65 protein-coding genes and 1 riboswitch (1 of these 66 only partly in view) are annotated in these 56,370 nt (G+C 37.5%); of the genes, 39 read left to right on the top strand and 26 right to left on the bottom strand.

All coding sequences use genetic code 11. The annotated features are described in order from the left end of the window. Positions 1-365 precede the first annotated feature (365 nt). Entirely contained in the window at positions 366-698 is a 333-nt protein-coding gene (locus ASU02_RS11275) for a winged helix-turn-helix transcriptional regulator (protein WP_057763579.1), read from the bottom strand. A gap of 133 nt (positions 699-831) precedes the next feature. Here ASU02_RS11275 and ASU02_RS11280 point away from each other — a divergent pair, with 133 nt between their 5' ends. The 4 genes from ASU02_RS11280 to ASU02_RS11290 all read left to right on the top strand — a co-directional run bounded on the left by ASU02_RS11280 (position 832) and on the right by ASU02_RS11290 (position 3,170). Beyond that, positions 832-1,683: a VOC family protein gene (locus ASU02_RS11280; RefSeq protein WP_057763581.1), complete on the top strand. Its 852-nt coding sequence runs from the start codon at positions 832-834 to the stop codon at positions 1,681-1,683. Positions 1,684-1,846: 163 nt separating this feature from the next. After that, positions 1,847-2,017, top strand: coding sequence for a hypothetical protein (locus tag ASU02_RS26410; RefSeq protein ID WP_157684510.1), 171 nt, complete (start codon positions 1,847-1,849; stop codon positions 2,015-2,017). A 174-nt stretch (positions 2,018-2,191) separates the two neighbouring features. After that, a complete protein-coding gene (locus ASU02_RS11285; RefSeq protein ID WP_057763583.1) occupies positions 2,192-2,545 on the top strand; it encodes a hypothetical protein in 354 nt (117 codons plus the stop codon). Further along, positions 2,532-3,170: an O-methyltransferase gene (locus ASU02_RS11290; protein WP_057763586.1), complete on the top strand. Its 639-nt coding sequence runs from the start codon at positions 2,532-2,534 to the stop codon at positions 3,168-3,170. Before ASU02_RS11285 ends, ASU02_RS11290 begins: the two co-directional genes overlap by 14 nt. 64 nt (positions 3,171-3,234) lie before the next feature. Here the strand turns inward: ASU02_RS11290 and ASU02_RS11295 are convergent, their stop codons facing one another. Beyond that, a complete protein-coding gene (locus ASU02_RS11295) occupies positions 3,235-4,104 on the bottom strand; it encodes a YitT family protein (RefSeq protein ID WP_057763588.1) in 870 nt (289 codons plus the stop codon). A 167-nt stretch (positions 4,105-4,271) separates the two neighbouring features. Here ASU02_RS11295 and ASU02_RS11300 point away from each other — a divergent pair, with 167 nt between their 5' ends. Further along, positions 4,272-4,802 (top strand): hypothetical protein, encoded by a 531-nt coding sequence (locus tag ASU02_RS11300; protein ID WP_057763590.1) that lies wholly within the window; start codon positions 4,272-4,274, stop codon positions 4,800-4,802. Between the two features lie 44 nt (positions 4,803-4,846). On the opposite strand, the gene ASU02_RS11305 is transcribed toward ASU02_RS11300, so the two are convergent. Further along, the gene (locus ASU02_RS11305) at positions 4,847-5,743 is read right to left on the bottom strand and encodes a YitT family protein (protein WP_057763593.1); all 897 of its coding nucleotides are present in this window, start codon (positions 5,741-5,743) and stop codon (positions 4,847-4,849) included. A 242-nt stretch (positions 5,744-5,985) separates the two neighbouring features. Here ASU02_RS11305 and ASU02_RS11310 point away from each other — a divergent pair, with 242 nt between their 5' ends. The 3 genes from ASU02_RS11310 to ASU02_RS11320 all read left to right on the top strand — a co-directional run bounded on the left by ASU02_RS11310 (position 5,986) and on the right by ASU02_RS11320 (position 8,945). Then, complete coding sequence (locus ASU02_RS11310) at positions 5,986-6,381, top strand: response regulator transcription factor (protein ID WP_198317431.1); 396 nt, start codon at positions 5,986-5,988, stop codon at positions 6,379-6,381. Further along, positions 6,374-7,300 carry a hypothetical protein gene (locus tag ASU02_RS11315; RefSeq protein WP_057763597.1) on the top strand — a complete coding sequence of 309 codons (927 nt, stop codon included), beginning with the start codon at positions 6,374-6,376 and terminating at the stop codon, positions 7,298-7,300. The genes ASU02_RS11310 and ASU02_RS11315 overlap by 8 nt, the downstream gene beginning before the upstream one ends. Positions 7,301-7,412: 112 nt before the next feature. Further along, positions 7,413-7,514: riboswitch (purine riboswitch) on the top strand. 135 nt (positions 7,515-7,649) lie between these two features. Further along, positions 7,650-8,945, top strand: a complete 1,296-nt coding sequence (locus ASU02_RS11320) for an NCS2 family permease (protein WP_057763599.1) — start codon at positions 7,650-7,652, stop codon at positions 8,943-8,945. A 77-nt stretch (positions 8,946-9,022) separates the two neighbouring features. Here ASU02_RS11320 and ASU02_RS11325 read toward each other — a convergent pair whose 3' ends face one another. After that, positions 9,023-9,658 carry a hypothetical protein gene (locus ASU02_RS11325; protein WP_057763601.1) on the bottom strand — a complete coding sequence of 212 codons (636 nt, stop codon included), beginning with the start codon at positions 9,656-9,658 and terminating at the stop codon, positions 9,023-9,025. Between the two features lie 365 nt (positions 9,659-10,023). Here ASU02_RS11325 and ASU02_RS11330 point away from each other — a divergent pair, with 365 nt between their 5' ends. Next, a complete protein-coding gene (locus ASU02_RS11330) occupies positions 10,024-10,725 on the top strand; it encodes a response regulator transcription factor (protein ID WP_057763602.1) in 702 nt (233 codons plus the stop codon). Then, positions 10,715-12,121 (top strand): sensor histidine kinase, encoded by a 1,407-nt coding sequence (locus tag ASU02_RS11335; RefSeq protein WP_057763605.1) that lies wholly within the window; start codon positions 10,715-10,717, stop codon positions 12,119-12,121. The genes ASU02_RS11330 and ASU02_RS11335 overlap by 11 nt, the downstream gene beginning before the upstream one ends. Before the next feature lie 64 nt (positions 12,122-12,185). On the opposite strand, the gene ASU02_RS11340 is transcribed toward ASU02_RS11335, so the two are convergent. The 5 genes from ASU02_RS11340 to ASU02_RS11360 form a co-directional block, all read right to left on the bottom strand. Then, complete coding sequence (locus tag ASU02_RS11340; protein WP_057763607.1) at positions 12,186-13,532, bottom strand: hemolysin family protein; 1,347 nt, start codon at positions 13,530-13,532, stop codon at positions 12,186-12,188. A 61-nt stretch (positions 13,533-13,593) separates the two neighbouring features. Continuing rightward, positions 13,594-13,995, bottom strand: a complete 402-nt coding sequence (locus tag ASU02_RS25820) for a MerR family transcriptional regulator (RefSeq protein WP_082631771.1) — start codon at positions 13,993-13,995, stop codon at positions 13,594-13,596. Positions 13,996-14,194: 199 nt separating this feature from the next. Then, on the bottom strand, positions 14,195-15,502 hold the full coding sequence (locus tag ASU02_RS11350) for a hemolysin family protein (RefSeq protein WP_057763906.1): 1,308 nt from the start codon (positions 15,500-15,502) through the stop codon (positions 14,195-14,197). A gap of 443 nt (positions 15,503-15,945) precedes the next feature. Then, positions 15,946-16,488: a GNAT family N-acetyltransferase gene (locus ASU02_RS11355; RefSeq protein WP_057763611.1), complete on the bottom strand. Its 543-nt coding sequence runs from the start codon at positions 16,486-16,488 to the stop codon at positions 15,946-15,948. A gap of 126 nt (positions 16,489-16,614) precedes the next feature. Continuing rightward, positions 16,615-17,742, bottom strand: a complete 1,128-nt coding sequence (locus ASU02_RS11360; RefSeq protein WP_057763613.1) for a histidine kinase N-terminal domain-containing protein — start codon at positions 17,740-17,742, stop codon at positions 16,615-16,617. Between the two features lie 235 nt (positions 17,743-17,977). On the opposite strand from ASU02_RS11360, the gene ASU02_RS11365 reads away from it, so the two are divergent. The 10 genes from ASU02_RS11365 to fumC all read left to right on the top strand — a co-directional run bounded on the left by ASU02_RS11365 (position 17,978) and on the right by fumC (position 24,508). Next, the gene (locus ASU02_RS11365) at positions 17,978-18,202 is read left to right on the top strand and encodes a FeoA family protein (RefSeq protein WP_057763615.1); all 225 of its coding nucleotides are present in this window, start codon (positions 17,978-17,980) and stop codon (positions 18,200-18,202) included. Beyond that, positions 18,202-20,205 (top strand): ferrous iron transport protein B, encoded by a 2,004-nt coding sequence (gene feoB / locus ASU02_RS11370; RefSeq protein WP_057763617.1) that lies wholly within the window; start codon positions 18,202-18,204, stop codon positions 20,203-20,205. Before ASU02_RS11365 ends, feoB begins: the two co-directional genes overlap by 1 nt. Positions 20,206-20,236: 31 nt before the next feature. Further along, positions 20,237-20,401 (top strand): FeoB-associated Cys-rich membrane protein, encoded by a 165-nt coding sequence (locus ASU02_RS11375; RefSeq protein ID WP_057763619.1) that lies wholly within the window; start codon positions 20,237-20,239, stop codon positions 20,399-20,401. Positions 20,402-20,602: 201 nt separating this feature from the next. Further along, the gene (locus tag ASU02_RS11380; RefSeq protein ID WP_057763907.1) at positions 20,603-21,067 is read left to right on the top strand and encodes a helix-turn-helix transcriptional regulator; all 465 of its coding nucleotides are present in this window, start codon (positions 20,603-20,605) and stop codon (positions 21,065-21,067) included. Positions 21,068-21,174: 107 nt separating this feature from the next. Continuing rightward, a complete protein-coding gene (sigY, locus tag ASU02_RS11385; protein WP_057763621.1) occupies positions 21,175-21,699 on the top strand; it encodes an RNA polymerase sigma factor SigY in 525 nt (174 codons plus the stop codon). After that, entirely contained in the window at positions 21,692-22,042 is a 351-nt protein-coding gene (locus ASU02_RS11390) for a YxlC family protein (RefSeq protein WP_057763623.1), read from the top strand. Before sigY ends, ASU02_RS11390 begins: the two co-directional genes overlap by 8 nt. Next, a complete protein-coding gene (locus ASU02_RS11395) occupies positions 22,039-22,254 on the top strand; it encodes a hypothetical protein (RefSeq protein ID WP_057763625.1) in 216 nt (71 codons plus the stop codon). The genes ASU02_RS11390 and ASU02_RS11395 overlap by 4 nt, the downstream gene beginning before the upstream one ends. Then, positions 22,254-22,457: a hypothetical protein gene (locus tag ASU02_RS11400; RefSeq protein WP_057763627.1), complete on the top strand. Its 204-nt coding sequence runs from the start codon at positions 22,254-22,256 to the stop codon at positions 22,455-22,457. The genes ASU02_RS11395 and ASU02_RS11400 overlap by 1 nt, the downstream gene beginning before the upstream one ends. Beyond that, positions 22,438-22,752 (top strand): YbjQ family protein, encoded by a 315-nt coding sequence (locus tag ASU02_RS11405; protein ID WP_057763629.1) that lies wholly within the window; start codon positions 22,438-22,440, stop codon positions 22,750-22,752. The genes ASU02_RS11400 and ASU02_RS11405 overlap by 20 nt, the downstream gene beginning before the upstream one ends. 382 nt (positions 22,753-23,134) lie before the next feature. Beyond that, the gene (gene fumC / locus ASU02_RS11410) at positions 23,135-24,508 is read left to right on the top strand and encodes a class II fumarate hydratase (RefSeq protein WP_057763630.1); all 1,374 of its coding nucleotides are present in this window, start codon (positions 23,135-23,137) and stop codon (positions 24,506-24,508) included. A gap of 61 nt (positions 24,509-24,569) precedes the next feature. Here fumC and ASU02_RS11415 read toward each other — a convergent pair whose 3' ends face one another. Then, complete coding sequence (locus ASU02_RS11415) at positions 24,570-24,785, bottom strand: alpha/beta-type small acid-soluble spore protein (protein ID WP_057763632.1); 216 nt, start codon at positions 24,783-24,785, stop codon at positions 24,570-24,572. A gap of 266 nt (positions 24,786-25,051) precedes the next feature. Here ASU02_RS11415 and ASU02_RS11420 point away from each other — a divergent pair, with 266 nt between their 5' ends. Next, positions 25,052-25,315 carry a hypothetical protein gene (locus tag ASU02_RS11420; protein ID WP_408607266.1) on the top strand — a complete coding sequence of 88 codons (264 nt, stop codon included), beginning with the start codon at positions 25,052-25,054 and terminating at the stop codon, positions 25,313-25,315. Positions 25,316-25,376: 61 nt separating this feature from the next. On the opposite strand, the gene ASU02_RS11425 is transcribed toward ASU02_RS11420, so the two are convergent. Together ASU02_RS11425 and ASU02_RS11430 are read right to left on the bottom strand one after the other, a co-directional pair. After that, entirely contained in the window at positions 25,377-25,562 is a 186-nt protein-coding gene (locus ASU02_RS11425; protein WP_057763634.1) for a hypothetical protein, read from the bottom strand. Positions 25,563-25,622: 60 nt separating this feature from the next. Continuing rightward, entirely contained in the window at positions 25,623-25,835 is a 213-nt protein-coding gene (locus ASU02_RS11430) for a YheE family protein (protein ID WP_057763636.1), read from the bottom strand. Between the two features lie 318 nt (positions 25,836-26,153). Here ASU02_RS11430 and ASU02_RS27210 point away from each other — a divergent pair, with 318 nt between their 5' ends. Beyond that, entirely contained in the window at positions 26,154-26,285 is a 132-nt protein-coding gene (locus tag ASU02_RS27210; RefSeq protein WP_256376276.1) for a hypothetical protein, read from the top strand. 42 nt (positions 26,286-26,327) lie between these two features. On the opposite strand, the gene ASU02_RS11435 is transcribed toward ASU02_RS27210, so the two are convergent. Genes ASU02_RS11435 through ASU02_RS11450 form a run of 4 tightly spaced genes read right to left on the bottom strand, consistent with a single transcriptional unit; the run spans position 26,328 to position 31,238 of the window. After that, complete coding sequence (locus ASU02_RS11435) at positions 26,328-27,386, bottom strand: YheC/YheD family endospore coat-associated protein (protein ID WP_057763638.1); 1,059 nt, start codon at positions 27,384-27,386, stop codon at positions 26,328-26,330. Beyond that, positions 27,383-28,744 carry a YheC/YheD family endospore coat-associated protein gene (locus ASU02_RS11440; RefSeq protein ID WP_057763640.1) on the bottom strand — a complete coding sequence of 454 codons (1,362 nt, stop codon included), beginning with the start codon at positions 28,742-28,744 and terminating at the stop codon, positions 27,383-27,385. Before ASU02_RS11440 ends, ASU02_RS11435 begins: the two co-directional genes overlap by 4 nt. Positions 28,745-28,767: 23 nt before the next feature. Continuing rightward, positions 28,768-29,865 (bottom strand): YheC/YheD family endospore coat-associated protein, encoded by a 1,098-nt coding sequence (locus tag ASU02_RS11445; protein ID WP_057763642.1) that lies wholly within the window; start codon positions 29,863-29,865, stop codon positions 28,768-28,770. Beyond that, positions 29,865-31,238 (bottom strand): YheC/YheD family endospore coat-associated protein, encoded by a 1,374-nt coding sequence (locus ASU02_RS11450; RefSeq protein WP_232426230.1) that lies wholly within the window; start codon positions 31,236-31,238, stop codon positions 29,865-29,867. The genes ASU02_RS11445 and ASU02_RS11450 overlap by 1 nt, the downstream gene beginning before the upstream one ends. Positions 31,239-31,363: 125 nt before the next feature. On the opposite strand from ASU02_RS11450, the gene ASU02_RS11455 reads away from it, so the two are divergent. Beyond that, positions 31,364-32,503, top strand: a complete 1,140-nt coding sequence (locus ASU02_RS11455) for a DUF445 domain-containing protein (protein ID WP_057763644.1) — start codon at positions 31,364-31,366, stop codon at positions 32,501-32,503. Between the two features lie 75 nt (positions 32,504-32,578). Then, positions 32,579-32,929, top strand: coding sequence for a YlbF family regulator (locus tag ASU02_RS11460; RefSeq protein WP_057763646.1), 351 nt, complete (start codon positions 32,579-32,581; stop codon positions 32,927-32,929). Between the two features lie 74 nt (positions 32,930-33,003). Here ASU02_RS11460 and ASU02_RS11465 read toward each other — a convergent pair whose 3' ends face one another. Then, complete coding sequence (locus ASU02_RS11465) at positions 33,004-33,204, bottom strand: alpha/beta-type small acid-soluble spore protein (RefSeq protein ID WP_053475138.1); 201 nt, start codon at positions 33,202-33,204, stop codon at positions 33,004-33,006. A 158-nt stretch (positions 33,205-33,362) separates the two neighbouring features. Here ASU02_RS11465 and ASU02_RS11470 point away from each other — a divergent pair, with 158 nt between their 5' ends. Beyond that, complete coding sequence (locus tag ASU02_RS11470; RefSeq protein ID WP_198317432.1) at positions 33,363-34,277, top strand: TIGR01777 family oxidoreductase; 915 nt, start codon at positions 33,363-33,365, stop codon at positions 34,275-34,277. Between the two features lie 98 nt (positions 34,278-34,375). On the opposite strand, the gene ASU02_RS11475 is transcribed toward ASU02_RS11470, so the two are convergent. Beyond that, the gene (locus tag ASU02_RS11475) at positions 34,376-36,124 is read right to left on the bottom strand and encodes a methyl-accepting chemotaxis protein (protein WP_057763648.1); all 1,749 of its coding nucleotides are present in this window, start codon (positions 36,122-36,124) and stop codon (positions 34,376-34,378) included. Between the two features lie 318 nt (positions 36,125-36,442). On the opposite strand from ASU02_RS11475, the gene ASU02_RS11480 reads away from it, so the two are divergent. The 4 genes from ASU02_RS11480 (at position 36,443) to ASU02_RS11495 (ending at position 42,299) form a co-directional block, all read left to right on the top strand. Then, positions 36,443-37,309, top strand: coding sequence for a Cof-type HAD-IIB family hydrolase (locus ASU02_RS11480; protein WP_057763650.1), 867 nt, complete (start codon positions 36,443-36,445; stop codon positions 37,307-37,309). Between the two features lie 308 nt (positions 37,310-37,617). Next, a complete protein-coding gene (locus ASU02_RS11485) occupies positions 37,618-39,129 on the top strand; it encodes a coproporphyrinogen III oxidase (protein ID WP_057763653.1) in 1,512 nt (503 codons plus the stop codon). 622 nt (positions 39,130-39,751) lie between these two features. After that, positions 39,752-41,374 carry a long-chain fatty acid--CoA ligase gene (locus ASU02_RS11490; protein ID WP_057763655.1) on the top strand — a complete coding sequence of 541 codons (1,623 nt, stop codon included), beginning with the start codon at positions 39,752-39,754 and terminating at the stop codon, positions 41,372-41,374. 136 nt (positions 41,375-41,510) lie between these two features. After that, positions 41,511-42,299 (top strand): enoyl-CoA hydratase, encoded by a 789-nt coding sequence (locus ASU02_RS11495; RefSeq protein ID WP_057763657.1) that lies wholly within the window; start codon positions 41,511-41,513, stop codon positions 42,297-42,299. A 253-nt stretch (positions 42,300-42,552) separates the two neighbouring features. Here the strand turns inward: ASU02_RS11495 and ASU02_RS11500 are convergent, their stop codons facing one another. Beyond that, entirely contained in the window at positions 42,553-42,738 is a 186-nt protein-coding gene (locus ASU02_RS11500; RefSeq protein ID WP_057763659.1) for a YhzD family protein, read from the bottom strand. Positions 42,739-42,898: 160 nt separating this feature from the next. On the opposite strand from ASU02_RS11500, the gene ASU02_RS11505 reads away from it, so the two are divergent. From ASU02_RS11505 to ASU02_RS11530, 6 genes are all read left to right on the top strand, one after another. Continuing rightward, complete coding sequence (locus tag ASU02_RS11505) at positions 42,899-43,798, top strand: ABC transporter ATP-binding protein (RefSeq protein ID WP_057763660.1); 900 nt, start codon at positions 42,899-42,901, stop codon at positions 43,796-43,798. Continuing rightward, positions 43,791-45,044, top strand: a complete 1,254-nt coding sequence (locus ASU02_RS11510; protein ID WP_057763662.1) for an ABC transporter permease — start codon at positions 43,791-43,793, stop codon at positions 45,042-45,044. Before ASU02_RS11505 ends, ASU02_RS11510 begins: the two co-directional genes overlap by 8 nt. A gap of 133 nt (positions 45,045-45,177) precedes the next feature. Next, positions 45,178-46,401, top strand: a complete 1,224-nt coding sequence (locus ASU02_RS11515; protein ID WP_057763664.1) for a metallophosphoesterase family protein — start codon at positions 45,178-45,180, stop codon at positions 46,399-46,401. Between the two features lie 12 nt (positions 46,402-46,413). Beyond that, the gene (locus ASU02_RS11520) at positions 46,414-49,413 is read left to right on the top strand and encodes an ATP-binding protein (RefSeq protein WP_057763666.1); all 3,000 of its coding nucleotides are present in this window, start codon (positions 46,414-46,416) and stop codon (positions 49,411-49,413) included. A gap of 83 nt (positions 49,414-49,496) precedes the next feature. Further along, the gene (yhaM, locus tag ASU02_RS11525) at positions 49,497-50,441 is read left to right on the top strand and encodes a 3'-5' exoribonuclease YhaM (RefSeq protein ID WP_057763668.1); all 945 of its coding nucleotides are present in this window, start codon (positions 49,497-49,499) and stop codon (positions 50,439-50,441) included. 182 nt (positions 50,442-50,623) lie between these two features. Beyond that, positions 50,624-50,806 (top strand): sporulation YhaL family protein, encoded by a 183-nt coding sequence (locus ASU02_RS11530; RefSeq protein WP_057763671.1) that lies wholly within the window; start codon positions 50,624-50,626, stop codon positions 50,804-50,806. A gap of 43 nt (positions 50,807-50,849) precedes the next feature. Here the strand turns inward: ASU02_RS11530 and ASU02_RS11535 are convergent, their stop codons facing one another. Continuing rightward, positions 50,850-51,716, bottom strand: a complete 867-nt coding sequence (locus ASU02_RS11535; protein ID WP_057763673.1) for a peptidylprolyl isomerase — start codon at positions 51,714-51,716, stop codon at positions 50,850-50,852. 275 nt (positions 51,717-51,991) lie between these two features. On the opposite strand from ASU02_RS11535, the gene ASU02_RS25825 reads away from it, so the two are divergent. Next, positions 51,992-52,081, top strand: a complete 90-nt coding sequence (locus tag ASU02_RS25825) for a YjcZ family sporulation protein (RefSeq protein ID WP_082631772.1) — start codon at positions 51,992-51,994, stop codon at positions 52,079-52,081. A 22-nt stretch (positions 52,082-52,103) separates the two neighbouring features. Beyond that, on the top strand, positions 52,104-52,199 hold the full coding sequence (locus tag ASU02_RS11540) for a YjcZ family sporulation protein (protein ID WP_057763675.1): 96 nt from the start codon (positions 52,104-52,106) through the stop codon (positions 52,197-52,199). A gap of 91 nt (positions 52,200-52,290) precedes the next feature. Here ASU02_RS11540 and ASU02_RS26985 read toward each other — a convergent pair whose 3' ends face one another. Both ASU02_RS26985 and ASU02_RS11550 read right to left on the bottom strand, forming a co-directional pair. Next, complete coding sequence (locus ASU02_RS26985) at positions 52,291-52,470, bottom strand: hypothetical protein (protein ID WP_053475154.1); 180 nt, start codon at positions 52,468-52,470, stop codon at positions 52,291-52,293. Positions 52,471-52,627: 157 nt separating this feature from the next. Then, positions 52,628-53,176 (bottom strand): DUF3267 domain-containing protein, encoded by a 549-nt coding sequence (locus ASU02_RS11550; protein ID WP_057763677.1) that lies wholly within the window; start codon positions 53,174-53,176, stop codon positions 52,628-52,630. A gap of 171 nt (positions 53,177-53,347) precedes the next feature. Between ASU02_RS11550 and ASU02_RS11555 the strand changes: the two genes are divergently transcribed. After that, positions 53,348-53,683, top strand: a complete 336-nt coding sequence (locus ASU02_RS11555; RefSeq protein WP_232426232.1) for a DUF1878 family protein — start codon at positions 53,348-53,350, stop codon at positions 53,681-53,683. A 5-nt stretch (positions 53,684-53,688) separates the two neighbouring features. Here ASU02_RS11555 and ASU02_RS11560 read toward each other — a convergent pair whose 3' ends face one another. Next, positions 53,689-54,264, bottom strand: a complete 576-nt coding sequence (locus tag ASU02_RS11560; RefSeq protein ID WP_057763682.1) for an HTH-type transcriptional regulator Hpr — start codon at positions 54,262-54,264, stop codon at positions 53,689-53,691. A 305-nt stretch (positions 54,265-54,569) separates the two neighbouring features. Beyond that, positions 54,570-54,932 carry a YtxH domain-containing protein gene (locus tag ASU02_RS11565; RefSeq protein WP_057763684.1) on the bottom strand — a complete coding sequence of 121 codons (363 nt, stop codon included), beginning with the start codon at positions 54,930-54,932 and terminating at the stop codon, positions 54,570-54,572. Positions 54,933-55,137: 205 nt separating this feature from the next. On the opposite strand from ASU02_RS11565, the gene ASU02_RS11570 reads away from it, so the two are divergent. Beyond that, the gene (locus ASU02_RS11570) at positions 55,138-55,329 is read left to right on the top strand and encodes a hypothetical protein (protein ID WP_057763686.1); all 192 of its coding nucleotides are present in this window, start codon (positions 55,138-55,140) and stop codon (positions 55,327-55,329) included. 32 nt (positions 55,330-55,361) lie between these two features. On the opposite strand, the gene ASU02_RS11575 is transcribed toward ASU02_RS11570, so the two are convergent. Further along, entirely contained in the window at positions 55,362-55,898 is a 537-nt protein-coding gene (locus ASU02_RS11575; RefSeq protein ID WP_057763688.1) for a tryptophan transporter, read from the bottom strand. A gap of 121 nt (positions 55,899-56,019) precedes the next feature. Beyond that, positions 56,020-56,370, bottom strand: the 3' portion of a protein-coding gene (gene serC / locus ASU02_RS11580; protein ID WP_057763690.1) for a 3-phosphoserine/phosphohydroxythreonine transaminase. 729 nt of this gene lie beyond the right edge of the window; only the last 351 of its 1,080 coding nucleotides appear in the window; its start codon lies off the right edge, out of view; it ends in the stop codon at positions 56,020-56,022.

Below are 56,370 nucleotides of genomic sequence, written 5' to 3' on the forward strand. Positions count from 1 at the left end.
ATCGTCGCTGAAAACAGTGTTGCCAAGAGTGAATAAAATGACTCTTTCTTTTTACACAATTATATGGACTTTATCTCAATGAGCCATATTGAGTTCAAAATTCCATCAGTTTGCATTGTTAAGGGAATCAATGGGCTATATTGAGTCCATAATTCCGTTATTTCGCAACGTTAATGTACTTAATGCGCCTCATTGAGTCCATAATTCCACAATTTCGCACCGTTACGGGAATCAACGCACCAGTTATCACCGGATTCCTGCCGCAAATGAAGAAGTGCTGAAGTAGTCTGTATCCCCCCAATATCCTCCTGCATTTTTTGTGCAAAAGTTAAAAAAGCAATGGAGAATGTTCGCTCCATTGCTTTTTATTTTTCGGAATCAGTATCTACTGGATCTAGCCAAGTCTGTGACCATTTTTCAATATCCTTCATTAGCGGCTCCAATGATAACCCTTTGTCAGTTAACGAGTATTCGATCCGGACAGGGGTTTCAGGAAACACATCTCGTTTGACAATTCCCTCTTGTTCTAACTCTTTAAGCCGTTCTGAAAGCACTCTTCCGCTTATTCCAATTGCTGCTTCAATCATGCTGAAGCGCTGCGGGCCATTTAATAGCTGATAGATAACCAATCCGGTCCATCTTTGGCTAATAATACTCATTGCCTTTTCAAATCTTGGACATATCAGAGATTTATTCATCTTGCATCACTCCCTCTTACATTATAACCCCCATTACTGCAAATAATAAAGTTACTTGACATATATAATTTATAAAAATATAATTACTTACATAAAGTAACTAACTTACATTAATTTAAGGAGGAACACGACTATGAATTTTCACCGTGAACCTAATGTTTTTGTTAGTCATGTTCATTTGAAGGTTGCTGATTTGCAGCGATCAATCGAATTTTATCAACAAGTGATTGGCTTTCAATTATTAGAGCAAACAGAGAACAAAGCAAGTTTATCAGCAGATGGAAAAACGGCGCTAGTAACAATTGAACAGCCTGAAAATATTCACCCGAAACAGCTTCGTACGACAGGGCTTTATCATTTTGCCCTTTTGCTTCCTTCTCGTTCAGATTTAGCTAAAGTGATTGAACACTATATAAAAATTGGCTATCCATTACAGGGAGCATCTGATCACCTTGTCAGTGAGGCACTTTATTTAGCTGACCCAGATGGGAATGGAATAGAAATCTATTCGGACCGCCCATCATCAACATGGAAATGGAATAATCAAGAAGTAGTCATGTCAACTGAACGTTTGGATATTGAAAGCATATTAGCCGAAGGCGATGGGAAGCCATGGGCTGGACTGCCTTCAGATACTTTAATGGGACATATTCATTTACATGTTTCTGAATTGCACAAGACCGAGGAGTTTTATTGCAAAGGGCTTGGATTTAACGTCGTCACTAGATATGGCGGCCAGGCGCTGTTTATTTCTACTGGGCGTTATCATCATCACATCGGTTTAAATACATGGAATGGAATAGGCGCTCCAGCTCCATCAGAAAATAGTGTTGGTTTGAAGCATTTTACGCTCGTTTACCCTAATGAGGAAGCAAGAAGCAGTGCTGTTGCAAATTTAGAGAAAATAGGGGCAGTTGTTACTCGAGAACACGGGCAATATTCAACGGCAGACCCTTCAGGGAATCCAATCCTGCTGAGCCTGTAAGTTCATTTTACACAATCTTCTCAACATGGTATTTTATCAATTGGGGGGAAATTAAATGAACATAACAGATAAAGCCCGGGACTTGCTAAAGCAAGTATTGCGGGATCATAACTCTACAGGTATACGAATATACTTTGCAGGCTTTGGCTGAGGAGGACCCCAAATGGGAATGGCTCTGGATGAGCCTGAAAAAAAGGACAAAGTCGTAATCATTAATGACATACAAGTCGCTATTGATCCACAATTGGAACATGAGGTGAATGAACTTGTCATTGAGTATGATCGTGGAAGAAATGCGATTGTGCTTAGCGGGAATGAAAGTGAATGTGTTTAATGAAAAGAACATTCGAATAGCAATAGAAAACAGTCCAATTATACGATAATTGGGCTGTTTTCTTATTATTGAGGGGTTTTCAGCTCAATCGATTGACGTTTTGTATACATTTGTATACAATGAAATAAATAACAATATGTATACAAATGTATACACAGGAAGGAGATCTGCTACATGAGAAATGAAAAATTTAAGGAGTTCAAGAAAGAGGGACACCATCGAGGGGAGCGTTCCAGAGGAAGAGAACATCATTCTCATCAGCGCGGTCCAAAAACCTTTCGCCGAGGAAGAGCGATTGCCTTTTTGGAAATGCTGAATCTTAAACACAATACGATTAAAGAACAACTAGAAAAACCTGAATTTCAATCGATTAATCAAATTCTAGTCGGTGAATTGAAAGCGATTGATATGGTAATTAACGAATTTATGCAGCTATTTGAACTGCATGAAATGGAAGTGGCTGAAACAGACAGGAAAGAATCTGGAGAACATGAAGAGAAGGGACTAGATATGAATGAAACGTATTAATATGTATATCGATTCTTTGTTTCAGAACCAGGATCCTATTCTTGAGGAAGTTCTTACAGCTATAAAGGAAAACGGTATGCGGAACATTTCGGTATCTCCTGCTTCCGGTAAACTTTTAACCATGCTTGTGTCTATTTCAGGGGCAAAAAATGTTCTGGAAATAGGAGCGTTAGGTGGCTATAGCGGAATCTGCCTTGCAAAAGGATTTGGAGAGGAAGGGAAGTTAACTTCCCTTGAATTAGAAGAGAGCTATGCCAAACTGGCATTCAGCAATCTAGCAAAAGCGGGTTTTGGCAAACAAGTATCCTATATGACTGGCGCTGCGATGCAAAACCTGGAAAAATTAGTTGAAGAGGATAAGCGATTTGATTTCTTTTTTATTGATGCGGATAAAGAAAACTATGAAAATTACTTAGAGTTTTGCATTAGACTAGCGGAACCAGATGCACTAATTGTTATGGACAACGTACTTGCAGGCGGAAGTGTTGCAGACCAAGACTCTCCACCTAAACGCCACACCGAATTTATGAAGAAATTTAATAAATTTGTGGCTAAGCATCCTCAATTAGAATCGATCCTTATTCCAATTGGTGATGGGATGACCGTTGCAAAAGTAAAGAAATAGGGTTAGCTCGTAAATAAAAATGCTTAGAGTAAATACTCTAAGCATTTTTGTATCGTTTTATGTATTAGTGTATCGCTGATTTAAACTTGCTTCCATGCGCTTCTTGCGTATCCATAATTGTCGTAAAGGCATTCGTATCTATTTCACCGATGATCGTTTTCAGTTTAGATATTTCTAATCGAGTAATGACGACATAAATGACTTCTTTCTCGTTATCTTTAAATCCGCCTTTGCCCTTCAACTTTGTTACGGTTCGCCCTAAGCGATCAATAATAGCGTCGGAAATTTCCTCGTAATGATCTGAAACGATGATGACTGCTTTTGTATCTCCCTCTAGTCCCTGGACGACAGAATCAATCATTTTTGAAGCAATATAGTAGGTAATGATTGAATACATGGCTTGTTCCCATCCTAAAACAAACCCTGCCCAGCCAAATACGAAAACATTAAAGAACATGACAAATTCACCAATTGAAAAGGGAAGCTTCTTTGTTAATAGTATACCTAGTATTTCGGTTCCGTCCAAAGCACCTCCATGACGGATTACCATACCGACCCCTGTTCCCAATAATAGTCCTCCGAAAACGGTTGCTAATAATGGTTCGGTTGTAAATGGAGAAATATGATGTAATTGAGGCTCGATGATCGCTAGTGCGACAATACCGAAAAGGGAGGAAAAGGCAAAGTTCTTTCCGATATTTTTATATCCTGAGTAGATAAAAGGGATATTAAAAACAAAAACAAGAATACCAAAGCTAATATCTGTTAGATGATTAATTAGCAAGGAGATCCCGATAATTCCGCCATCTATAATTGAGTTTGGAATTAAAAAAAGTTCAATTGCTAAAGCTGCCAGCGTTGCGCCGATAAGTAACATGATGTACCGATAAATAATATGCAGCTTACTTTCCGATCGATGTTTCTTTTCCATCATTCACCATCCTAATTTTTTGACTCGAAAAAAATAATACCGTTTTGACTCTTTTTTTTCAAATGATAACCCTTAGATAGTAAGTAGTTTCCCAATATTTCAATCGAAAATAACATAAATGTTTGAATATTTTTCTTGTTTACTGGAAAAATACAATCCGAGGTGATTCTTTGAAGAAAATGAAGTTTATTTCAGTTTTGGCGATATTCTTGATAACAATAAGCAGTCATTCCGTTTTTGCACAAGAGTTAAAAAAGCAAGAGGCAGATTGTTATCGAAAAAAGGATATCCGCAGTAAGGAGTTTAATGAGCAGGTAATGGAGGATATTTTTACAAGCTTTGGTCATAAGTATGAAGAAATTATTGATCAGAGTATGTATTTAAATATGATTGATTTAATGAAATATACGGTTCTATCTGGAAAAAGGGATAAGCGGCTAGAGAGTTTAAAGGATCACGTAAGCGGAGAGGCGGTAGGAGAAAAGAGGATTTACTTCTTCCATGGGGATCCTAATACTGCGTATATCTTCTATAAAGACCAAAGTAATAAAAATACAGTAGTCCATATAAAACGTGAAGAAAATGATTGGGTTGTTCTTGATAAACAAATAAAAAAGGGGAAGAAGATCCAGTATAGCCGGGAAAAATGTGAAGATGATTACTTTATGAAAAGAATGTTTCATAATTTATATCCTGAATAGGAAAGGTGCCGCAATGTTACGGCACCTTTTTCTTTCTGCATATTTTAGTGAATCGATTTTTTCTTAAATCTTCCTCCCCTGACTTCAGAAATATTTGCTACAGCAAGAAAGGCATTGGGATCCAGTTCTTCGACAATTGATTTTAACTTTGCTTCTTCCAGCCGAGTGATGACACAGAAAATAACTTTTTTATCATCACCGGTATATGCGCCTTCACCATTTAAATAAGTAACACCACGGCCAAGTCTTGCCAAAATGGCATCTCCAATTAATTTATGTTCTTCACTGATAATCCAGGCGGATTTTGATTCATCAAGTCCTTGAATGACAACGTCGATCGTCTTAAAAGCAATAAAGTAGGCGAGCACTGAATACATCGCACGATTCCAGCCAAATACAAAGCCGGCAGAAGCGAAGATGAAAATATTAAAGAACATAATGATTTCTCCAACTGAAAAGGGGAGCCTTTTATTCACTATGATCGCAAGGATTTCAGTACCGTCAAGGGACCCGCCATAGCGGATAACGATACCAACGCCAGTTCCGAGAATGATTCCGCCAAATACAGTAGCTAAAAGGGGATCTTTTGTAAAAACAGGAACATCGTGAAGAAGGAAAGTGGAAACAGATAGGACAGCAATCCCTAAAAGAGTTGATAAGGCAAAGGTTTTGCCGATCTGTTTGTACCCAATATAGAAGAAGGGGATATTCAAAATAAAGATAAATATACCTAGTTTTATGCTAGTGATATGAGACAAAATGATAGAAATGCCTACAATCCCGCCATCTAAGATTTTGTTTGGCACTAAGAACTCTTCAATTCCTACGCCCATTAAAATAGAGCCAAGAATAATAAAGAAGATGCTTTTTACTAGCTTTGTTTTTGTTAATCCTTTATGAACGGTTTGGATGACAGCATGCTCTGTTGATGGTTCAATCATATAGTTTCCCCCAATTGCTTACTTTTGTATGACAAGAAATACTCTTGTCAATTTTATACTCATTTATTCTTTCTATTATAACATTTTTTCAATTATTTCTTATAAAGGGAAACTTGGAAAATGTCAAAAATATCACAAAAAATTTAGGAAAAAGGTAAGATGTGATTGTTTGAAGAAGGAATTTTGTAATAAAATGTAGAACTTTTAACCTATAAGCCACTAAAAAATAGGAGTGATGAATGATGCAAAAGCAATTGAATGTGTTAATTTGTGATGACTCTGTCCTTATTAGAAAAAAGCTTAAAAACATATTAGAAGTTTGTAAATGTCATTCAATAGAGGAAGCAGAAGATGGAATTGCTGCCATTCAAAAGGCAAAGGAAATGAAGCCAGATTTAATTTTCATGGACATCGTTATGCCTGGGAAAGATGGAATTGAAGCTTTGGAAGAGATTATGAATGAAAATCCTGCTTTGAAGGTTGTCATGGCGTCATCTGCAGGGACTCAGTCCCATCTGAAACAAGCCCTTGATCTAGGTGCCTACGATTTTATTCAGAAGCCAATTACACTAGAGGCTGTAACAGCAATCATAGAGAAAATTATAAAAGAGGAAAAGGGGGTGAGCGCAAATGTTTAGCCAATATTTTGGGCATTATTTATTAAACAATGGGCTGCTTACTGCCCAGCAGCTGAAGCATGCGCTTGACCTGCAAAAAACGACCCATGTAAAATTCGGTGTTATTGCCGTTGATGAAGGCTTCTTAACCTCCAAACAAGTAGAGGAGATCCATGAAAAACAAAAGCAGCAGGATAAACGATTTGGAGAAATTGCAGTGGACCTTGGGTTTCTAACAAATGAACAAGTCGACCACATGCTATCATCACAAAAGAGTAACCATTTATATTTAGCACAGGCAGTCGTTGATCTAAACTATCTATCGATTGAAGAATTTACGAATGCTCTAAATGAATATAAGAAAATTCATAGTCTATCAGATGAAAAATTTGAAGCGATTAAGAGCGGCGATATTGATGCGATCGTTGAAAGCCTGATACATACAAATCATCCAGAAGAAGAGGCGTATACAGAGTACGTATCCTTATTTGTAAAAAATATCGTTCGGTTTATCGATGATGAAGTATATATAGAGGCAAGCGAGGCAAAAAATGTAGAGGCTGAATGGCTCGTTTCTCAAGAAATAACAGGGGCAAAACCATTTTGGACCGCCATTGCAGCAGATGAGAAAGTATTTTTAGAAATCGCCTCTGTATTTGCTGAGGAAGAATTAACAGAAGCGGATGAACTAGCACAAGCCTCAGTCAGTGAGTTTTTAAATTTACATAATGGCATCTTCCTTGTGAACATGTCTAATAAGGGTACCGAACTAGAAATGAAACCGCAAAAGGTAGATCATGCTTCTGCCGTTTCTGTACACAAGGAAAATAGCCTATGTATGTCCATCCACACCTCAAAAGGAAAGTTTCAGCTACTCTTTTCTCACTCGCCAGAAAATGTGATGGTTTCTGATAAACATAAAGAAAACCAGACTGTATAATATGTTTGAAAGCTGTCCGCTATTGGCCAGCTTTTCTTATTCAAAAAATCAAATAAACGGAATACATAGTAAAATTGACTGTGCTGCCTCCTCTTGTTAAAATGGTGAACATTATATTAAACTCATAATTACCTGTATATGTTCAGTAATATGGACTGGACGTTTCTACCGAGCTGCCGTAAATAGCTTGACTACATGGGAAAAAGTATTTTGCTAATCTAGTAAACTAGAAGGCAATTCATTCTCTTGTGTAAAATTTGGCAGCTTCGCTCATCGCGGAGCTTTTTTTATTTTTTAAGCTTTGGTAAATACTAGTATGAGGAACCATTTTAAATAAGGAGATACTCCAATGTCACAATTCTTTCAGTTCCAGCAAAGAGGGACAACGTATAAACAAGAGACGATCGCTGGATTTACAACTTTTTTATCAATGGCTTATATCTTAATCGTTAATCCAATTATATTAAGCCAGGCAGGAATGGATAAAGGGGCAGTTTTTACAGCAACCGCCTTGTCCATTATTGTCGGTTCTTTATTGATTGGTTTACTAGCAAATTACCCAATTGGTATTGGTCCAAGTATGGGTTTGAACTCTTTCTTTACCTTTTCCGTATGTATTGGCATGGGCATTCCATGGCAGACGGCATTAACGGGTGTGTTTGTGTCAGGTATTCTATTTGTTATCCTGAGCATGCTTAAAATCCGCGAAAAGATCATCAATGTGATTCCAAAAGATTTAAAGCATGCCATTGGGGCAGGAATTGGGTTTTTTATTGCTTTTATTGGACTAAAGAATGCGGGTATTGTAATCGGAAGTGAGGCAACATTCGTCTCACTCGGGGATTTGAAGTCACCTCCAACAATTCTTGCCATCTTTTGCTTTATCCTAACGATCATCTTGATGGTTAGGAATGTAAAAGGGGCCATTTTCTTAGGAATGGCCATTTCTGCAATTATCGGAATGGTTGCAGGCATCATAGATACCCCGGAAAAAATTGTCGGGGCCATTCCAAGCATGGCGCCAACTTTTGGCGAGGTCTTTTCACATCTAGATCAAATATTTACCCCTGAAATGATTGCGGTCATTTTCACCTTTTTATTCGTTGCATTTTTTGATACAGCTGGAGCTTTGATTGCTATAGCAAGTCAAGCAGGCTTGATGAAGGATAATCAGATTCCGAATGCAGGAAAGGCTCTGCTTGCTGATTCGAGTGCTACTGTCGTTGGGGCGGTGTTTGGAACTTCAACAACAGCGGCGATGATTGAATCAAATGCGGGGATTGCAGCCGGGGGAAGAACGGGGTTTACCTCTGTCATTATCTCTGCATGCTTTGCAGTAGCGCTCTTCTTTTCTCCGTTATTAGGTGTGGTTACTGCTGAAGTCACTTCGCCTGCACTTATTATTGTGGGAGCTTTAATGGCGATGGAAGTGAAGCAAATCGATTGGAGCAAGCTTGAAATAGCTGTTCCTGCATTTGTAACGATCTTAATGATGCCGTTGACGTACAGTGTAGCTACGGGGATTGCATTAGGCTTTATCCTCTACCCAGTGACCATGCTTGCTTTAGGGAAAGTTAAAGCTATTCATCCGATTATGTATGGGTTATGTATTGCGTTTATTGCTTATTTTGTCTATCTTTCTTAATTAGTAAGGCTGTCTAATCGCTGGACAGCCTTTTTGCATGGAAAAAAACCACCGAAAAGGTGGTTTGTCAGGAAAGACTAGTCCTTAATATCCTCTTTTATTTTTCCCATTAAAACTTTAAATTCTTCATGCATTTTCGCTTTATCCAAACCGAGGCTTTTCTTAATATCATGGTAAGATTGACCGCTCTTTTTCATTTGGATGAGCTCTTCTATGTCTTTATTGCTTGCCTTTGCCATCACTGCACCGCCAACGATAAATCGGAGAGGGATTCCTTCATCGGCCCAGGCTTTAATTTGCGCTTCTGTTTTCCCGGCATATTCAGCCACATTTTCAATAACGTCTTCTTTATGTTCTTCAAGGAATTTTTCTTTTTTCTCTTGGCATTTTTCTTTCATCTTTTTCATATCCAGGCCATAATGTGCAGCTGTTTTATCCCAGGAAGAATCGTTTTGTTTATATGTTTTAAGCACGTCATCAATCTTTTTATCTGCAAATTTTGCGATGTGTGCAGCTTTAAGGATTTCTTTTTTCGTATAGCCCTGAGCCTTAAGTCGCTGAAAATCAGCTTCCTTTATAAAGTGGCGGTGAGGGTTAGGAGGATTCTCCTGGTGTTTTCCGTCCTCTGCATTTGTTATTACTGGTGCTTGATTAAAGCCTGTACCTAACAGCAGGAAACTTAAGGCACAAACTAAAATAGAAAGTTTCTTCATTATTGCACACTCCTTCTTTTTGTTATAGACTTGTCCCGGTTATTAGCATATCCAAAAACAGAAAACACATGAGGAAAAAATTGGAGTTGTTTAAAGATAAAGGATATAATTTTTTCGATATCGAGAATTGTTCAGCTCCAGCGCCTATCGCCTATCAAACTTCAGGTCCCCTCCGCAACGATTGCGTCGACATCAGTTCGCTCCTCTCATTGTGTCTCCTTTATCGAAAGAACCGGCCCTTCCAGTTTGTAAGGCGATGACCAAGGCGCTTGCGCATTTCGTATTAAAAAGTTATTTTAATTGAAAAAAGGGTGACAGTTCGATTAAATAGAATAAATAGCAGTTTTAATTAGGGATGGTGTAAGATGAAAATTCTTGTCGTTGAAGATAATGAAAGTGTTTGTTCGATGCTAGAAATGTTTTTTATGAAGGAAGGGTATGAAGGCGAATTTGTGCATAATGGTCAGGATGGATTTGACCGTTTTAATAAAGGGAAATGGGATTTAATTATTGTTGATTGGATGCTTCCAATTATGGATGGGGTCACGCTATGCCGGAAAATAAGAGATTTAAGCCAGGTGCCGATTATTATGCTGACAGCAAAGGATAGTGAATCCGACCAAGTGCTTGGCCTTGAAATGGGGGCAGATGATTATGTGACAAAGCCATTTAGCCCATTAACATTAATGGCAAGAATAAAGGCAGTCACACGCCGCTATCAAATGGAAGCAGCGGAGAAGGAAGAGGGAAATACGATTTCCAGTCAATATTTTCAGATTAGCAAGGATTCACGAGAGGTTTCCTTTAAAGGGCAAATTCTTTCTAATTTAACACCAAAGGAATTTGATTTACTTTATTATTTCGTGAAAAATCCGAAGCAGGTTTTTTCCAGGGAGCAATTATTAGACCGTGTGTGGGGGTATGAATTTTATGGAGATGAGCGGACAGTCGATGTGCATATTAAGAGATTAAGAAGGAAAATTGGCACACCCGATCAGCCGTTTATCCAAACCGTCTGGGGAATCGGCTATAAATTTGATGAAACGGAAGCTAAGAATGAAGATTAAGTTTTTTTATCAAATTCTTATCAGTCATATTAGCATTCTCATTCTTGCCTTTCTTATTTTAAGCTTTTCCTTTTCACAGTTCGTTGAAAACTATATCTTTCAAAATAAAGTGGAGGAATTGGATGATTACGGGGAACAAATCTTAAAAGATTTAACTGTCAGACTAGAGGGAACGGAAAGTTTTTTAGAAGAATATAGCCAGATACTGAAAACAAGGCATATTCAATATATTCTTTTTAACTATGAAGGGAATGTCATTTATCCGCAATTACAAAGTGCACCCCTAATAAAGTTAACGGAGTCTGAGTGGAAGACCATTTCAAAAGGCAATCGGGTATCAGTGAAGCATGATATTAAACGATTTGGTCAGGAAGTGACGTATGTTGCTTTGCCATTCATGCAAGGCGATCGCTTAGCGGGAGGGGTTTTACTGCTATCGCCAATTACCGGGGCGATGGATATGGTTAGGCAATTAAACCGGTTTTTATTGTATACGATTGTGATCTCTTTATCAGCATCCATTTTGATCAGTCTTTTTTTATCTAAAAGCATTATTAGGAGGATCAAAAATTTCCGCAATGCTACATCAATGATATCAGCAGGAAATTATGATGTTCATGTCAAAGATACGTATCCGGATGAAATTGGTCAGCTTGCTACGGATTTCAATGAAATGGCTGCAAAGCTGAAGGAATCCAATGAAGAAATTGATCGGCTGGAAAATAGACGAAGAAAGTTCATTGCAGATGTTTCTCATGAAATGAGGACCCCGTTAACAACGATAAGCGGACTTGCAGAAGGAATTAAAGATCAGCTCATTCCTGAGGGAGATATTGAAAAAGGGATGATCCTCATTGATCGAGAGGCGAAAAGGCTGATACGTCTTGTTAACGAAAATCTGGATTATGAAAAAATTCGATCCAATCAGCTGAAATTAAACAAAATAGAAATTGAATTAACCGAAATTCTTGAGGTAGTGGAGGAACAGCTTGATTTACAGGCAGAAGAAAAAAATAATCAGATCGTGATTGAATGTGATAAGGAGATTACGGTCTTTGCTGATTATGACCGGCTCATTCAGATTATTGTCAATATCGTTAAGAATGCTATTCAATTCACGGACAATGGACTGATTACTTTAAGAGGAAAAGAAGAAGACAATTGGACAATGATTGAATTGGAGGATACAGGTGAAGGAATCGACCCTGAGGAAATTGAATCAATCTGGCTCCGGTTTTACAAAGCAGATCTGTCTAGGACGAACCAAGCATATGGGGAATTTGGGATTGGGCTTTCAATTGTAAAGCAATTAGTCCAGTTACATGAGGGAGAAATTGAAGTAAGCAGTGAAAAAGGCAAAGGGACGAAATTTACGATCCGTCTGCCAAAGATTTAATAGGAATAATAAAACCCCCAGCCTTATGGAGAAAAGGCTGGGGTGTTTATTTTTAGCAGTTAATTTAAACCACCTGTGTTTCAGTTATTGGCAGTGATTGCGGCTGCTGCTCATTTTCTTCCACACGAGTAACTTCAATGTATCGGATATGATGATCTTCCATATCGATAATTTTAAAAGCATAGGAGTCAAGGTAAATCGTATCTCCCTGCTTCGCTTCGTAATTTTCTGTTAAGATCCAGCCGCCAATTGTATCAACATCTTCATCGTCGATATCAATCCCCAGCAGATCACTTACTTCACTTACGAGAATTTTCGAATCGAAGATATAGTGTCCCTCTTTAATTTTTCGAACCTCAGGGACTTCATCCATATCGAATTCATCACGTATATCGCCAACAATTTCCTCAAGAATATCCTCTACAGTCACGAGTCCAGAAGTTCCGCCATATTCATCCATCAATATAGCCATATGAATTCTTTCCTTTTGCATTTTCAGGAGAAGATCATGAACTGGGATCGTATCAATGACACGGATAATCGGACGAGTGTAAGAATGCAGCGTATTCGTTGTAATTTCTCTATTCTTAATAAGATCAGTCATTACTTCTTTAATATTTACCAATCCGATGATATGGTCTTTATCTCCATCAATGATTGGATATCGTGTGAATTTTTCTTCATATACAGTCTGTAAAAAGCTTTCTAGTGTATCATCTTTTGAGAATGAAACGATTTCAGTTCTAGGAACCATAATTTCTTTTGCAATTCGGTTATCAAACTCAAAAATTTTATTTACATACTTAAACTCTGATTGGTTGATTTCGCCGCTTTCATAGCTTTCTGACAAGATGATTCGAAGTTCTTCTTCAGAATGGGCCAACTCGTGTTCGGAAGCAGGCTTTAGTCCAAATAAACCTGTTAGGAATCGTGCAGATCCGTTTAATGCCCAGATGAATGGATACATAATTTTGTAGAACAAAATCAATGGGCGAGCAGTGATCAGCGTTACTAACTCTGCTTTTTGAATGGCAAGTGTTTTTGGTGCCAGCTCTCCGACAACCACGTGCAGAAAAGTAATAAAAGCAAAAGCAATCCCAATGGAAAGAATATGTGATGCTGAACTTGGAATGTCAAACTCCGAGAAAACCGGGCGTAGCATATGTGCAATTGTTGGTTCCCCGAGCCACCCAATTCCTAGTGCAGTTATTGTTATTCCTAACTGGCAAGCAGATAAATACTCATCCAAATGACTAATCACTTTCTTTGCTGGTATTGCACTTTTATTGCCTTCTTCAATTAACTGGTCAATTCTTGAACTTCTAATCTTTACAATAGCAAATTCTGAAGTTACAAAAAATGCTGTCAAAGCAATTAAAATGGCTATAATAACCAAGTTTAATATGTCCAAATAAATTCCCTTAGCCCGAGTAACGGGTAAGGTGTCACCTCCTGATAATTTAAAAAATGTGTTAACTTGTTAAGCTCACAAGGGATTTTATTAATGTTGAGCCTTCTGTATTGAGTTTTCTTGATAAATCACTAATCTGTTCTTTATCAAGATGATTAATAAGAGGCAATAATACAGCTATTTCATTATGGAGCTGCTTAATTTGCTTAGTAACCAAATCAATCTGTTTTTCAACATCCCCAGTATGCATGTCTGTTTTGGACTTTAATTCTAGCTTTCTCTTAATCTCATCTAATGGAATATGCATAAGTTTGCATTCTTCAATAAAACGTAAGTCTGAAAGAACATCCTCAGAGTAGATTCGATAGTTTGACTTTGTGCGTTTGGCTTGAATAAGTCCGATGTTTGTATAGTAATCAATTGTTCTTTTGGATACATTAGCAATAGTTGCTAATTCGCCAATACGATAAACTGCCCCATCTTATCACCCCAGTTTAATGTATTTACACATATTATATGTTAGTTCAAACCATACAGTCAAACGTAACAGTTTGATAATGTGATTACTTTTATAATTATTCCTAACTATGTACGAATATGAGTTTCAACCAGTAGAAAAAATTAGAGGGATTGCTTTACAAAAAACAATTCCCTCATGAGCATCATTCAAGAAGAGCTTCATTTTCCCTTTTTACTTCGATATAGGAGATGTGATGACCTTCAATTTCCTTAATAATAAATTGAAACCCATCTTGCATGATAAAATCTCCTTGCTCTAAGTCAAATTTTTGGGTTAAAATCCAGCCTCCAAGTGTATCCACTTCATCTTCGTTTAAATCAGTTCCGAGCAAATCGTTTGTTTCTGATATAAGCAGCTTTGCATCTAAAATATAATGATCATGATCAATTTTTTGAACAAAAGGGAGCTCATCTGCATCAAATTCATCGCGAATTTCCCCGACGATTTCTTCAAGGATGTCCTCTGCAGTTACTAATCCAGCTGTTCCTCCATACTCATCAAATAAAATCGCCATGTGAGAGCGTTCTTTTTGCATTTTTACAAGGAGGTCATGGATTGGAATTGTCTCAATTACTCGAATAATTGGTTTAATATACTGTAAAACGGGCTTTTCATCTTCACATTTTTTTCTAATGCAATCTGTCAGTATTTCTTTCACGTTGATTAATCCGAGAATATTATCCTTATCTCCCCCGGTAACAGGATATCTAGTATATCTTTCATTCATAATAACATCGAGCACTTCTGAAAGAGTTGCATCTTCTTCAAGGCTAATAATTTCTGTTCGCGGAACCATAATTTCCTTCGCAATCCGATTATCAAATTCAAATATTCTATCGACATACTTGTACTCTGATTGATTAATTTCCCCGCTTTTTAAACTTTCAGATAGAATAATTCGTAATTCTTCTTCAGATAGGGCCATTTCTTGTTCGGAAACAGGCTTTAACCCAAACAATCCAGTTACAAATCTGGCCGAACCATTTAAAGCCCAGATGAATGGAAACATGATTTTATAAAACCAAATTAATGGTCCGGCAAAGGTTAATGTGATTTCCTCTGCTTTTTGAATCGCAAACGTTTTTGGAGCGAGCTCGCCAATAACGACATGCAGAAAGGTAACAACAGAGAAAGCGATAATGAAAGATAGGATATGGGTTAAAGATGGCTGCAATTCAAGTTTGGCAAACAAAGGATTCAATATCCTTTCAATGGTCGGTTCACCAAGCCACCCAAGCCCTAACGCCGTGATTGTAATTCCAAGCTGACAGGCTGATAAATACTCATCAAGATTCGTGATTACTTTTCTCGCTGCCTGAGCACGGACATTTCCTTCTGCAATTAATTGATCAATTCGGGATGAACGCACTTTTACCATCGCAAATTCAGATGCAACAAAAAAAGCGGTCAAAGTAATTAATAAGATAAGTAAAAAAATATTTAAGGCCATAGTTATTTCCTTACACATGATGTAAGGAGCGTTCACCTCCTTTATAATGTACTTTTCCCTTAAATTTATCTTTTTAGTAATTTTGCGGAAAAGTAATGGAATAATATCTTTTGACGGAATTTTGAACCTAGCATAGACGAAATTCAAATATATGTGCGTAGCGATTTCTTTTTGCGTATTTATAGAGGAGCATGCTGTTGCAAAAGCAGAGGATAAAAACGTTTACCGTATTCAGGGTTTTATCTTGAATTAGCTGTGGCCAAGGTTTTGAGACGAACATAAAGTATCAGGATGTCTTACAGTCTTACCTTATGGATAGCCATATGTGTGCCACATTGTATGTAACTTTAAATGGACTGTGTTTATTAGGTGTAAAGGATAAAGAAAAAAGACTCCTATAGAAGAAGTCTTCCTTGCATTGATATTAAAGCTGTTAGCTGTAGTTAGTTTCCCCAATCACGTGCAAGCATGCCGTAAACGGCTAAATCATGATAATGATCATATAGAAATTCACCGTCTCTAATGATGCCTTCTTGAACAAATCCTAATCTTTCTGGTATCGCACGGCTCTTAGCGTTGCCAATTCCACAGCGTATCTCCACTCGGTTGAGGTTAAGATCTAAGAAAGCATAATTGAGAAGGGCTTGAACACTCCTAGTCATGATGCCTTTTCCTTCGTTGCCCTTAGCTAAATAATAGCCGATGCTTGTCTGCCTGCTATTCCAATCGATTTGGTGAAAACCAATGGATCCGACAAGAGTCCCTTTATAGCGAATGCCTGTATTAAATCCATTATTATTCATAAACTGCTTAAGCCAAGTTGGAATAATCGAATGATACTGACTAGGCGATGACATACTATCAACCCATGGCAGCCACTCCCTTAAATGATGGCGATTAGCGTCTACTAAAGAATAAAGTTCTTCTGAATGGTGTAATTGAAATAATTGCAATTCAATATCTTGGTCAACTTTTAACGTAAACATAAGCAGCTCTCCTCTTCCGGATGAATTATTTCTATATGATAAATGGAAATACAGAATAAGTACACAGAATTTTAAAAAAAGGAAAAAACAAGAGGCCGACTCAATATGGGATGAGCCAGCCTCGTATTATTTTGTGTCAGCGATTGGCAGGGTAATCGTGAATACTGTTAAATCTGCATGTGTTTCACAAACCAATCTTCCTTTATGTTTTTCAATAATTTCTCTGCAAACGAATAGTCCTAAACCGGTTCCGAGTTTTTTTGTTGTTACAAACGGTTCAAAAATTGACTGGACCAGATGCTCTGGAATCATTGGACCGTTATTGGCTATTTCTAGCTTTATCGATTTATGATCTAAGGAGTAGCTTTTTATATCGATTAATGGATGTTTAGTATTTGGATTCAGCACATCAATGGCATTAAAAACAATATTAATTAGCACTTGGCGAATTTCGTCGGCATAGCCAAATAGATTAATATTTTCTTCTAAATTTTTCTGGATCTTTACTTTTCCATCTAAAATACTTGGATATAAGAATATAAGCACTTCTTCCACCAATTCATTTAATGAGAAAGTTGTTTTTTCTTTGCCGATCAATTCTTTTTTCGAAAGTAAGAGGAACTGTGAAATACGAAAATTTAACTGCTCTAATTCAATTGAAATAATATCCAAATATTTCATGTCTGGGTATTCTGATTTAAGCAGCTGAATAAAGCCTTGTACAGAAGTGAGCGGATTCCTGAATTCGTGAATAAAGCTAGAAGTCATCTGTCCTAATAATGTGAGTCGATCCTTATGGCTCGTATCGATAAATTTGGTTTTTTCCTCAATAATTTGATTTTTTGCATCGCTATAATAGGTGACCGAGAAGTAAAGAAATTGATCCAAACAATCATAAATTTGTTCTGAATAGACCTGAAGTTCTTGCCAGCTTATATCCATTTTTTTTAAATGTTTTTGAATGATTGATCGGCCTAAATTTACATTGTGAACAAACTCGCCAATATTCATTCCTGCTTTCACTCGCTGATCAGCAATAGAAATAGCAAACTTACGAATAACTCTTTCTAGATTCTCTTTTTCCCTCGTAAGACTTTGAATGACAAGATAAAAAATGACTTCTCCATTTTCCTCCATACGATCCTTATACGGATCTTCCGGGGAGACAAGAATATTCTCTCTCCATTCATTCAATAATTGAATTTTTTCCATCTGTAAAAATTCAACAACAGTTTCACTTATTCTCGTTACCATATTAACCTCCAGACTAGTTAAATAACCTATCATTCATATAAACTTCGCTATATTTTGCAAATTTCCTTTGTCGAAAAAGTACGAATAAAAAAACAGTACTTCGAGACTACACTGACCCTGTCGAAATGAAAACAATAATGGATGTGATTTTTATCGCAGAATTAATGAAAAAAACTTGGTATAAATAAAGATAATCATTCTCAATTAAATTAATAGAAGAAATCAGGTGGACTTCGTGCTTGGGAAGTTAAACAAAGGTGAAAAGTGCAAGATTATCGATATTTCCCGGATTGATCTTTTAGTCCGGAGAAGATTGCTTGATTTAGGAATAACTGAAGGTACAGAAGTGTGTATTAAATGCTATATGCCATTTGGCGGCCCTATTATGGTCGAGTCTTGCGGTCAATGTATTGGGATTCGAAGAGTAGAAGCCGTCCAAATTGAAGTGGAGAGACTATAATGGATATCGCTCTAATTGGTAACCCTAATACTGGAAAAACATCACTTTTTAATAACCTTACAGGTTCGTATGAGTATGTAGGCAACTGGAGCGGAGTTACAGTTGAAAAAAAGGTTGGTCAATTTAAAAATAAGAAAGATAAGTTAATAGATTTGCCAGGAATCTATTCGTTAACCCCTTTATCTAAGGATGAAGGGGTTGTGACACAATTTCTCTTATCTGAGAATGTGGACAAAATGATCAATATTCTGGATGCATCTCAATTAGAACGAAACCTTCATTTAACAATTCAGCTATTGGAATATGGGAAGCCTGTCGTCATTGGGCTCAATATGATGGATGTTGCGCTGAAACGCGGTTTTCAGATTGAACCGAATCAACTCTCTAATCAAATAGGTATTCCGCTTAAACCTGTTATTGCAAGAACAGGGAAGGGATGCGATATGTTAGCTGAAGCTGTTACAAGTGAAAGGTTGCCTGAACCCAATGCCAGAATTGTTGATTATGGTAAAGATATAGAGGAAGCCATTTTAAGGTTTGAGAAATTATTTGATAATAAGCCTAATCAGTCGACAAGATGGCTTGCTTTGCAGATGTTTGAGGGAAATCAATATGTAATAAAATATCTTGAAAATTATATAGAATCAGAGCAGCTTAATCAATTTTTACTTGAAATCAAGGATGCAATAAAAAAGAGCGCTGGTACCTCTATCGATCAATTTATTTTTCGAAAAAGAAAAGAAACCATTAATCAAATAATGACAGATGCCTATATTAAGAGGGAACAAATAATAACACCTTTATCTGAGAAAATTGATGCGATTGTAACGAATAAAATCCTCGGCTTGCCAATTTTCTTTCTGCTCATGTATTTGATGTTTATGCTAACCTTTGATTGGCTTGGATTTCCTTTATCCGATTTACTGGATGGCTTCATAACAGGACCCTTGTCTCAAACGATTGAAAATCTATTACAAGCTGCTGGCGCCTCTGCTTTTATCCATTCATTAATTCTTGATGGAATTGTAGCCGGTGTTGGAGGAGTGCTCGTATTTGTTCCACAAATCTTTATCTTATTCTTTTTCATTTCGCTTCTTGAAGACTCAGGTTATATGGCAAGAGTTGCCCTCGTTATGGACCGATTGATGGAGGCGGTAGGATTAAACGGCAAGGCGTTTATTCCAATGATGATCGGATTTGGCTGTAATGTACCAGGAATTATGGCGGCGAGGACGATTGAGACACCAAAGGAAAGATTGTTAACTATTCTATTAACTCCATTAATGTCTTGTTCTGCCCGATTACCTGTGTACGCATTGTTTGTAGGTGCGTTTTTTGTGCAGCAAAAAGCTTTTATCGTCCTATCCTTATATATATTAGGGATTGCTGTTGCGCTTATTTTGGCGAAGCTATTTTCCTCCACGATTTTAAAAGGCGAGACTTCCTTCTTTGTAATTGAATTGCCTCCATACCGTCTGCCGCAATTTCAGGCACTGTGGAGAAGCACGTGGGATAAGGGGAAGGGATTCGTAAAAAAAGCAGGAACATTTATTTTTGCCGGTTCTGTATTTATTTGGCTCTTATCTTACATCGGACCAGGTGGAATGGATGTTGCATTAGATGATAGCTACTTAGCAGCAATTGGCGGATTCATTGCACCGCTTTTTGAACCCATTGGATTTAATACATGGCAGGCTGGAGCTTCCCTAATAACAGGATTTTTGGCTAAAGAGGCAATTATTTCGACAATGAACATTATATATTTCGTTCCAGATGAAGCGAGTCTGCAAGGATTGCTGTCCGATTACTTCACTCCGCTGGCAGGCTACAGCTTTATGGTATTCATCCTCTTATATATTCCTTGTTTAGCAACAGTTGCAACGATCTATAAAGAAACAGGTTCGAAAAAATGGACTGCATTTTCTATGGTCTATGCACTCATTGCCGCTTATCTGTTAGCTTTGATCATCTATCAGGGCGGTAAGCTGCTAGGGTTTATGTAATCCACGTTATCCTTGAGTTGGAGGGAATGAGATGATTGTAAACTTGATAATTGGCGGACTTATTTTTGGGTATGCAAGCTGGTCCTTCATAAAATTTATAAAAAAATCAAAGCAAGGGAAATGTGCAGGATGTTCGTCGAGAAATTCCTGTACTAGCACCTGTCATTCAATCTCTGATGTACCAATAAAAAAGTAAATTTTAGCATGGAAACTGTTGTCTCTTTGACAGCAGTTTTTTACATGTCTATTTAAAAAGAATGTTGTTGAATTAGTTAAGAGAAAAGCACTGATTGCAATGCAATAACCGCTTTTTAATTTGCTATCTATGCAGATGCTCTTTTATAATTACATTAAAGTGTAATAATACACAAAAAGAATAAAGGGAATGAAGAGAGCCTTGACACGTGATGAAATTATTTCTAAAGTATCGGAGAAAATACGCCTAATCCGGACGGAAGCTGGATATACACAAGATAAAATGGCAGAAATCATTGGAATTTCGAAAAAAACACTTGTTCAAATTGAAAAGGGGCGAGTGGATGCTGGATGGTCTACGGTTGTTGTTGTATGTGCCCTGTTCAGGGAAACGGAAACGGTAAGATTTTTGTTTGGAGACGAACCGTTAGAAGTGCTGGAAACCATTGCCCGCGAAGGGATAGACTATCGCAGGGAAAAAACAATGGGCGGGAAAATTTGGTGGAAGGAAATTGACCGGAAGAATGGACTGTTATTACAGCAAAATATCATCAGTCAGCACTTTCGAATTATTGATGAGGATCATTTTCGAATTTATAGCAGTTTCGATGAAGCTTCTTCAAAGGAACGATTTACTGAATTAGTGTTTGAATCAGAGAAAAAATGAGTGTAAAAATTTTTCATAAAAAAAATGAACGAATCATGCACATGATCGTCTTATCAATGTAATAATAATTGCGGAAATGGGATGATGGAAAGAGAGGAATAGATGCCATGGAAGAGGGAGAGCTCATAAAAAGCGCAAAAAGTGGTGATAAACGCGCTTTTGCCATGCTTTTTCATCAAAATTATTCCTTCTTGGTCAAGTATTTAATGAAAGTAACAATGAATCCTGATACTGCAGAGGAACTAGCCCAGGAGACAATGGCGAGATGTATTGAGAAAATCCATTTATATCAGGGAAAATCGAAATTTTCCTCCTGGCTCATTACAATCGCGACGAATTTATATATCGACCAGCAGCGGAAAAAGAAAAGAGAAAAAAATTGGCAGCAGCAAGAGGATCTATACAGGAAGCTGAAGTGGCAGCTTGAAAGCAGAAACGAAGAATGGACAGATGCATTATCGGCGTTAGGCAAAATAGCTGATAATGTTCGCATACCAATTATTTTAAAACATTACTATGGATATTCTTATGATGAAATTGGCGAGATGATGAAACTTTCTTCAGGAACAATTAAATCGAGGGTTCATAATGGGATCCTTGCTGTTAGAAAGGAGCTGAGGCTTAATGAATGAACGGAAAAATGGAATGGATAACAACTATGCAGATGATGCAAGCTTCCTGGAGACGATTAAAGAAATTGAAAACAGCTTGGAATCAGTTGAGCAACATGCACCAGTCTATACACCCAATTTAGAGTGGTTTGAAAATATCGTGATCGAAAAGAAACAGCAATTAAGGAAAAAACTAATTTTCGATGTATCCATTTTTTCTATTGTTGCCCTTCTAGTTTTAAGTGCAGTTCTATTTATGTTATATAACATTCCGGTGGTTTTCTTCGCTTTACAAGGATTGTTTTCTATTTCTATCATCGGTTACTATTCACTCCGATTTATTAAGCAGGTGAAAGAAACATGAATGAAGAAATTCCGGTTCCATTCCTCATCATTGTCGCTATGATTCTAATTTGTCAAAGCATCTTTCTGTTCATACATGCAAGGAAATATAGCCATAATTATTGGTTTTGGGGCATCGTCGGTCTTATTCAAGCACCGATGCCGACTCTTGTTTATCTTATCTTCGTACGTAAAGTATTTCATAAAAAGAATTCTAAAGGAATGAAGGAATAGTGGGAATTATCAAGCGGATATTTCTACTTATCGCTGGTTTGGGACAAATCCTAGCAATCATCTTGCTTTTCATCAATTTGAAGGCAGCGGTTATTTTCTATCTTATTAATATTTTATTGATAGTTGGGGTTGTCATCGTATTATTAATTGAACGAATAAAAGAAAAAGAGGAGGACGATCGAAATGATTATCGTAACTACTGAATATGTACCTGGAAAAGAAATTAAAGAATTAAAAGGCTTTGTTAGAGGAAGTACCGTCCAAACAAAGCATATCGGTAAAGACATCCTAGCTGGGTTAAAAACGATTGTCGGCGGGGAAATTGGAGAATATACAGAAATGATGGATGAGGCAAGACAGAAGGCCATCGGCCGAATGGCTGAGGATGCTAAAGCCAAAGGAGCAAATGCCATAGTTAGCATGCGCTTGCAAACATCTGCAGTCATGCAAAATGCGGCTGAAATTATTGCCTATGGAACGGCTGTCGTTGTAGAATAAATCGGATGTAAAAAGAGAATATATGTTTATTAAAAGTTCATAAAGTTTTCACCATCCTGTCACAGAATGCACTGAGTCCTCCTGAACTTGTGTGGTACTTTTAAAGTATAAATTTCATTTCTTAGGAGGCTTTAAAATGGAATTATTAACAGTTACGTTTGCTATTGCTAGCGTCATGGTCCTAGCTTACTTTGTTGGTTATACAATCATTCATCGCTAAAACTGCTTGCTATATGCAAAGCAGTTTTTTTTATGAGGAAAAATTGGCAGAAATTTTTTGGGGAACAATAATTGTCTGTAAAAGAGGGAATAGATTATATAGATGCCATCTTTAAGCTGTCTAGCTTGTAACATGCAAGTAATTCTATAAAGGAGGATTGCAATGACTAAATTTAGGATTGAAAGAGATACACTTGGGGAAGTAAAAGTCCCTGCTGAAAAATATTGGGGAGCACAAACAGAAAGAAGCAAACAAAATTTCAAAATTGGTACTGAAAAAATGCCGATGGAAGTTATCTATGCGTTAGCGAAAATAAAAAAAGCTGCAGCCATCGTTAACCATAAACTTGGAAAATTACCCGAAGAAAAGAAGGTTGCCATTATAGAAGCGGCTGAAGAAATCATTCAAGGGAAATTCGATGAACATTTTCCGCTTGCCGTATGGCAAACTGGGAGCGGTACACAAACAAATATGAATGTAAATGAAGTGATTGCTAGAAGGGCAAATGAAAGATTGCAAGGGGAGAATGCTAAAGTTCATCCGAATGATGATGTGAATATGTCCCAAAGCTCCAATGACACCTTTCCAACAGCCATGCATATTGCCGCTTATTTGGAGATTGCTGGCAATCTCATTCCTTCTCTCCAAGAGCTGAAAAAAACGATTCAAATAAAGGAAGAAGCATTCAATCATATCATTAAAATAGGGCGGACACATTTGCAGGATGCAACCCCATTAACATTAGGGCAGGAGATTAGCGGCTGGCGAGCCATGCTTAATAAAAATGAACGAATGCTATCAGAAGCGATGGTCTATTTGCTTGATTTGGCGATAGGCGGAACAGCGGTTGGAACAGGAATCAATGCGGATCAAACATTTGGGGATGAGGCAGCAAAGGAAATTGCCGCTCAAACTGGCTACCCTTTTCGTTCCTCAGCCAATAAATTCCAAGCTTTGACAAGCCATGATGAAATTGTTCATGTTCATGGGGCAATAAAAGCTTTAGCGGCTGATCTAATGAAAATTGCGAATGATGTCAGGTGGCTGGCAAGTGGACCTAGAAGCGGAATTGGGGAGCTTTCGATTCCGGCAAATGAGCCTGGCAGTTCCATTATGCCTGGGAAGGTAAACCCCACACAAAGTGAAGCATTAACAATGGCAGTCTGTCAGGTATTTGGAAATGATGCGACAATTGGCTTTGCCGCAAGTCAAGGGAATTTTGAATTAAATGTGTTTAAGCCAGTAATTATTTATAATTTCTTGCAAAGTGTTCAGCTAGTAACGGATGGAATGAATTCCTTTAATGAACATTGTATGAAAGGCTTGAATGCAAATGAAGAGGTAATCAATGAACATGTTGAGAACTCTCTCATGCTCGTTACAGCTTTAAATCCGCATATTGGCTATGAAAAGGCTGCGGAAATAGCCAAGCTTGCGTTCAAGGAACATACGACTTTAAAAGAAGCAGCATTGAAAACAGGTTATATATCTAGTGATCAATATGATGAATGGGTGAATCCTAAAAAGATGATTTAAATAATAAATGGCCCCCTTATATAAGGGGGCCAAGCCATATGCTATTTAATTGTACGTAAAATTATGATTGAAATCTGCCTGCCATTTGTTGTTGAGCGGATTGAACAAGTCGCTTCGTAATCTCTCCACCAACAGAACCATTTGAACGGGATGTCGTATCCGCACCTAGGTTTACACCAAACTCATTGGCGATTTCGTACTTCATTTGATCGAGTGCTTGCGCTACTCCAGGTACTAATAATTGGTTTGAGGAATTGCTGTTTGATTGGTTTGCCATTGTGTCTTCATCTCCTCATAAATTTTTTTGATAATGGCTGGGTTATCCGGAATTGCACCGGTACAAGCTTTCTTGCTACCACTTAATGGTCTAACCCATTGATGTTAGAAGTTTGTAGCGGCTGTTGCTGTTTGTACTCTCTATTATGTTTGTTTTTCACTTTTATATTCCAGCATTCCTAATGGGAATTGTTTCCTAATGATTATTACATAACAAACGAGATCGAAACGAACGATAAGAGTGTAGGATCAAAAGGATTTCATTAAATGAATGATGGAGCTGATGTCATGGCTATTTGTCCAATATGTAATGGATTTGAAGAACTAAAAGCGAATTGTTCATCGTGTGGAAATGAATTAATCGATAGCGGGAGAATCATGGATTATTATGATGATTACAGTGCCTATATGCCTATTGATCAAATGAAAATGGAAGACGGCTACCCAAATGATTATAAACTAAAGAAGTGTCCTCATTTGTTGAAATGCAGTGTGTGCGGGAATGAAGTGGTGAGCTTAATTAAAGAATGAAAAAAAAAAAAAGAAACCCGCTGCAGCTAAAAAGCTACCGGGTTTCCTTCCATTTAGACGATTAAACATCCACTTTAAAAGGTGGTTCTTCTTCCTTCAGATCACGAGATTCTTCAATATTTACCTGCTCTCCCCTACTGTGAACAGAACCTCCAGACAAGCCTTCATTGATCATGCGGTCAATATCCAAACTTGCCTTGTCTCTGCCTTCATGAAGAGAGTCTTCTTTAAACTTGTCCTTATGCAATGGAAATGCCTCCTTTTCGTGTTACTTTACTCAAGAAAGCAGTAAAAAATTCAAGGAATCCTAATGGTCATATACATGAAAAAGCATAAGCTCATGAATTTGTTCAATTAGCCTAATTTCATCTTCGGCACTTGGGGGCTGAGAAGTCCATTCGATCTGCCCGTTTTGATGGTAAATCCCATGAAAATTTTGCTTATTAAAGTAAAAGGAGATATTCCATCCGGGAATTTCTGTATGTGCATATAATTTTTTGTATTGAAAGTGTGTGAGCATTTCCATTCCTCCTTAAACTTATTTTACCTGTTCTTCTTCATTAACCCAACAACATTTAATTCATGTTTTTTTTCTTTTTAAAAGGGGAAAAGATATATTGAAAGGTTAGATAAAAATAATATCTAGCTCCAGCACCTAGCCTTTCGAGTCATAAGCCAAGCCTCCCAAAATGAAAGGGTATGTTTTCCTTGAGGCATGTCTTATGCTTGTCGGGGCTGAACACTAAGGAAAGCTCCTTTGAGCAATCCTCGCAGGAACAATCTGCATTTTGATTGTTTAGAAAGCGCTTATGCATTTAAATTAGGAGGGACAAGTGATATGAAACGTGGAAATTTAGCAATGACTGCTTTAGCACTCGGGGCTGCCTATTTGATGAGAAATGGCAAAGCTAGAGAAAAATTAAAAAATCAATTTCAGGCACTTGGAGGTCCATCGAAAAGAAGAAGTTAAATGGGGACTGCCCGTTAGCAATTATAGATTGTTATCGGGCAGCTATTCATTATTTGTCATGTGTAAGAATAACCTGGTGAGGGTTTGAATGCGTTTTTCTTCGATGTTCCTTTCATCAAAGCGCATGGGTTTAGAATTTATTTCATATATTATATATTTACCGTCATCAGAAAGCCCGGCATCAATCGAAAATTCACCAAAGAAACCTGTTTCTTTTGATAAAGTTTTCCCAGCACGATCAGCAATCATGGCGAAGAATCGATCATGCTCTTCCGTTTGAATGTCTTCATAAGGAATAATACAGCCCCCATTTAGGGTATGTGTGGTAAGTTCTTGATCACGGGATTGGCGGATGCCAGCTCCGGTCACTTGATATCCTTCTTCGGAAAAGTGTGCAAGAATTCGAAAGTCAAATCGCTTTCCTTGGTAAAGCGCCGGTTCTATCGATTTTTGAGCAATATATGTTGTTGTTTTCAAAAGTGTTTGTTCCCATTCTTTCCAAAAGGTTATGCCATCTTTATACGTGAATTCATCTTTCAAGCTGATTAGGACAACGGAATGATTATTTTTCAGGGACAGCTTGTAAATGCCCCTTCCTTTTGCCCCTTCAGCTGGCTTCAAATAAATGGTCTTATATTTTTCTAGAAAATGAAACAAAGATTCTTTGTCTGTCACCTTGATTGTCTCAGGTAAAAAGGATTGAAGGATGGGATCATGTGAAAGCATTTCAAAGAGTGAAAATTTATCGAGGAATCTTGGATTAAAAAAAGGGATGTTTCTGCTTTTGAAAAATTGAAAAGCATCTTTAAAGGAATCTCCGGATTCAAGTTTTCTGGTTGGCACACGATTAAAGACAATATGCGGTATCGGGCAAGTAACAGCCGTCCATTTATTATATTCTGGTGAATAGGTAACTCCAGCGATTGTCTCTTCATTAATATCATCAGGAGTAAAAACGACGGAGATCCCGCCGTTTTTTATAATTTCTCTTTGTAGTTCTCTGAAAAAAGGGCCATTTCCGATAACAGACTGATTCTTGCCTTTACCGGCTAAAATGCCAATTAAGGGTCCGGTATAATTCTGCAAGTCAATATCCTTCATTTGAAGATCTCCTCTGGCTGAGAGATCGCTCTTTCGGTCAGATAGATGGCAAAAGCAAGTGATAGCTTTCTTGTGAGCTGATCGTACTCCTTCAGCTGAGGATTCGAAAAGATGGATCTTCCTGGTTTAGAGTTTGCTTCAAACAGCCAAACAGACCCATTTCGGTCAATCCCAAGATCAAATCCAATTTCTCCGATAATCCCTTCCATGCTTTCCTCTAACGCTGCGCTAAGTTTAATGGCGGCATCTGCTAATTTTTCTTTTACTTCTCTTTGTTCTTCCAATGCAGGAAAGACTTCTTCAACTGTTTTAATCACTCCACCGCTCTTAACATGAGTAGTTACACTCCCAGCACCAGCAACCTTGGCGGCAATTGCCGTCACAACCCATCTTCCATTTGCATCTTTATTCGTATGAACCCTAAAATCCACTGGCCGTTTATCTGCCCGCAGTAAATAAATGCCTTGCTGGATAAGCATGCGATTCAGTTTTTTTCCTTTAAAAATATGCCTCATTAATGATTCCAGGGTGGAGAATTTGATTAATTTATTCTCTCCAGCATGATCTCGATAACGGCAAAAATAGTTTCCCTCTACTTTATCAAATAAGATTTGATGAATGCCCAGACCGAGGCTGCCATTTATCGGTTTTATAAACACATGACCGTATTTAGCGAGCATTTGTTCAATGTCTGAAAAAGATGAGAAGGCATAAGATTCCGGTAAAAAGGTATGAATCTTCTCATTTTGCTGAAGACGATCATTTACATCTAATTTATTGAAAAACCCCGGGTTATACCATGGGATCATGTATTCATTTTGCAAACGGTCTTTTACAAGCTTTAGTGCTGTTTGTCTTTCACTTTTCCGATTTGGAAGCCTATCATAAATAACATTTGGAAAAGGAACTTCATATGTTTTCCATCCATCTAGATGGTAGAATAGTCCATTAATTGTCCCCTGTTCCCAATTGATGTGCTGTTCCCCGAATACAAAAGGAAGGGCACCGATTGATTTTTTAACAGATAGCAGCTTCGAAAAGAATAGACTTCTTTCACCGATCGGGCGTAAAAGAAACGGGGTAAATCCAGAGGTGAATACACCAACTAGAGGACCAATGATTGCTGTATCATTCTCGACAAAAAGATGCATAGGAACTTTTATTGGAGGAATTAGAAGTTTTTCTGCAATATCTCTACTTAATGCTATCGTCTGCCGGTTATGCTTTTCAATCACAGTTTCGATCATGTGAGTGCCGAAAGCAATTTTCGTTAATTCTGCATTTGCTTTGATGTGAGTAGGAATACAAACCTTTTGGACACTATTTTCAAGAATTTCTACTAGGAAATATTTTCTCATCGTCACGGCTCCTTTCTCTCAGATTAACGGGCTGTAAAACCCCCGCTGATTGAAGTTTCGCTATATCCGAATTTTATAGTTTTTCCGTATAAAAGAGGGGCATTGAACAATGTTTCAGTTAATTCAGGTTTCAGTGTAAGGGCAACTGTTCTTCCTGGCTTTGAATTGATATCAAGTATCCAAATAGCTCCAGTATCACTTACCCCAATATCAATCCCTAATTCAAATAAAGGAGGAAAGGTCTGCTCCAAAATGGAGGGGATCCTTGATAATAAATCATCAAGCTCTTTACTTATAAATTCACTTTGTGGCTTCGGAATCATCTGCATCCATGATTCAAAGCTTGTTATCGTTCCACCGGCACTTAAATTGGAGATGATTCCATCCTTCATACCTGTTCGAATTCCCCTGCAAATTTCCCGCCAGTTTCCATTTTCGTCCTTTTGGAGAAGTGTCCGTATATCAAAAGGATGATTGTATTCATTCCTTAGATTTGCATACGGCTGAACTAAATAGTCTTGTTTGCATGTTAGACGATTCAACCATTCTATTGCGGGCTGAAAGGCTGCGAAAGTTCTTGTCAAATGAGTATCTTGTGTATCCGTTTGAACCCGTAATCCTTTAGATGTTTTTTCAAGAAGGTAAATTCCTCTACCCTGAGAACCATTTACTGGTTTAATGACGACTGGTTTCTGTGGGGATAATGCTTGGATGAACCCTTCTGCAGAGGCTACCGGCTTAGAATCCAGCAAATACGGGGATAAGGATGAATGGACAATGGCCTCGTATAATGCGAGTTTATTTGGAAGGCCATGCCCTAGAAACAAAATATCCTTTCTAGCTTTCAGCCATTTAACAATTGCCTTACACTGAGAAGAGTGGGGATCATTCATATAAAAGCATCGGTCATAGATCACCTCTGGAATCGGAAATTCATCTTGTTCCCACTCGCTAGTTATTGGGTTAAATTGTTCACCGGTGACTTTTTGGGTAAGTGGGTGAATGGAAGAAGGGACAAAGCGATAGCAAACAATATTATGGGCTTGTGCTCGTTTGGCGAGTTCATAGAAATAACCTTTTTCATTTTTTAAGTTAACCGTCATTAATCCGAGTGAAAGCATTATTCATATCTCCCTTTGTTAAAGGATAGGAATGTACAATATTCCAGCAAGGCTTTTGCTGAAGGGCGAATTTTATTTGGTTCTGCCTCAAAGTTTTTGGAGGGTTTTGAATTGATCTCTATGATCCAAAGATTTCCTTCTTCATCCACACCGATATCAACGCCTAGTTCGCCAATGATCCCATCCGACATTTGGCTGACTAATGAGCAGGCTTCAATCGCGAGTTCTTTCATTAATTTTAGCTGTTGGATGGCTGTCTCCCGGTTTGATAATATGGACAAGATATGAATAGGTTTCATTAATTCTCCGCCTCTTGCAATATTTGAAACAAATTGCTTATCCTCCGATAGTCTGGCTACTGAAGAGGTTACTTTCCATGTATTTTGATGGTTCTTATGGCAGAGAATTCGAAAATCCAGCTGTCGGCTTTTATAGGTCATTAATGGAATCGCTTGTTGAATCAGATAGGTTCTTTTTTCTAAATACGGCAAAAGCCATTGATAGAATTGGATAGGGTCTTTAAACTGAAATGTACGATCTTTATTTGTTCCTGTTGATATTTTTATTTGGAGGACGTCATTTTCGTTTATCGCTTTAATAATATTTCTCCCTTGGCTTCCATGAATCGGTTTTATGAAAATAGAAGAATACTTGTTGAGCATTACTTGAAGAGAATGCTCAGTAAGCATACTAGTTTCAGGTAAATATGGCTTCATGTATTCTTCCGAATATAATAAATGATGGACGATTTCTTTTGATAAAAAATGGTTGTTGAAAATCCAAATTTGTTTACCCTTTAATTTTGCTTTAAATGTTTCAAACAAATGACTCGCTTCGAGCCTGCGTGAATGAATACGATTATAGATAACGGTAGGTAAGGGAAGGAGAGCCTTTTGCCACTGATTATTTAGAAAATAATAGCCAGTTAGAGCTGTATCTTTCCAATCATTAAGTTGAAATACAAATAGAAATCCGCCAACTTCGGTAACAAGGTCATGCATTTCTTTACAAAAAGCATGTATACTGCGAAAGTGAGGTTCTTTTTCGGATTCAGTGTAATCTGTAAGAATGCCAATGACGGGCCCTAATGTGAGTGTATGATTCGAACGTGAAAAGCTGGCTATCCATTGTGATTCTTGTATAGGTATCGATAGCTTCTCAAAAAGCCCTTCCTCGAAAATGATTTCATCTTTTGTAATGGCTGCACCTTCAATCATTGTGATTACTTGATTTCCGCCAACAGAAATTTTTATTGGTTTCTTTATGTCAATATCCCAATAATTAATGAGAGAGTGGCTAATTTTTAGCCATACATCAGAAGAATGAAACATTTTATCTGGAATAATCGTAATAGGTATTAACGAAATAGTCATGATCATTCCTCATTTTTATGGGCTTTATGGTACATTATTATATAGGCAAAAGCTGATAAAGCATCATATGAAAAAAATGATAAATTGGTGCGAAAAGCCAAGATGGAAGGTAGATGTAAAAATTTATGCAAATAGCACTGACAATTATTATGATGATCGCTATTGGAGCGATTATTGGAGGGTTTACAAATTATCTAGCGATTAAAATGCTCTTTCGGCCATATAGAACATTGTATATCGGCAAATGGAGAGTCCCTTTTACACCTGGCTTAATTCCGAAGAGACAAGGTGAGCTTGCAGAGCAGATGGGAAAAGTAGTTACTCGTCATTTATTAACACCTGAAGGTTTAAAGAAAAAATTTCTAAATGAGAATTTTAATAAAGAGATGACTAGCTTTGTTCAACGAGAAATGGAGAACTTTCTTGATTCTGAAAAGACTCCAGCAGAGCTGCTTGAAACTTTAGGAATAACAGATGTACATGTGAAAGCAGAAATTCGCATAAATGAATGGATTGATCACAAATATGAAACTTTGATGGGAACCTACCGTCATCAATCATTAAGAATGATTATTCCTGACAATATGATTGAAAAAGTGAATACGAAGCTTCCAGCCATTAGCGAATTTATTATTCAAAAAGGGGTCGACTATTTTTCGAGCTATGAAGGAAATAGACGGATCCAGAAAATGGCGGATGATTTTTTGAAGGAACGAAGCGGTGTTCTTGGAAACATGATGCAAATGTTTATGGGGAATATGAATATAGCGGATAAAATACAGCCAGAAATCATTAAGTTCCTCAAAAATGAAGGAACTGCTGAAATGATTACAGCGCTTCTTAAAAAGGAATGGAACAATGTTCTTGAATGGGAAGCTGAAAAGATTGAAAGTCAGTTTAAAAAAGATGAAATCCTTCCAATGATTAAAATGTATGTAAGGAAATTGTTAAATTTGGAGCATGTTTTCCATACACCGCTTTCCTCACTAACGGCATCCTTCCGAAAAGAAATCGTTGAAACCATTGCACATAATGGTGTACAGTTTTTTGTTGAATGGATATCAAACCGTATAGATGTTTTAATGGAAAGACTGCGCCTCCAAGAAATTGTTCGTCAGCAGGTTGAAACTTTCTCTTTAGAGCAGCTTGAGGAAATGGTAATGACAATTATCAACAAGGAATTAAAAATGATTACCTTTTTAGGTGCCTTGCTAGGTGGTATTATCGGAATTATTCAAGGAATTCTTGCACTTCTTATGAACTAATAGGTCATTTCTCGCATTTATAAACATAGTTTGTTATAGTGAAGTCATTCTCATTTAGAATAAGGAGTGTCATACATGCCAGTTAATTTATACGATTCAGCCTATGAGCTAGAGAAGTCTGTTAGACAAAGTGAAGAATATAGTCTGTTAAAGCAGGCATATGATGAAGTGAATGCAGACCAATCAGCAAGGGATATGTTCGAAAATTTCCGAAACATTCAATTGCAGCTTCAGCAAAAACAAATGATGGGGCAGGATATTTCAGAAGAAGAAGTCATGCAGGCGCAAAAGTCGGTTGCACTCGTACAGCAAAATGCTAAAATTTCAAAGCTGATGGAAGCAGAGCAGCGAATGAGCATGGTCATTGCTGAAATGAATAAAATTATCATGAAGCCTTTAGAAGAGCTGTACGGATCTGTACAATAAGCCCGCTAAGGCAGAAAAACAACCGTTCCTTTATTAGGGGAACGGTTGTTTTTGTTCATTAAGTATTGGGTTAATTAAAATCTTCCGCCAAGCTGCTGCTCAGCCATTTGAACAAGACGCTTCGTAATTTCTCCACCAACAGAACCATTTGCTCTTGAAGATGTTTCTGGGCCAAGATTTACGCCAAATTCTGATGCAATTTCTACCTTCATTTGATCAATTGCTTGAGAAACTCCTGGTACTAAAAGCTGATTTGAACTATTGTTACTTGCCATGTAAATCATCTCCTTTGGTGTTATAGTTGATACAATTTTATTTTTTAAATAATTATCACTATTTATTCATTGTTTATAGTGGTAAATTTTTCATGAGGAGCTTTATCATTTATTTCCTTTGGTATTATGACTTAATAGATATGGGGGAGGGGATTTACTTGGAAAAAAGAATTGTACTTGCTGGAGGAAGCGGGTTTCTGGGACAATCACTTGCCAGGTATTTAATGGTACGCGGATACATGGTCACGATTTTAACAAGGGGAAAGACAGCCGCCATTGATCAGATTGAATATATTCATTGGGATGGTGTTCGATTAGAAGACGAATGGGCTAGAAGAATCGATGCAAGCTATGCCGTTGTCAATTTTACTGGTAAAAGTGTGAACTGTCTTTATACAAAAGGGAATCGAGAGGAGATCATCTCTTCAAGACTTGCTTCAATACAAGTTTTGCAGGAGGCTATTTTGAAGAGTAACAATCCTCCTCAAGTATGTATCCAAGCAGGTTCACTTGCAATCTTCGGCGATACAACTGAAATTTGTCATGAAGACTCTGATCATGGGACAGGATTTTCTGTCGATGTTTGCGAGAGGTGGGAGGCAGCATTTTTCAAGGATGAATGGCCACACACGCGAAAAGTGCTATTAAGAATTGGTTTTGCTTTAGGGGATAACGGTGGTGCACTGGGTCCCTTACAGCGTTTAGCAAAATTCAATCTCGGAGGGACAATTGGATCTGGGAGGCAGTATATTAGCTGGCTGCATATGGATGATTTAAATGAAATGTTTGTTCAGGCAATCGAGAATGAACAATATGACGGGATATATAATGCAACAGGTCCAAATCCAGTAACAAATAAAGAGTTTATGAAAACGTTAAGGAAAGTGATGAATAAAGGGTGGGCTCCGCCAGCACCTGCCCCATTCGTAAAGCTCGGTGCATACATTATTATGAGAGCTGATCCAAGCCTTGCATTAACCGGAAGAAAATGCATCCCCAAAAGGCTTCAAGCAGAAGGGTTTCAATTTCGACATACCAATTTAGAAGGGGCATTAAGAGATATAATTGATTAAAGCAAAAACAAAAGGATTGAGTTCTGTTTAGAGCAGAATTCAATCCTTAATTGCATTTAATAAAACTTACCGTCTTCAGACCAGTCCCAGTGGGTAACCTATTTCGGCAGTTTAAATTGACGAACCAGCTCATTTAAGTTTTCTGCAAGCTCAGCCAGGTTATTAGAACTGTCTGCAACTTCCTCCATTGATGCGCTTGTTTGCTGAGAGGAAGCAGATGTCTCCTCAATACCTGCAGCGGATTCCTCTGAAATGGCAGCAATATCTTCAATTGACGTATTCATTTCTTGGCTCTTTATTGAGACACTTGTCAGCTTTTCGGATACTGATTTGATGTTATTCGCCATTTCCATGATTGCTTTCTCAATATCTTGAAATTTTTCTTCAGTTGCTTCAATTTGGCTTGTTCCGTTTTTTACCTCAGTATATCCGCTTTGTAACGATTGCACGACTACACTAGATTCATCCTGAATAGTTGTAACTATAGTTGTGATATCTTGTATCGATTCTGATACCTGCTCGGCAAGTTTTCTCACTTCGTCCGCAACAATTGCAAAACCTCTTCCATGTTCTCCTGCTCTTGCAGCTTCAATAGCTGCATTTAGCGCTAATAAATTTGTTTGATCTGCAATATCCCTAATAACTCCTACCAGTTTTGATATTTGCTGTGAGTGGATGTCCAAATCTTGAACTTTTTGGACGGCATCTTGAACAATTTGATCAATCTTTATCATTTGATCCTTTGAAGAATTCATTAATTGGCTTCCTTCTTTAGTTATTGTAATAACTTCTTTGGAGGAATCCTGTATATATTTACCGCTTATGTTAGCTTCTTCAATGTCTTTTGAAAAGGTCTGCATAGCTGAGGATAAATCACTAACACTAGTAGCTTGAGTTTCAGTACCTGAAGCTAGTTCTTGCATGGTTGATGCTATTTGTATGGATCCTTCCTTCACTTCACTTGCAGATTGCATTAATTCCTCACTTTGGTTTGTGATGTGTTCTGTTGCACTAGATACATTGGTAATAATACCCGCCAGATTTTCCTGCATATAGTTCATTGCAGCAGCTAACTTTCCAGTTTCATCTCGTTTCTTTATTCGGACGATTTCCTTGGATAAATCACCTTCAGCAAGATACTCCATTTGCTTTGTCACTACTTGAATAGGCTTTGAAAGATTATTGGCGAAAACCCAGATAATTAAAATTCCAATTATTAAGGTGCAGCCAATTATCATTAGAATCGTGTCAAATATTTTTTGTGCAGGCTTATTAAAATCCATCATGTAAGTCCCTGCATTAATGGTCCACCCCCAATTAGGATCTTTTTCCGAATAGGTTACCTTAGGTTCAATTTTGTTTTCATTATTTGGCAATGGCCACTCAAAATAGGTTAGGCCTCCACCTTCGTTCGCCTTTTTAATTAGTTCTTGCGTCGATTTTACTCCGTTTGGGTCCGTAGAATCCCAACTATTTTTCCCTTCCAATTGTGGATGTGCAATCTGATTTCCTTTATCATCTAATACAAACATATAGCCATATTCACCAATTTTATTATGGACAGTTCTGCTTCCATCATCATTCATTTCACCGAGAATCGTGACTTTGACCTGTTCCTGAGCTATTTCTAATGGAAGATTCCCTTTTTTAACTTCTTTATTCAATACATCAATCATTTCTATAACCATCTTGACACTGTTTTCTAAATTTGCTGCACCTAATTCATCAAGACTTTCCTTGCTTTTGTTATAGCTAATCATTCCTAAAGAAATTAATGGAACCGTTAAAAGGAGTAAGGAGATAACTATCAATTTACTTTTAATAGAATGAAGTTTACTTGTTTTCATTAAAGTTGCCCTCCAGAATTATAATTTCAAACGTCCTATTTATTAACATTTCAACTATAAATTAACTAGAATGTAAATATTCTATTCTTTATATTTTTTTAATGTATTTTCATGAAAATTAATGTTTCTGTAATCAGGCGCTTTAAGAAATAATGAAAAACTACATCCACCGCTCATTGATTTTTTCCATCCTTAACAGCAGATATTTAAGTGTTTAAAAACTCAAGAGCATTTTTGTATCCATGTCCGTTCTATTCCTTTTCATTTTTTCATAAAAGTGTAGTAGAGATATTTACATCAGGAACAGGGGGCAATGAGATGATCTATCGGCTGTTAGCGATTAATATCGACGGAACACTCCTTCAATCGAATGGGAGACTTCATAAATCAACGAAAGAAGCAATTGACTATGTTCAGCAAAAAGGAATTTATATTACTTTAGTGACTGCCAGAAGTTTTCCATCTGCGAAAAAGGTGGCAAAAGCATTAAAGCTCAATAAGCTTATTGTTGCCCATAGCGGTGCCTATATTGCGGGGCAAGAGGATAAGCCGATATTTGTAAAACGGATAGCCGAGGATGTTACTTACGAAATCGTTAGATTACTTGAGGGATTTCCAAGTCAAATTCGATTAGTGCATGAGAAATTTGCATTGGCAAATAAATCGAAGCTAAATCATAATATGTTGGCCAAGACCGTGTTTTCTTCAGGTGATCCGATTTTTTATTCGCAGCAATTTGTGGACTCCGTTAGTGAAACAATCCTTGAAGAACCTGTAACTCCTCCAAAGATTGAAGTGTATTTTGAGGATGAGACAGATCTGATGGATGCTAAAGCTGCCATCCAAGGGACGTTCGGAGAAGTTGATATTATTCAATTGAATGAGTACCGGATGGATATTATGCCAGCTGGGGTTTCTAAGCTCAATGGGCTATTGTATTTAGGTGAAAGATTAGGAATCGGGCGAAATGAAATGGTTGTCATCGGTGATGGAATGGATGACCAGGAAATGATAGAGGCTGCCGGACTAGGAGTAGCAATGGGAAATGCTCCTGCTGAAGTGAAAAAAGCTGCAGATTGGATTACACGGCCGAATGACCAGCAGGGAGTCACCTACATGGTGAAGGAGCACTTCAGAAAACAGCATCCGATTGAATTTTTGAAGAAAATGAATATATTAAAATAAATGCGCTGTTGAAGGGTTGATCTTAGAGGTTGACTCTTTTTCTTAATTTATCTGTGATTGTCGAAAAATCGATATATCAGGATAATCGGAGATAAATCCGCTGATTTCTATATTTAAAATTTCTATATGTTGAATTTCGAAGATATATCGTCAACATTGAATCGCAATCATAGCTCCCAGCTATAAACAATTGACCTTGTTTAGTCATTTCTGTAAACTTAAAGAGGTTTTATATACGTCAAACTAGGCTGCCATCCTCTTAATAAAGATGATGGTAATTTCATTATATTTTATAAAAGGTGATTATTTTGCAAATTACAATTAAAGGTATAGAGGATGAACGCTTTCATCGTCCGCTTCAGCTGATCGCAAATTTATTTTTTGAGGAATGTGAGATTTCCTTCCAGACACACGATCAGAAAGATTTAACGATAGAATTTAAAGTGGAAATTAGTCAGTCTATTAAAGTGAACGGGAACCTTATAGACAGTGAGGGCAGAAGCAAGTCAGCAGAGTATGAAAAAGAGCTGATGCCAGCATCAACAGAAAAAGAGCATTTTAAACAGGTAAAACATGCGGTTGCCCATGTATATTTGACTGTGCTTCAGGATTGGACTGGCATTACGCAGAAATGGGGAATTCTTACAGGGATTCGGCCGACAAAGCTTCTTCACCGCCAAATGCAAAAGAAAACCTCAACGTCTATTGCCCATCAGCAGCTGAAAGATGAGTACTTAATTACGGATGAAAAAATTCAGCTAATGCAGCAAATCGTAGATCGTCAGCTTTCCGTCGTTCCAGACCTGTACGAGCTGCAAAATGAGGTAAGCATTTATATTGGGATTCCATTTTGTCCGACAAAGTGTGCCTATTGTACATTCCCTGCTTATGCGATTAATGGGCGACAAGGATCTGTAGATTCCTTCTTAGGCGGATTGCATTATGAAATGAGAAAAGTTGGGGAATGGCTGAAGGAAAACAACATTAGAATCACAACGGTCTATTATGGTGGAGGAACACCGACAAGCATAACTGCTGAAGAGATGGATATGCTTTATGAGGAAATGTATCATTCTTTTCCAGATGTAGATAAGATCCGTGAAGTGACAGTAGAAGCTGGGAGACCAGACACGATAACTCCTGAAAAGCTTGAAATCTTGAAAAAGTGGAAAATTGATCGGATCAGCATTAATCCACAGTCATATACGCAGGAAACATTAAAGGCGATCGGTAGACACCATACGGTTGAGGAAACAATTGAAAAGTTTCATCTAGCACGGGAAATGGGCATGAATAACATTAATATGGATTTAATCATTGGCTTGCCTGGTGAAGGCGTTTCGGAATTTGCTAATAGCTTGCATGAGACAGATAAATTGATGCCTGAATCACTTACCGTTCATACACTCTCCTTCAAGCGTGCATCAGAAATGACCCGGAATAAGGAAAAGTATAAAGTAGCCGATCGTGTGGAAATTGAGAAAATGATGAACATGGCTGAAAATTGGACGAAGGAACACCAATATACGCCATACTACTTATATAGACAGAAAAATATCCTCGGTAATTTGGAAAACGTCGGGTATGCACTGCCGAATCAGGATAGCATCTATAATATTATGATTATGGAGGAACAGCAGACAATTATTGGTCTCGGCTGCGGGGCAGCGAGTAAATTTATTCATCCGCAAACTGGAAAAATCACTCATTTTGCTAATCCAAAGGATCCGAAAACATATAATGACAGCTTCGAAAAATATACAGACGATAAGCTGAAAATATTAAGTGAATTATTTAATACCGAAGAATCCCTTGCCTAAATGAGGCGGGGATTTTTTAATGCAACATCAAAAGGAGTTCGTGCATTTAAATTGGGAAAAGAGGTAGAGTAAAAAGAAATATGAACCCGCGACTTCCATAAACAGGAAAAAGCGGTCGCATAAAAAGAAATATGAACCCTTAAATTCCACAAACAGGAAAAAGCGGTCGCATAAAAAGAAATATGCCCCCGTAATATCCATGAACAGGAAAAAGCGGTCACATAAAAAGAAATATGACCCTGTAATATCCATGAACAGGAAAAAGCGGTCACATAAAAAGCAATACGACCCCATGATCTCCATAAAAAGGAAAAAGCGGTCACATAAAAAGAAATACAAGCCCCATAATCCCCTTAAACAGGAAAAAACAATCACGTAAAAAGATATAACCTAAAAGTCCCTTTAAAACAAAAATAGGTACCCCATAAAAAGAAAGATGAAATCGAACATGGCAATACATCAGGAAAATCATAAAAAAAGTTTACCTCCTAAAGCATCAATTAAATTTCAGAATCTTCAATAAAAATAAAGGGTTTTTTTAATATAAAGAGAATATTTTAGGTACAAATATTCATAAACTTCTTTGGGGATGTAAGCGCTTTTAATAAGGGAGGAATCAAATATGATGATGCAAACACCTTTGACAATGACGCAGATGATTAATCGGGCAGAGAGGTTTTTTCCAAAAAAAGAGGTTGTTTCACGAACAGCCAGTGGCATTCAGCGATTTACATACAAGCAAATAGCTGAACGGACTAGAAAGCTTGCAGAGGCGCTTCAAAAGCTAGGTGTGGAAAGAGGAGATAAAGTAGGGACACTTGCATGGAATCATCATCGGCATTTGGAAGCATATTTTGCAATTCCATGCAGCGGGGCGGTGCTTCATACGATTAATATTCGTCTCTCCCCACAGCATATTGTATTTATCATTAATCATGCAGAGGATAAAGTGCTCTTAATAGATTCAGATATTTTGCCATTAATTGAGGCAATAAAGGATAAGATTCCAGCTGTTAAGGCATTTGTCATTATGACAGATGAGCCTGAACTTCCGGAAACAACACTATCCAATGTGTATCATTATGAAAAATTACTAGATGAGGCGGCAGGGGGATATGAATATCCTGATGATTTAGATGAAAATGCGCCAGCAGGTATGTGCTATACATCAGCAACAACTGGCAATCCTAAAGGAGTTGTATACTCTCATCGTGGCATTGTTCTCCATAGTATGGCATTAGGAATGGCTGATAGTGCAGCTGTGAGCGAAAAGGATATTGCCATGCCTGTTGTTCCAATGTTCCATGTGAATGCATGGGGATTGCCGTTTGCTGCTGTTTGGTTTGGAACAAATCTCGTTATGCCTGGCCCATATTTTACTCCGAAGCTGCTTGCTGAGCTTATCCAGGAAGAAAAGGTTACGATCACAGCGGGTGTTCCAACCATTTGGCTAGGTCTTCTGAAAGAACTGGAAGAAAATACGTATGATATGAGCTCGCTTCGATCGGTGCTATGTGGAGGAGCAGCTGCTCCAAAGGGCATGATAAAAGCCTTTGAACAAAAGTATAATATCCCTTTCATGCATGCGTATGGCATGACAGAAACGAGTCCGCTCGTGGTTATTTCTACGCTCAAAAGCTATCAGGAAGAGCTATCCTATGAAGAGAAGGTTGAGATTAAAGCAAAGCAGGGAATTCTTGTGCCGGGTCTCGAAATGAAGGTTGTCGGCAAGGACGGTGAGGTAGCTTGGGACGGTAAAGAGATGGGAGAATTTGCGATTCGAGGTCCTTGGATTGCCTCAGAATATTACAAAGATGAGCGGACGTCAGATGCTTTTCGAGATGGGTGGCTGTATACAGGAGATGTTGTAACGATTGATGAGGAAGGATTTATGAAAATCGTCGATCGCACGAAGGATCTCATAAAAAGCGGCGGGGAATGGATATCTTCGGTTGATCTTGAGAATGCACTTATGGCCCATGAAGCAGTTTTCGAGGCGGCAGTTATTGCCGTACCAAGTGAGCAATGGCAGGAGAGACCGGTTGCCTGTGTAGTTTTGAAGGATGCTTATAAAGGAAAAATAGAAAAAGAGGAGCTTAATGAGTTCTTGAAACCGCAGTTTGCTAAATGGTGGATTCCAGATGACATTCTTTTCCTTGAGGAGATTCCAAAGACATCTGTAGGTAAGTTCCTCAAGATGGCATTAAGAGATCAGGTTCATAAAAATTACACTGGAACGAACTAATAATCTAGAAAACTTGACCGTAAACAGGATGTTTGCGGTTGTTTTCATTTAAATATTTAGAATTTTTCAAATAAAACTTTTTAAATATAATAATATTCTATATAATGGGAGAAGGAAGATGATAGGAGGGAATAGTATGACAATTGAGTTTAAAACGGAAACAGTCCAATTACATGTAAACGGCCGTGTAGCTACAGTAGAATTAAATAGACCAGAATCATTGAATTCTTTAAATGTGGAAATGTTAAAAGGATTAGCCGCAGTCTTAAAGGAAATTAGTCAGTCCAGTGAAGTGGATATTGTTGTACTTAGAGGAAAAGGGCGAGCATTCTCCTCTGGAGGAGATATTAAGACGATGCTCCTTGAAGCGAATGAAGAGGACTTCCCGATTGTTATGGATTGCATAAGTGAAGTGGTTGCTACTCTGTATACGATGCCTAAGCTAACAATTAGTGCAGTAACAGGTGCTGCAGCTGGCCTTGGTTTAAGCATTGCTTTAGCAACTGATTACATAGTTGCTGATAAATCTAGTAAGCTAGCGATGAACTTTATCGGAATTGGGTTAATCCCGGATGGAGGGGGTCATTACTTCTTAGAAAAGCGCCTTGGCGAAGATAAAGCCAAGCATCTTATATGGGAAGGAAAGCCTTTAACGGCTGAAGAAGCCTTTAAGCTTGGACTCGTCCATGATGTTGCTGAAAGCTTGGAAGAAGTGCTAGAAGCTAAGCTTCAGCTGTTACTGAACAGTCCCATTCAAGCAATGATTGAAACAAAAACAATCCTTGCCGAAAAAAATACCCCGCAATTACTGAGAGTCCTTGAGCTAGAAAAAGAAGGCCAGCATAAAATGCGGCAGTCGCAGGACCATCAGGAAGGGATTCAAGCATTCTTGGAAAAACGGAGACCTGTTTTCATAGGAAAGTAGATAATATAAGAAAAAGCAAGGAGCAGCCAGTCGCTCTTTGCTTTTTTGTTGGTTGGAAATTAATAAAATCGAATGTTGTGAATAACTTTAGAGAAAGGAAATTGTCTAGCTTCAGCGCCTATCGCCTATCAAACTTCAGGTCTCCTCCCTACGATAAGTCAACATCGGTTCGCTCACTCACCGTGTTTCCTTTATCTCAGTCGAAGCCCTTCCAGTTTGTACGGCGATGATCAAGGCGCTTGCGCTTTTCTTATTACCGGTGAAATAAAATTAGTTTCCCTGCAGGCGATGTACAGCGATGTGTTTTTTCAGATAATCCCTTTTCATTTAAAAACTTCTCGCCCATTTCTTTTGCCACGTCATCATTTTCTGCTTGAAAAGCCTCATCTAAGACTTTTTCTCCATTCGCTTCGAAAGCTGTTAGTTTATAGGTTTTCATTTCAATCCCTCCGGTTTTTTAAAATTCAGATTGTTACTATTATTCTTGCATAATTTTTATCTTAGTGCAAAGATTTATTTTTATTGCATGAATTACAAGAAAATGAACCTTTTCCCTATTTTATCCGTATAAGTAATAGGTGAAGAAAGGGGAGGTAACAATGGGATTACAGCTTGAGCATGTAACAAAACGTTTTGGAAGTTATACAGCTGTTGATGATCTGTCCATCTCTATTCCCGAGAAAGAGATGTTTGGTTTTCTTGGTGCGAATGGTGCAGGGAAAACGACAACATTTCGAATGATTCTAGGGTTGATCGATGCGAGTGAAGGGAAAATTACGTGGGATGGAGAAACAATTGATTATTCAACAAGCCCGCTTATCGGGTATTTGCCTGAGGAAAGAGGGCTGTACCCAAAGTTAAAGGTAAAGGATCAAATTGTCTATTTGGCAAGGCTGCGCGGCATGCAGAAACAAGATGTTTTAAAAGAACTTGATTATTGGCTTAACCGTTTTAAAGTGCCAGAGTACGCGGAGAAAAAAGTAGAAGAGCTTTCTAAAGGGAACCAGCAAAAAATTCAATTTATTACAGCGGTGATACATAAGCCGAAACTATTAATTCTGGATGAACCGTTCAGCGGTCTTGATCCAGTGAATGTCGAGCAGCTTAAGGATGCGGTTCTAGAGTTGAAGAATAATGGAACAACGATTGTCTTTTCTTCTCATAGAATGGAGCACGTGGAAGAAATGTGTGAGCATTTATGCATTATGCATAAGGGGAAGCCGGTCGTTCAAGGAGCATTAAAGGAAATTAAACGTACTTTTGGCAGAAAAAATTTAGTTATTCATGCAGATTTTAATCTGGAATTTTTGAAAAGTTACCCAGGGGTCATTCGATCTCGGCAGACAACAGAAGGGATTCATCTGCAAATTGAGGGCGAAGAAATGGCTGAAGGCATTTTGAAGGAGATTGTTGGAAAAGGATTTATCCGAAAATTTGTTCTTGAAGAACCTTCATTAAATGATATTTTTATTGAAAAGGTAGGTGCTTCCTATGAATAATTTTTGGATTATCCTCTGGCATACGTATTTTAGCAAACTTAAAACGAAATCATTTATTATTACTTCACTCATAACGCTAGTGCTAATTATTGGTTTAACCAATATGACAAAAATTATTGATGTTTTTAGTGATGATGAGCAGGGAGAAAAGGTTGCTGTCATTGATCAATCAGGCGAGCTTTTTGCTCCTTTTCAGGAGCAGATAAAGTCAATTAATAAGGATGTTCACCTGCAGCTCTATGAAGGCTCGGAGGAAGAGGGAGAAAAAGCGGTTAAGAACGATGAGTTTAAAGGACTGCTTGTTTTATCCCAAGATAATGAGAAGCTGCCACAAGCCTCTTTTAAAGCAAGAAGCATCGCGGACTCCACCCTTCCAGCTACATTACAGCAAGGCTTGCAGCAAATAAAAACACAAGCAGCCGCAACGCAGATTAATTTAACACAAGAGCAATTAGGAAAGCTATATGAACCGGTTGCATTTAGTAAAACAGCTCTTGAGGAGAATGCAAAAACAGAGGAAGAATTAAATCAAGCAAGAGGACTTGTGTATGTTCTGTTATTTGTTATTTACTTTGCAGTTATCATGTACGCCAATATGATTGCAATGGAAGTTGCAACGGAGAAATCCTCACGTGTAATGGAAATACTGATTTCAAGCGTTTCTCCAATAAAGCAAATGTTTGCCAAAATATTGGGGATTGCCTTGCTTAGTTTAACACAGATGGCTGCATTCCTTCTGATTGGCTATTATTTTGTAAAGCAAAACTTAGAAACGATGGACAGCGGATTTTTTGAGTTCTTCGGTTTTGGGGATATTCCCGTACAAACGATTATTTATGCGGTGGTATTCTTTATCCTTGGCTATTTCTTATATGCGACATTAGCAGCCTTCCTTGGCTCGTTAGTAAGCAGAATTGAAGATGTCCAACAGATGATCACCCCGATGACGATTATGATTGTTGCAGGATTTATGATTGCAATGGTGGGCCTTGGCCAGCCAGAAACAACCTTTATTACGATTACCTCCTACATCCCGTTTTTCACTCCGATGCTGATGTTTATGCGTGTAGGAATGCTGACATTGCCTGCATGGGAGCCGCTGCTCGGTATTGCAATTCTGCTAGTTACGATTGTTGTGCTAGCTATCTTTGGAGCAAGAGTATATAAGGGCGGCGTATTAATGTACGGAAAATCGAATTCATTTAAGGATATTAAAAAAGCATTGCAATTAACTAAGAATAAATAGTTATTAGGAGAGGGCTTGCCAACTTGGCGAGCTTTTTTCATTAAATAAAAAAAAGAGGTCGATTTTAGTGAGAACGTGCATTCGCTTTCGAAATCAGTTAAAATGGTAAAAAAGAAGACGAGAGGATTATTTTATGAAAAGATTGACCTTTATTCATGCTGCTGATTTGCATTTAGATAGTCCAATGGTCGGGCTCAAATCATTGCCAGAGCAGATTTTCAAGAGGCTTCAGGAGAGCACCTTTGAAGCTTTCGGGAAAATTGTTGATTCGGCCATCCTTCACAATGTGGACTTTGTTATTATTGCTGGTGATTTATTCGATGGGGAGGATCGCAGTATTCGTGCACAAACCAGGTTTATTAAAGAAATGAAGCGCTTGGAAGAAAAGCATATTCCCGTTTTTGCCGTACATGGCAACCATGACCATATGGAAGGAAATTGGACACACTTGCCTATGCCAGAAAATGTTTATATTTTCCCTCATGACGTCACAGCAAAAACATTTACGAATCATATTGGAACCTCCGTTAATCTTTATGGATTCAGTTATCCAAAAAGACATGTTTATGAACGTATGATTCAAAGGTATGAAAAGAAAGATAACGCTGATTTTCATATTGGAATTTTGCATGGACAATTAGAAGGAAATAGCGATCATGGCACCTATGCACCATTTACTTTAAAGGAATTGCTTGATAAAGGCTTCGATTATTGGGCTCTCGGGCATATCCATAAACGAAATCAAGTAAATTTACAGCCTCCTGTCATCTATCCGGGCAATATTCAAGGACGAAATCGGAAAGAACTGGGGGCGAAGGGCTGTTATTTAGTCCAGCTAACGGATGGGGAGGCGGAAATGACGTTTATCGAATCCTCCACAGTCAATTGGCGAGAATTAACAATCGATGCTGCAGCTTTACCCTCCTTTCATGAAATTTATGCAGCCTGCAAAAAAACGGTAGACCAATATCGATTGGATCACAAAGGAATTATTCTTTCCCTAACGCTTGAAAACGTAGATATTCCACATCAGGATTATAAAAGCCTTGAAAACGGTGATCTTCTTGAAATCCTTCAAGAGGATGAAAAAGAGGAGAAAGCTTTTGTGTGGATTGCAGATCTATTGATTAAGGAAAAACTTGAATGGACATATGAACAATTGTCGGTTGAATCTGACTTTTATCAGGAGCTTTTTCAGACAGCATCCAATAATCACTATTTAAATCAAAGCATTTCCTCTTTATATGACCACCCATCTGCGAGAAAGTATTTAGATGAACTATCCGATGAAGAAAAGAGCCGAATAGCAGGAGAGGCGGAAAAGCTGCTGGTGAACTTACTTTACAAACCAAATTGAGGAGGTGAAGAGATGAAAATAACGGATTTACATATTTATGGATATGGCAAGCTTTCTGGCCTGAAGATAGCCGATTTAAATGAATTTCAAGTATTCTATGGGGAAAATGAAGCAGGCAAATCAACTATTATGTCATTCATTCATAGCATTTTATTTGGCTTTCCGACTAAGCAGCAGTCAGAGCTAAGGTATGAACCGAAGGATGGGTCAAAATATGGAGGCCAGCTTACAGCAATATTCCCAGCCCATGGAAAGGCTGTTATTGAGCGTGTAAAAGGCAAGTCTGCTGGAGATGTCAGGGTCACTCTTGAGGATGGGACGCTGGGGGAGGAAGAGCTCTTAAAAGAACTATTATCAAATGTAGATAAGGCACTCTATCAGTCGATTTTCTCCTTCAATGTTCATGGTTTACAAAATATCCATCAATTAAAAGGGGAGGATTTAGGAAGATTTTTATTTTCTGCAGGGACATTAGGGACAGACCAGCTTATCCAAGCGGAAAATTTACTTCTCAAAGAGCTTGATTCACGTTTTAAACCGAATGGGAAAAAGCCAACTATAAACATCAAGCTGAATGAACTTAAACAGGTTCATCAAGAACTGAAAAGAGCGGAAAAGCAAAATGAACAGTACTGGACATTTTTAAAGGAGAGAGTGGAGTTAGAAGAACAGATTACTTCAAACCACGAGGAACTTTTACTTGTTCAGGATAAAAAGGCCCGATTAGAGGAATGGAGACATATTCAGCCTTTGAAGATGGAAGAGCAATTGATAGAAGAAGAACTGAGAACATTTGAAGAGATTCATTTTCCTATAGACGGCTTAACAAGAATGGATCGTCTGGAGCAAATGATCAAACCGCTTGAGGGGCAACTAGCTGGTCTTGTGCAGAGAAAAAACCATTTGATTGTTGAGCTGGAAAATAGTAAACCAAATGAAGCTTTTATTCATAAAGAACCTGAAATTACGGCTGCAGTTGAAAGCCTCCCATTATTAGAAAAGCTTAATCAGGAGAAGGAAGAGCTGACAGTAAAGCTGCAAGAATTAACACAAGCTGAACTTACTTTAAAGGAGAAGCTTCATTTGCCCATACAGGAAGACGAGCTGTTAAGCATTAATACAAGTGTCTTTATGAAGGAGAAAATTACTCATACGGAAGAACAGTATCGAAGGGTAAAGGCAAAAAAGCATGATCTAGATGAACGATTTAATGAAGGGAGACAGTTGCTTGAAGAAACGGAAGAAAAAATGAAAATTCTAGAACAGCAGCGTCTTCCTGTATCAGTCAGACTTGAACTTGAGAAAAAAATAAAAGATACCAATCAAAGGGAAATAATTGAATATGAACGAACACAAATAGACGATAGACTTGCGTTTCTCCAATTAGCAGAAAAAAAAGAAATGGAAAAGACAAGAAGAAAGAAGGCGCAAGATCGTATTCAATTAACACTCTTCAGTATTCTTTTTATGATTCTTGTCGTCTTGGGGATTGTAAACGCGGAGTGGTTGCTAGTTATTGCCGGCGTGCTTGGCATGATTGTTACTCTCTATTTGCATTATAAAAAAATAACCAAGTCAAATGGTGATTTTTTTACAGATGAAATGAAGACGTTAAAAGAAAAAAAGAGGGAGCTCATTCAAAAGTTGAATGAACATGATGATCAGGAGATGTCTGCTATTAAAATAAAGCTTGAGAACGATAGGGAAATAGTCGAGCAGCTTCGACATTATCAGCTTTTATGGGAGCAGGGAAACGAACAATATGAAAGAATTATTGCAGCTTTTGAATCTTGGGAAAAGGCGAAATTGGAAGCAGAGAGAAGAATGATTGAACTTGGGGAAGAACTATTTCTCCCACGGGATATTGCTTTAAATTATTTAGGAGATGCTTTTCAGCTTATCGAACAGCTGAAGAAGCTGTACAGAGAGAGAAAGAACATTTTTGAACGCAGTGAAACGGTTTCTATGCGGATAACAGAGATGATTGAAGGAATCTCTTCATTAAGTGATGCCTATTTGAAAATGGCTCCGTCAACTATCCAAGAAACGGCATACTTATTAAGAAAGTTACTAAAAGATGAAACAGAAAAACAAATAAAACAAAGTGAAAAGCAGACAAAGTTTTCTGAGCTTGAAGAAGAATATGTAAGAAAAAAAATAGAACACGATCATTTTCTAATGGAGCAGCAAAAACTCCTGCAGCTCGCACAGGCAGAAAATATTGAGAACTTCCGAGAAATAGGGCAATGGGCAGAGAAAAAAAGACAGCTGAATGATAAGCTTAAAAATGTTGTAAGTCAGCTGAAACGTTCATCGTTTAATGAGGAAGAGATAGAAACATATATGAGCGTTACAAATATAGATTCGATTATACAAAAGCATACGGTAAGGATGAAAGAACTGAAAGAAAACATGCCTATCCTGCAACAAAGCCTTGCTGAAATAAAATATGAAATTCAAGTAATAGAAGAAGGCGGCACATATGCAGATCTGCTTCATAAATTTAAACAAATGAAGGCAGAGCTAGAGGAAGATGCAAAAGAATGGGCCAAGTATGCGATTGCAAAAGAAATTCTCGACAAGACGGTGGAACGTTTCAAAACCGAGCGGATGCCAAGGATGCTAAAAAAAGCGGAAGAATTTCTTACTTGCTTAACAAATGGAAAATATGTCCGATTGTATCTGAAGAAGGATAGCAGCGGTTTTCTCATTGAAAGCAGCAATCAGCAATTATTTGAAGCCAACGAAGTCAGTCAGGCTACGATGGAGCAGATCTATGTTGCATTTAGGCTCTCTCTAGCATTAACTATATATGAGAAGCTTCCATTTCCAATTATCATTGATGATAGCTTCGTGAACTTTGACCATGTAAGAACAGAGAAGATCATGAGCCTATTAAAAGGCATTGAAAATAGGCAGATTTTATTTTTTACATGTCACAAGCATATGCTGCCATATTTTTCACAAAATCAAATTCTAAACGTAAATCATACAGCAAGTTTACTAGTATAGGATGAGTTTCTCGTCCTCCTTATCAAACGAAAAAACAGATCTATATGGTATACTATTTTTATAGAAGGGAGAGTGCGGAATATATGTCAAAGGGAATTATGTTTTACGATGTTGGAGAACAAATTGAACAGTTTCTATTAATTAAAAATGCAACGAAAGGAATTGCCAGTAATGGGAAGCCTTTCTTAACATTGATATTCCAAGATAAAAGTGGAGAAATTGAGGCGAAGCTTTGGGATGTGTCTGACGGAGATGAAAAGACCTTTAGTCCAGAAACGATTGTGAAAGTAACTGGAGAGATCTTAAATTACCGTGGGCGCAATCAGCTGCGAATCCGTCAGATTCGGCAGGCATCTCCAACTGATCCAGTTAAATTAGCAGATTTCCTTGAAACAGCTCCTTTAAGTACAGATGAAATGATGGGGAAAATAACGCAGTATATTTTTGAAATGAAAAATCCGAATATCCAAAGAATTACTCGTCATTTAATTAAGAAGCATCAGAACGCATTTCTTGAGTATCCTGCAGCGACTAAAAATCATCATGAATTTGTATCAGGTCTAGCGTTTCATGTCGTTTCTATGCTTGATTTAGCTAAAGCAATTGCAGGACTTTATCCGAGCCTGGATAAAGACCTTTTATATTCCGGTGTCATCCTTCATGATCTTGGTAAAGTCATCGAGTTATCTGGTCCGATATCAACCATGTACACGATTGAGGGAAACCTGCTTGGTCACATCACTATCATGGTTAATGAAATCGGAAAAGCTGCTGATGAACTTTCAATAAACGGAGAAGAGGTCCTCGTTCTGCAGCATTTAGTTTTGAGCCACCATGGGAAGGCAGAATGGGGCAGTCCGAAGCCTCCACTAATTAAGGAAGCTGAGATCCTTCATTATATTGATAATCTTGATGCAAAGATGAATATGCTTGATCGTGCATTAGAAAGAGTAAAACCAGGCGAGTTCACTGAAAGAGTATTCGCATTAGATAATCGCTCCTTCTACAAACCAGCTTTTCATAAATAGTTTTTTTCAGCCGTTCCCTCAAGAGAATAGAGGGAACGGCTGTTTATGTTTAAAGGGAAAAGTAAAATAGTTGTAACATTTTATATTTTCTTATGAATAGAAAGTATGTAAGGATAATCATAATTTCTGATTGGAGGCATAAATTTTAATAAGGCTAGGACAATCCTTCAATTAGGGGGTATATGAAGTTGTTGACGATACCATTTTGGGCTTATTTTGTTGTTGCAGGAATTCTTTTAAGTGCGTATATGGCTTTCAGGACTGGAAAAGAGGAACGGAAGGTGGAGAATGAAAGCATCGAACTAGAGGGAAGAGTGTATATGGAAAGAATACAAAAGGAAAAGGAAGCTAGAAGAGGAGTATAGAAAAATAGGTCCCAGAAGGGACCTATTTTGTTTAGGTAATTATTTATTTATTTTCAGTGCTGCTCTTTAAAATGTCTTTTAAATCTTTGTCATTGATTTTAACTTTAGCATCTTTCAATTCACGTTCCATTGCTTTTTCAATAGTTGCTCCGTCAAGCTTGGAAACCTTCACTTCATATTCCATTTCCTTTTTCATGTCTTCAAAAGGTTTTTTCTCTTTTTTCTCTGTTGTTTGGATAATATGATAGCCATGCTGTGATTTAACTGGTTCACTGATCTCATTTACATCTAGTGCATAAGCAGCCTCTTCAAATTCAGGAACCATTTGTCCAGCTCCAAACCAGCCAAGATCGCCACCATTTGCTGCAGAACCTGGGTCTTTAGAGTATTCTTTTGCTAAATCTTCAAATTTTTGACCTTCGTCAAGCTTTTTCTTAACTTCTTTAGCAGTTGCCTCATCTTCAACTAAAATATGACGGGCTTTAATTTGTGGCTTGTAATTATCGTAGTATTCCTTAACTTCCTTATCTGTTACTTTCACATCTTTAATAGCAGCTTTTTCCTGCATTAGACCTGTTTTGAATGTTTCTTTTAGATCAGCCTCATCTTTGAATCCGTTTTGTTGCAAGGCAAGCTCAAAATTAGCACCAAACTGTTCTTTAAGCTCATCAACCTTTTTATTTAATTCTTCATCTGTTACTTTGTATTTTTCTGAAAGGACTTTTTCGTAGACAAGCTCTCTTAATGCTTGTTCACCATATTTTTCTTTCATTGCATCATAAAGCTCGTCCTTTGAAATATCACCAGCTTTTGTTTCAACAACAACATCTCCAGACCCATTTGTGCTGTTACATGCTGTTAATCCTAAAACCCCAGCTGTAAGTGATAGGGTAATAATCCATTTTTTCATGTTGAACACTCCTAATTGTATTTGTTGATATTCGATTTCACAAAACTTACTATACCATAAATGACTGGTAGAACAAAAACAATAACCTATAATGCGGGTAAGAAAATATGTATTCACCTATCCCAATTCTTTCGTTTAGTCATATGATAAAAAGAAAACATTCATACGAAGAAATTAGCTGGAGCAATAATTTTGGATAAGTCGTGATATCTGCCTATTCGCCCGTGGAGGCAATTGAATAGGATATGTTAGCAACATGAAAGGAGGGTGTACTCATGGGTGCAGGGTATGGACACGGCGGAGGTTTCGCGCTGATCGTAGTGTTATTCATCTTGTTAATAATTGTTGGCGCAGCTTGGCTATAACTTAAGGAAGGGAGGAAGCATTATGTCTGGGGGAGCTGGATATGGACACGGTGGAGGCTTTGCCTTAATCGTCGTTTTATTTATCCTTTTAATTATTATTGGTGCATCTTGGTTGTAGTGGCAGGGACATAAAGTTTATCCGCCCTATGTAAAGAAAAGCGGAGGAATGATTTCCTCCGCTTTTTCTGTATGCCATTTTTCTTTGTCAATTATGCATATAAAATTTCAACAAACGAGGATATCAAAAGGATAGTCACCAAAATATTAATCGTTCGAAATACTTTAGGCTGCCGATCTTCAGGTATATCCTTTTGAAGGCAAAGGGAATTTGTCATTTTGTTAATATTATATAAAATAAAAACAGCAAAAATTATAAAAATGGAGATCATAGAAAAATTCCCTCCTTTAAACAGTCAGATGATTTAAAAAATGACCTACAAGTTTGATATGTTATTTACAATAACAAAAATTTAAGAAAAAAGATAGTATTTAAGATTCCATAAATATTATTATGGATAGAGGTTGAATTATTTCTCTTTCAACCAATTAAGAATAGTTGCTTCTCAGCAAAATTTCAAAGCCTTCATCGTTTTCTTCAATATATGAACGATTGGGAGCAGAAAGCACATTCTTGGCACAAATGAAATCAGAAAAACAAATGCCAACATGAAAGGCTAGTAAAATGGTAGAATAGTGAACATAATGCGGAAAATAAAAACATGCCAAAATCAATAAACTATTTATCGTGACAAACGGTGTAAATAATGCGACAATAAATTTCCATTTGGCTATTGGCTCATTAACTTTAATCTGAATGACCGGCAATAGTCCATATTTCATGGTTACTAATTTTTTTATTTTACTGCCAAGATGGGCTACTGGTAAATAATGTAGAAGCTTATGAAACGGGTACATGAACCATAAGCAAATAATAAATAATAAGAAATAGTTATCGTAAAAAGAAGTAACCCTAAACACATATTGAGCAGGTACGTAAATTATAATAAACGTTAGCAACATTGTTAAGGAAGACATAAAGAAAAGTCTTTGAGATCCATAATGCTTGTTAAAGTTAATTGTCTTCCAGCAATTCATTGTATCATACCTCCACAAGGAGAAAATATATTTCCATAAAACTTACTAAGATACTTTACGATGAAAATGCGAAAAAATCAATAGGGAAAAAACATAGAATTTGTCGAAGAATAATCATGGACATACACCAGAATATTTGTGGCTGGTATGATTGATAAATGGAGGAACAAGGTGGATATTTACATATTGATGGAGAAAATAAACAAACTTGAATATCATCAAAAGCTGCTTTTGAAGGTTATTGAAAACCCGAATCATTCCTTCTATAAATTAGTGGTTGAAAAATCGCTTGCGGAAAAGGATGTAAAGGTATTCAATCAAATTTGTGAAGAATTGAACATAAAGTGGGAAGAACAGAAAGCGGAAGGTTTTGTTTATTTTCATCCGCTTTATAAAGAATTTGAGAAGCGTTTACATCCTAATCTTACAGCTTATGAAGTAATTTATGCATGTATAAAACAGCAATTATTTCTTCCTTTAATGATAGAATTAAGAAGGTATCTTTGATTTCTCTATACGCTCTCCTTTAGTGTATACTCCTTTTTAGTTAGCTTGCCATCTTCCTCTACAAAGTCATTTTCAAGGTTCGCAAATGACTTTTCAAAAATTTCCATAAAGTCATCACCGTATATGTTTCTGACAATCGCCATGATTTCAATAATGTCAGGGAATTTTCCATATAGGTCCCGCAATGGCTTTGCACCCGTATAGGCAGCGTTTTGATCAGGATCATAAGTCTCCATAAGACTTAGTAAAATATTTTCTCCTTCAGGAGTCAGTTCGATATACGTATTTCTCTTGTCGCTTTCCTTTTTTGAAAATTTAAGTAAGCCCCGTTCCTCAAGCTTTTTTGAAAAGTTAAATGCTGTTGACACATGCATAACCCCGAATTTGGCCACATCAGAAATGGATGCTCCTTTTAAATGGTAGGAAATCCATAAAATATGATGTTCATTAATATTTAAATCATACGGTTTAATCCATTGCTGCCAATCCTTCTCAATCGTCTTCCAAAGTGCTTTACTTAATTGAGCAATCCTTTGACTAAAGATCATGGCTTCCTTTATAGAATATAATTTCTCATTCATATTCAAAAATCACCTTCTTTTTAAGTGTCTAATAACATTATGCCAATAAAACAAAAATTAATAAAGATATAAATTTACAAAATTTTTAGAAATTGATTAATATAATGATTTTCATTACGAGTAAAAATGGAAATAGGGTTAATACATAAAAGGGGATTGGTTAGAATTTACTCAACAAAATTAATCTCCCTCTCTGACTGTTTCACTTTATTAATATATTTGTTTTCGGCTTGAAAAGGAAAAATCCTTCTTTTTTTTATAAAAGTAAGGATTTTTTTTAGTGAAAGCGTTAAATGATTAAATTTTTAGGCTTTCTTGATATTCATATTTTTTTCAAGCTCATGGATGGCGATTTCAATGGCTTGTAATTCTTTCTGCAATTCTTGCTGATGAGGGCGTATATCGGCCTTCCATTTATTAATGGAGCTCTTGACATCAGTTGAAAAAGCCAGAATTTCTTTCTTGCCTTCTTTTGACGCGAGAATCGTCGCATCCTTTACACGCATTAATTTCTTATTTAATTCAATTATTTGATTCTGTATGCAATCTTTTTTTTCTTGGATTTTCTGTCGGGTGTCTCTGCCAGAAGTCGGCGTGGATAATAAAGTGCTTATTCCTGCTACTGCCCCTCCAATAAAAAATCCAATGAGCAATGATTTTACTTTCATAATTCTTCACCTCTCATGTTCTGCTTATATAGATTTTACTACAAAGGATAGAAAAATCCTTCATTTAAATGTGAAGGTTTTTCATAAATACTATGTAACCTATTAAAATGATAACATGTGGAAAGTTCATATATAAAAGAAAACAAGCATACATTTTAATAATTGTACAAAAGCTGAATTCAAAAGAAAAGGGGTGGGGACCGAAATGTCAGGGTTAACTGCAGGCATCTTTACAATCGGGGCTTTACTAATCTCCGGAGGTGTACATTTCTATCTAGCGATAAAGAGACCCGTCGTATACCCTCCTAAATATATACTAAGAAGGAGAGCTGCCGCTTTGGCAGCAGGGGGAATCGGATTGTTGCTTATTGGGGTGATTATGCATAGCTTTAAATGAAAACAAAAAACCCGCAGAGGCGGGTTTTATTATTATTGCTTTGCAGCAACTGTTGATTGATTTGTAAGCTTCGTCCGTTTCATAATGGATTGTGCAATCGGATATAGAATAGCCATTGTGATTGTGTTGACAATGGTTGCTGGCAGGACCACTGCGCCAAATAATGCAGCAAATGGACCAGGCAAACCTACAATGAAATATGCTGATGTTAAAAAGACAATCCCAGAAATCAGTGTTCCAATAGCCGTTAGAACAGAAGCGCTTATAATGGATTGATGGAACTTTTTTAATAAAAGGAAAAGCCCGAAGAAGATTGCTGCAGTAATTGGTTTATCAATGATGTTTGGGAATAGACCGCCAGGGAAGGTAGTTGTTAGCCCTGAGATAAGCCCTGTTGCTAATGATAGAAGTAATACACTTTTTCGATCAGGGAAAAGGATAATGCCTAAAAACATCATCGTTAACATCATATCTGGCTTCATTCCAGCACCAAAGCCTGGCATAACTGCATGCAATACCGCTCCCATTCCCACTAAAAGGGAAAGGGCAACAAGATTTTTCGTATTCATTTCTCATCTCTCCTATTCTCGTCTCAACTAATTTTTGTTCCTCCTGCAGTGCGCTCTATGCCTGCAGCGAAAAACTTGTAATAATTATAACATAAAACAGCTGAAAAAGAAGAAGTAATTTTCAGTTATATTTCCTGAATTTTTTCATGAATTCTGCTAGCTGAATGACATGTTCTACTGGCATCGCATTGTAAATGGAAGCACGGCATCCGCCAACAGAACGGTGACCATTTAGACCAATAAAGCCTTCTTCTTTTACCTGATGGAGAAAGCTTTTTGCTGTTTCATCATCAGTAAGGTTAAAGGTTACATTCATTTTGGATCTGCTTTCCTTTTCCGAATGCCCTAAATAAAATCCTTCACTGCAATCAATGGCATCGTATAGGATCTTTGCCTTCTCTATATTTCTTTTTTCAATAACCGATATACCGCCTAACTCCTTTGCCCATTCGAGCACAAGCTTCAGTAGATA

The sequence above is a fragment of the Cytobacillus praedii genome (genome assembly GCF_001439605.1).
GTDB classification, from domain to species: Bacteria; Bacillota; Bacilli; order Bacillales; family Cytobacillaceae; genus Cytobacillus; species Cytobacillus praedii.

Excerpts from the sequence above, each read along its gene's own strand:
- ASU02_RS11530 (WP_057763671.1), top strand. The coding sequence starts at position 50,624 with ATGAAGTTGTTGACGATACCATTTTGGGCTTATTTTGTTGTTGCAGGA.
- ASU02_RS11495 (WP_057763657.1), top strand. The coding sequence starts at position 41,511 with ATGACAATTGAGTTTAAAACGGAAACAGTCCAATTACATGTAAACGGC.
- ASU02_RS11505 (WP_057763660.1), top strand. The coding sequence starts at position 42,899 with ATGGGATTACAGCTTGAGCATGTAACAAAACGTTTTGGAAGTTATACA.
- yhaM (WP_057763668.1), top strand. The coding sequence starts at position 49,497 with ATGTCAAAGGGAATTATGTTTTACGATGTTGGAGAACAAATTGAACAG.
- ASU02_RS11335 (WP_057763605.1), top strand. The coding sequence starts at position 10,715 with ATGAAGATTAAGTTTTTTTATCAAATTCTTATCAGTCATATTAGCATT.
- ASU02_RS11480 (WP_057763650.1), top strand. The coding sequence starts at position 36,443 with ATGATCTATCGGCTGTTAGCGATTAATATCGACGGAACACTCCTTCAA.
- ASU02_RS11450 (WP_232426230.1), bottom strand. The coding sequence starts at position 31,238 with ATGACTATTTCGTTAATACCTATTACGATTATTCCAGATAAAATGTTT.
- ASU02_RS11355 (WP_057763611.1), bottom strand. The coding sequence starts at position 16,488 with ATGTTTACGTTAAAAGTTGACCAAGATATTGAATTGCAATTATTTCAA.
- ASU02_RS11575 (WP_057763688.1), bottom strand. The coding sequence starts at position 55,898 with ATGAATACGAAAAATCTTGTTGCCCTTTCCCTTTTAGTGGGAATGGGA.
- ASU02_RS11315 (WP_057763597.1), top strand. The coding sequence starts at position 6,374 with ATGTTTAGCCAATATTTTGGGCATTATTTATTAAACAATGGGCTGCTT.
- ASU02_RS11520 (WP_057763666.1), top strand. The coding sequence starts at position 46,414 with ATGAAAATAACGGATTTACATATTTATGGATATGGCAAGCTTTCTGGC.
- ASU02_RS11305 (WP_057763593.1), bottom strand. The coding sequence starts at position 5,743 with ATGATTGAACCATCAACAGAGCATGCTGTCATCCAAACCGTTCATAAA.
- ASU02_RS11540 (WP_057763675.1), top strand. The coding sequence starts at position 52,104 with ATGTCTGGGGGAGCTGGATATGGACACGGTGGAGGCTTTGCCTTAATC.
- fumC (WP_057763630.1), top strand. The coding sequence starts at position 23,135 with ATGACTAAATTTAGGATTGAAAGAGATACACTTGGGGAAGTAAAAGTC.
- ASU02_RS11445 (WP_057763642.1), bottom strand. The coding sequence starts at position 29,865 with ATGCTTTCACTCGGATTAATGACGGTTAACTTAAAAAATGAAAAAGGT.
- ASU02_RS26985 (WP_053475154.1), bottom strand. The coding sequence starts at position 52,470 with ATGATCTCCATTTTTATAATTTTTGCTGTTTTTATTTTATATAATATT.
- ASU02_RS11350 (WP_057763906.1), bottom strand. The coding sequence starts at position 15,502 with ATGGCCTTAAATATTTTTTTACTTATCTTATTAATTACTTTGACCGCT.
- ASU02_RS11280 (WP_057763581.1), top strand. The coding sequence starts at position 832 with ATGAATTTTCACCGTGAACCTAATGTTTTTGTTAGTCATGTTCATTTG.
- ASU02_RS11510 (WP_057763662.1), top strand. The coding sequence starts at position 43,791 with ATGAATAATTTTTGGATTATCCTCTGGCATACGTATTTTAGCAAACTT.
- ASU02_RS11430 (WP_057763636.1), bottom strand. The coding sequence starts at position 25,835 with ATGCTCACACACTTTCAATACAAAAAATTATATGCACATACAGAAATT.
- ASU02_RS11395 (WP_057763625.1), top strand. The coding sequence starts at position 22,039 with ATGAATGAAGAAATTCCGGTTCCATTCCTCATCATTGTCGCTATGATT.
- ASU02_RS25825 (WP_082631772.1), top strand. The coding sequence starts at position 51,992 with ATGGGTGCAGGGTATGGACACGGCGGAGGTTTCGCGCTGATCGTAGTG.
- ASU02_RS11515 (WP_057763664.1), top strand. The coding sequence starts at position 45,178 with ATGAAAAGATTGACCTTTATTCATGCTGCTGATTTGCATTTAGATAGT.
- ASU02_RS11475 (WP_057763648.1), bottom strand. The coding sequence starts at position 36,124 with ATGAAAACAAGTAAACTTCATTCTATTAAAAGTAAATTGATAGTTATC.
- ASU02_RS11420 (WP_408607266.1), top strand. The coding sequence starts at position 25,052 with ATGAATGATGGAGCTGATGTCATGGCTATTTGTCCAATATGTAATGGA.
- ASU02_RS11565 (WP_057763684.1), bottom strand. The coding sequence starts at position 54,932 with ATGAAAGTAAAATCATTGCTCATTGGATTTTTTATTGGAGGGGCAGTA.
- ASU02_RS11325 (WP_057763601.1), bottom strand. The coding sequence starts at position 9,658 with ATGAAGAAACTTTCTATTTTAGTTTGTGCCTTAAGTTTCCTGCTGTTA.
- ASU02_RS11550 (WP_057763677.1), bottom strand. The coding sequence starts at position 53,176 with ATGAATTGCTGGAAGACAATTAACTTTAACAAGCATTATGGATCTCAA.
- ASU02_RS11455 (WP_057763644.1), top strand. The coding sequence starts at position 31,364 with ATGCAAATAGCACTGACAATTATTATGATGATCGCTATTGGAGCGATT.
- ASU02_RS11465 (WP_053475138.1), bottom strand. The coding sequence starts at position 33,204 with ATGGCAAGTAACAATAGTTCAAATCAGCTTTTAGTACCAGGAGTTTCT.
- ASU02_RS11390 (WP_057763623.1), top strand. The coding sequence starts at position 21,692 with ATGAATGAACGGAAAAATGGAATGGATAACAACTATGCAGATGATGCA.
- ASU02_RS11535 (WP_057763673.1), bottom strand. The coding sequence starts at position 51,716 with ATGAAAAAATGGATTATTACCCTATCACTTACAGCTGGGGTTTTAGGA.
- ASU02_RS11290 (WP_057763586.1), top strand. The coding sequence starts at position 2,532 with ATGAAACGTATTAATATGTATATCGATTCTTTGTTTCAGAACCAGGAT.
- ASU02_RS11460 (WP_057763646.1), top strand. The coding sequence starts at position 32,579 with ATGCCAGTTAATTTATACGATTCAGCCTATGAGCTAGAGAAGTCTGTT.
- ASU02_RS11405 (WP_057763629.1), top strand. The coding sequence starts at position 22,438 with ATGATTATCGTAACTACTGAATATGTACCTGGAAAAGAAATTAAAGAA.
- ASU02_RS11415 (WP_057763632.1), bottom strand. The coding sequence starts at position 24,785 with ATGGCAAACCAATCAAACAGCAATTCCTCAAACCAATTATTAGTACCT.
- ASU02_RS11375 (WP_057763619.1), top strand. The coding sequence starts at position 20,237 with ATGATTGTAAACTTGATAATTGGCGGACTTATTTTTGGGTATGCAAGC.
- ASU02_RS26410 (WP_157684510.1), top strand. The coding sequence starts at position 1,847 with ATGGGAATGGCTCTGGATGAGCCTGAAAAAAAGGACAAAGTCGTAATC.
- ASU02_RS11295 (WP_057763588.1), bottom strand. The coding sequence starts at position 4,104 with ATGATGGAAAAGAAACATCGATCGGAAAGTAAGCTGCATATTATTTAT.
- ASU02_RS11320 (WP_057763599.1), top strand. The coding sequence starts at position 7,650 with ATGTCACAATTCTTTCAGTTCCAGCAAAGAGGGACAACGTATAAACAA.
- ASU02_RS11330 (WP_057763602.1), top strand. The coding sequence starts at position 10,024 with ATGAAAATTCTTGTCGTTGAAGATAATGAAAGTGTTTGTTCGATGCTA.
- sigY (WP_057763621.1), top strand. The coding sequence starts at position 21,175 with ATGGAAGAGGGAGAGCTCATAAAAAGCGCAAAAAGTGGTGATAAACGC.
- feoB (WP_057763617.1), top strand. The coding sequence starts at position 18,202 with ATGGATATCGCTCTAATTGGTAACCCTAATACTGGAAAAACATCACTT.
- ASU02_RS11440 (WP_057763640.1), bottom strand. The coding sequence starts at position 28,744 with ATGAGAAAATATTTCCTAGTAGAAATTCTTGAAAATAGTGTCCAAAAG.
- ASU02_RS11570 (WP_057763686.1), top strand. The coding sequence starts at position 55,138 with ATGTCAGGGTTAACTGCAGGCATCTTTACAATCGGGGCTTTACTAATC.
- ASU02_RS11435 (WP_057763638.1), bottom strand. The coding sequence starts at position 27,386 with ATGAAGGATATTGACTTGCAGAATTATACCGGACCCTTAATTGGCATT.
- ASU02_RS11490 (WP_057763655.1), top strand. The coding sequence starts at position 39,752 with ATGATGATGCAAACACCTTTGACAATGACGCAGATGATTAATCGGGCA.
- ASU02_RS11360 (WP_057763613.1), bottom strand. The coding sequence starts at position 17,742 with ATGGTAACGAGAATAAGTGAAACTGTTGTTGAATTTTTACAGATGGAA.
- ASU02_RS11310 (WP_198317431.1), top strand. The coding sequence starts at position 5,986 with ATGCAAAAGCAATTGAATGTGTTAATTTGTGATGACTCTGTCCTTATT.
- ASU02_RS11275 (WP_057763579.1), bottom strand. The coding sequence starts at position 698 with ATGAATAAATCTCTGATATGTCCAAGATTTGAAAAGGCAATGAGTATT.
- ASU02_RS11285 (WP_057763583.1), top strand. The coding sequence starts at position 2,192 with ATGAGAAATGAAAAATTTAAGGAGTTCAAGAAAGAGGGACACCATCGA.
- ASU02_RS27210 (WP_256376276.1), top strand. The coding sequence starts at position 26,154 with ATGAAACGTGGAAATTTAGCAATGACTGCTTTAGCACTCGGGGCTGCC.
- ASU02_RS11500 (WP_057763659.1), bottom strand. The coding sequence starts at position 42,738 with ATGAAAACCTATAAACTAACAGCTTTCGAAGCGAATGGAGAAAAAGTC.
- ASU02_RS11560 (WP_057763682.1), bottom strand. The coding sequence starts at position 54,264 with ATGAATGAGAAATTATATTCTATAAAGGAAGCCATGATCTTTAGTCAA.